At 55.0% G+C, this 57,671-nt stretch carries 47 protein-coding genes and 1 pseudogene; 15 read left to right on the forward strand and 33 right to left on the reverse strand.

What is annotated here, in order from left to right:
• From HMPREF1556_RS08590 to HMPREF1556_RS01500, 4 genes and pseudogenes are all read left to right on the forward strand, one after another.
• A partial coding sequence (locus tag HMPREF1556_RS08590) for a transketolase C-terminal domain-containing protein (RefSeq protein WP_021666416.1) occupies positions 1-705 on the forward strand: 705 nt, incomplete at its 5' end.
• Between the two features lies 1 nt (position 706).
• Positions 707-916 carry a hypothetical protein gene (locus HMPREF1556_RS01490; protein WP_021666417.1) on the forward strand — a complete coding sequence of 70 codons (210 nt, stop codon included), beginning with the start codon at positions 707-709 and terminating at the stop codon, positions 914-916.
• A gap of 22 nt (positions 917-938) precedes the next feature.
• Positions 939-1,714: pseudogene (locus tag HMPREF1556_RS01495) on the forward strand (thiamine pyrophosphate-dependent enzyme).
• 20 nt (positions 1,715-1,734) lie between these two features.
• Complete coding sequence (locus HMPREF1556_RS01500; protein WP_021666420.1) at positions 1,735-2,289, forward strand: 2-oxoacid:acceptor oxidoreductase family protein; 555 nt, start codon at positions 1,735-1,737, stop codon at positions 2,287-2,289.
• Between the two features lie 317 nt (positions 2,290-2,606).
• On the opposite strand, the gene HMPREF1556_RS01505 is transcribed toward HMPREF1556_RS01500, so the two are convergent.
• From HMPREF1556_RS01505 to HMPREF1556_RS01555, 11 genes are all read right to left on the reverse strand, one after another.
• Positions 2,607-4,061, reverse strand: a complete 1,455-nt coding sequence (locus HMPREF1556_RS01505) for a DUF5686 family protein (protein ID WP_021666421.1) — start codon at positions 4,059-4,061, stop codon at positions 2,607-2,609.
• A 16-nt stretch (positions 4,062-4,077) separates the two neighbouring features.
• Complete coding sequence (locus HMPREF1556_RS01510; protein ID WP_021666422.1) at positions 4,078-4,725, reverse strand: carbohydrate-binding family 9-like protein; 648 nt, start codon at positions 4,723-4,725, stop codon at positions 4,078-4,080.
• Positions 4,726-4,764: 39 nt separating this feature from the next.
• Entirely contained in the window at positions 4,765-5,421 is a 657-nt protein-coding gene (locus HMPREF1556_RS01515) for a LysE family translocator (protein WP_021666423.1), read from the reverse strand.
• A 66-nt stretch (positions 5,422-5,487) separates the two neighbouring features.
• The gene (locus HMPREF1556_RS01520) at positions 5,488-6,180 is read right to left on the reverse strand and encodes a MarR family winged helix-turn-helix transcriptional regulator (RefSeq protein ID WP_021666424.1); all 693 of its coding nucleotides are present in this window, start codon (positions 6,178-6,180) and stop codon (positions 5,488-5,490) included.
• Positions 6,146-7,072: a DUF5106 domain-containing protein gene (locus tag HMPREF1556_RS01525; protein ID WP_021666425.1), complete on the reverse strand. Its 927-nt coding sequence runs from the start codon at positions 7,070-7,072 to the stop codon at positions 6,146-6,148. Before HMPREF1556_RS01525 ends, HMPREF1556_RS01520 begins: the two co-directional genes overlap by 35 nt.
• On the reverse strand, positions 7,065-8,054 hold the full coding sequence (locus tag HMPREF1556_RS01530; RefSeq protein WP_021666426.1) for a glycosyltransferase: 990 nt from the start codon (positions 8,052-8,054) through the stop codon (positions 7,065-7,067). Before HMPREF1556_RS01530 ends, HMPREF1556_RS01525 begins: the two co-directional genes overlap by 8 nt.
• Positions 8,055-8,060: 6 nt before the next feature.
• Entirely contained in the window at positions 8,061-9,539 is a 1,479-nt protein-coding gene (cysS, locus tag HMPREF1556_RS01535) for a cysteine--tRNA ligase (RefSeq protein WP_021666427.1), read from the reverse strand.
• Positions 9,540-9,757: 218 nt separating this feature from the next.
• Positions 9,758-11,137, reverse strand: coding sequence for an MATE family efflux transporter (locus HMPREF1556_RS01540; RefSeq protein WP_021666428.1), 1,380 nt, complete (start codon positions 11,135-11,137; stop codon positions 9,758-9,760).
• A gap of 115 nt (positions 11,138-11,252) precedes the next feature.
• Positions 11,253-13,973, reverse strand: coding sequence for a transglutaminase domain-containing protein (locus HMPREF1556_RS01545; protein ID WP_021666429.1), 2,721 nt, complete (start codon positions 13,971-13,973; stop codon positions 11,253-11,255).
• A 14-nt stretch (positions 13,974-13,987) separates the two neighbouring features.
• The gene (locus HMPREF1556_RS01550; protein WP_021666430.1) at positions 13,988-14,743 is read right to left on the reverse strand and encodes a copper homeostasis protein CutC; all 756 of its coding nucleotides are present in this window, start codon (positions 14,741-14,743) and stop codon (positions 13,988-13,990) included.
• Positions 14,744-14,749: 6 nt separating this feature from the next.
• Complete coding sequence (locus tag HMPREF1556_RS01555) at positions 14,750-16,081, reverse strand: alpha-L-fucosidase (RefSeq protein ID WP_044125080.1); 1,332 nt, start codon at positions 16,079-16,081, stop codon at positions 14,750-14,752.
• 410 nt (positions 16,082-16,491) lie between these two features.
• On the opposite strand from HMPREF1556_RS01555, the gene HMPREF1556_RS01560 reads away from it, so the two are divergent.
• Together HMPREF1556_RS01560 and HMPREF1556_RS01565 are read left to right on the forward strand one after the other, a co-directional pair.
• Positions 16,492-17,196: a DUF4476 domain-containing protein gene (locus tag HMPREF1556_RS01560; RefSeq protein ID WP_021666432.1), complete on the forward strand. Its 705-nt coding sequence runs from the start codon at positions 16,492-16,494 to the stop codon at positions 17,194-17,196.
• A 47-nt stretch (positions 17,197-17,243) separates the two neighbouring features.
• Positions 17,244-18,671, forward strand: coding sequence for a DUF4476 domain-containing protein (locus HMPREF1556_RS01565; RefSeq protein WP_021666433.1), 1,428 nt, complete (start codon positions 17,244-17,246; stop codon positions 18,669-18,671).
• A 75-nt stretch (positions 18,672-18,746) separates the two neighbouring features.
• Here HMPREF1556_RS01565 and HMPREF1556_RS01570 read toward each other — a convergent pair whose 3' ends face one another.
• The 18 genes from HMPREF1556_RS01570 to rlmB form a co-directional block, all read right to left on the reverse strand.
• On the reverse strand, positions 18,747-19,238 hold the full coding sequence (locus HMPREF1556_RS01570; RefSeq protein ID WP_021666434.1) for a hypothetical protein: 492 nt from the start codon (positions 19,236-19,238) through the stop codon (positions 18,747-18,749).
• A 100-nt stretch (positions 19,239-19,338) separates the two neighbouring features.
• Positions 19,339-19,797, reverse strand: a complete 459-nt coding sequence (locus tag HMPREF1556_RS01575; protein ID WP_021666436.1) for an ATP synthase subunit C — start codon at positions 19,795-19,797, stop codon at positions 19,339-19,341.
• Positions 19,798-19,837: 40 nt separating this feature from the next.
• A complete protein-coding gene (locus HMPREF1556_RS01580; RefSeq protein ID WP_083476361.1) occupies positions 19,838-21,658 on the reverse strand; it encodes a V-type ATP synthase subunit I in 1,821 nt (606 codons plus the stop codon).
• Between the two features lie 8 nt (positions 21,659-21,666).
• Positions 21,667-22,287, reverse strand: a complete 621-nt coding sequence (locus HMPREF1556_RS01585) for a V-type ATP synthase subunit D (protein WP_021666438.1) — start codon at positions 22,285-22,287, stop codon at positions 21,667-21,669.
• Between the two features lie 22 nt (positions 22,288-22,309).
• The gene (locus HMPREF1556_RS01590) at positions 22,310-22,939 is read right to left on the reverse strand and encodes a Type 1 glutamine amidotransferase-like domain-containing protein (protein WP_021666439.1); all 630 of its coding nucleotides are present in this window, start codon (positions 22,937-22,939) and stop codon (positions 22,310-22,312) included.
• Between the two features lie 81 nt (positions 22,940-23,020).
• A complete protein-coding gene (locus HMPREF1556_RS01595; RefSeq protein ID WP_021666440.1) occupies positions 23,021-24,343 on the reverse strand; it encodes a V-type ATP synthase subunit B in 1,323 nt (440 codons plus the stop codon).
• Between the two features lie 9 nt (positions 24,344-24,352).
• A complete protein-coding gene (locus HMPREF1556_RS01600; RefSeq protein ID WP_021666441.1) occupies positions 24,353-26,110 on the reverse strand; it encodes a V-type ATP synthase subunit A in 1,758 nt (585 codons plus the stop codon).
• Positions 26,111-26,205: 95 nt separating this feature from the next.
• A complete protein-coding gene (locus HMPREF1556_RS01605; RefSeq protein ID WP_021666442.1) occupies positions 26,206-27,180 on the reverse strand; it encodes a DUF2764 family protein in 975 nt (324 codons plus the stop codon).
• 34 nt (positions 27,181-27,214) lie between these two features.
• On the reverse strand, positions 27,215-27,805 hold the full coding sequence (locus HMPREF1556_RS01610; RefSeq protein ID WP_021666443.1) for a hypothetical protein: 591 nt from the start codon (positions 27,803-27,805) through the stop codon (positions 27,215-27,217).
• Between the two features lie 225 nt (positions 27,806-28,030).
• The gene (locus HMPREF1556_RS01615) at positions 28,031-30,763 is read right to left on the reverse strand and encodes an AAA domain-containing protein (protein WP_021666444.1); all 2,733 of its coding nucleotides are present in this window, start codon (positions 30,761-30,763) and stop codon (positions 28,031-28,033) included.
• 268 nt (positions 30,764-31,031) lie between these two features.
• Positions 31,032-32,285: a hemolysin family protein gene (locus HMPREF1556_RS01620; RefSeq protein WP_021666445.1), complete on the reverse strand. Its 1,254-nt coding sequence runs from the start codon at positions 32,283-32,285 to the stop codon at positions 31,032-31,034.
• Positions 32,286-32,312: 27 nt separating this feature from the next.
• A complete protein-coding gene (gene lptC / locus HMPREF1556_RS01625; RefSeq protein WP_021666446.1) occupies positions 32,313-33,056 on the reverse strand; it encodes an LPS export ABC transporter periplasmic protein LptC in 744 nt (247 codons plus the stop codon).
• A gap of 20 nt (positions 33,057-33,076) precedes the next feature.
• Positions 33,077-34,423, reverse strand: coding sequence for a tetratricopeptide repeat domain protein (locus tag HMPREF1556_RS01630; protein ID WP_021666447.1), 1,347 nt, complete (start codon positions 34,421-34,423; stop codon positions 33,077-33,079).
• A gap of 81 nt (positions 34,424-34,504) precedes the next feature.
• Positions 34,505-35,812 (reverse strand): hypothetical protein, encoded by a 1,308-nt coding sequence (locus HMPREF1556_RS01635; RefSeq protein WP_021666448.1) that lies wholly within the window; start codon positions 35,810-35,812, stop codon positions 34,505-34,507.
• Positions 35,809-36,537 carry a type III pantothenate kinase gene (locus HMPREF1556_RS01640; protein ID WP_021666449.1) on the reverse strand — a complete coding sequence of 243 codons (729 nt, stop codon included), beginning with the start codon at positions 36,535-36,537 and terminating at the stop codon, positions 35,809-35,811. The genes HMPREF1556_RS01635 and HMPREF1556_RS01640 overlap by 4 nt, the downstream gene beginning before the upstream one ends.
• Positions 36,538-36,658: 121 nt before the next feature.
• Positions 36,659-37,126, reverse strand: a complete 468-nt coding sequence (gene ybeY / locus HMPREF1556_RS01645; RefSeq protein ID WP_021666450.1) for an rRNA maturation RNase YbeY — start codon at positions 37,124-37,126, stop codon at positions 36,659-36,661.
• 22 nt (positions 37,127-37,148) lie between these two features.
• A complete protein-coding gene (locus HMPREF1556_RS01650; RefSeq protein WP_021666451.1) occupies positions 37,149-37,781 on the reverse strand; it encodes an L-threonylcarbamoyladenylate synthase in 633 nt (210 codons plus the stop codon).
• A gap of 65 nt (positions 37,782-37,846) precedes the next feature.
• The gene (gene rlmB, locus HMPREF1556_RS01655) at positions 37,847-38,593 is read right to left on the reverse strand and encodes a 23S rRNA (guanosine(2251)-2'-O)-methyltransferase RlmB (protein ID WP_021666452.1); all 747 of its coding nucleotides are present in this window, start codon (positions 38,591-38,593) and stop codon (positions 37,847-37,849) included.
• A 523-nt stretch (positions 38,594-39,116) separates the two neighbouring features.
• Here rlmB and HMPREF1556_RS01660 point away from each other — a divergent pair.
• From HMPREF1556_RS01660 to HMPREF1556_RS01700, 9 genes are all read left to right on the forward strand, one after another.
• A complete protein-coding gene (locus HMPREF1556_RS01660) occupies positions 39,117-41,141 on the forward strand; it encodes an LptF/LptG family permease (RefSeq protein ID WP_044125081.1) in 2,025 nt (674 codons plus the stop codon).
• Positions 41,142-41,148: 7 nt separating this feature from the next.
• Complete coding sequence (locus tag HMPREF1556_RS01665; RefSeq protein WP_044125083.1) at positions 41,149-42,366, forward strand: bifunctional 3,4-dihydroxy-2-butanone-4-phosphate synthase/GTP cyclohydrolase II; 1,218 nt, start codon at positions 41,149-41,151, stop codon at positions 42,364-42,366.
• A gap of 79 nt (positions 42,367-42,445) precedes the next feature.
• On the forward strand, positions 42,446-43,942 hold the full coding sequence (locus HMPREF1556_RS01670) for an IMP dehydrogenase (RefSeq protein ID WP_021666456.1): 1,497 nt from the start codon (positions 42,446-42,448) through the stop codon (positions 43,940-43,942).
• Positions 43,939-44,892 (forward strand): tRNA (adenosine(37)-N6)-dimethylallyltransferase MiaA, encoded by a 954-nt coding sequence (locus HMPREF1556_RS01675; protein ID WP_021666457.1) that lies wholly within the window; start codon positions 43,939-43,941, stop codon positions 44,890-44,892. The genes HMPREF1556_RS01670 and HMPREF1556_RS01675 overlap by 4 nt, the downstream gene beginning before the upstream one ends.
• Complete coding sequence (kdsA, locus tag HMPREF1556_RS01680; RefSeq protein WP_021666458.1) at positions 44,889-45,689, forward strand: 3-deoxy-8-phosphooctulonate synthase; 801 nt, start codon at positions 44,889-44,891, stop codon at positions 45,687-45,689. Before HMPREF1556_RS01675 ends, kdsA begins: the two co-directional genes overlap by 4 nt.
• Positions 45,690-45,716: 27 nt before the next feature.
• Positions 45,717-46,385 (forward strand): DUF3256 family protein, encoded by a 669-nt coding sequence (locus tag HMPREF1556_RS01685; RefSeq protein WP_021666459.1) that lies wholly within the window; start codon positions 45,717-45,719, stop codon positions 46,383-46,385.
• Positions 46,386-46,396: 11 nt separating this feature from the next.
• The gene (locus HMPREF1556_RS01690) at positions 46,397-47,302 is read left to right on the forward strand and encodes a hypothetical protein (RefSeq protein WP_021666460.1); all 906 of its coding nucleotides are present in this window, start codon (positions 46,397-46,399) and stop codon (positions 47,300-47,302) included.
• A 309-nt stretch (positions 47,303-47,611) separates the two neighbouring features.
• Entirely contained in the window at positions 47,612-48,178 is a 567-nt protein-coding gene (locus HMPREF1556_RS01695; protein WP_021666461.1) for a hypothetical protein, read from the forward strand.
• Between the two features lie 79 nt (positions 48,179-48,257).
• Positions 48,258-49,616, forward strand: a complete 1,359-nt coding sequence (locus tag HMPREF1556_RS01700; RefSeq protein WP_021666462.1) for a DUF389 domain-containing protein — start codon at positions 48,258-48,260, stop codon at positions 49,614-49,616.
• Positions 49,617-50,123: 507 nt separating this feature from the next.
• On the opposite strand, the gene HMPREF1556_RS01705 is transcribed toward HMPREF1556_RS01700, so the two are convergent.
• The 4 genes from HMPREF1556_RS01705 to HMPREF1556_RS01720 are packed head-to-tail and all read right to left on the reverse strand — an operon-like array spanning position 50,124 to position 57,334.
• Positions 50,124-51,509 (reverse strand): DUF4302 domain-containing protein, encoded by a 1,386-nt coding sequence (locus tag HMPREF1556_RS01705; RefSeq protein WP_083476362.1) that lies wholly within the window; start codon positions 51,507-51,509, stop codon positions 50,124-50,126.
• 6 nt (positions 51,510-51,515) lie between these two features.
• Positions 51,516-52,544, reverse strand: a complete 1,029-nt coding sequence (locus tag HMPREF1556_RS01710) for a substrate import-associated zinc metallohydrolase lipoprotein (RefSeq protein ID WP_021666464.1) — start codon at positions 52,542-52,544, stop codon at positions 51,516-51,518.
• Between the two features lie 12 nt (positions 52,545-52,556).
• A complete protein-coding gene (locus tag HMPREF1556_RS01715; protein WP_021666465.1) occupies positions 52,557-54,191 on the reverse strand; it encodes a RagB/SusD family nutrient uptake outer membrane protein in 1,635 nt (544 codons plus the stop codon).
• Positions 54,192-54,220: 29 nt separating this feature from the next.
• Positions 54,221-57,334, reverse strand: a complete 3,114-nt coding sequence (locus HMPREF1556_RS01720) for a TonB-dependent receptor (RefSeq protein WP_021666466.1) — start codon at positions 57,332-57,334, stop codon at positions 54,221-54,223.
• Between the last annotated feature and the right edge of the window lie 337 nt (positions 57,335-57,671).

The following is a 57,671-nucleotide window of genomic DNA, read 5'->3' on the forward strand; positions in this document are numbered from 1 at the left end:
ACAGTCAAGGGTGGAGGTCATGGTGACTACCGCCTCATCACCTTAGCTCCCAACTCCGTCCAAGAGATGGCGGACTTCGTACCTCTAGGATTCGAGCTCGCCTTCAAGTATCGCAACCCTGCGATCATCCTAGCAGACGGGATCATCGGACAGATGATGGAGAAGGTCCGTCTCCCAGAGTTCACCCCTCGCCGTACTGAGGATGAGATCCGAGAGCAGTGTCCCTGGGCCACACTTGGACGTAAGGGCAAGCGTGCTCCCAATATCGTCACCTCCCTCGAACTCGAATCCTCGGTCATGGAGCACAACAATGAGCGCTTCCAGGCCAAGTACAAGCTCATCGAGGAGCATGAAGTCCGTGTAGAGCTGACCCAGACCGAAGATGCTGACTACGTGCTGGTAGCCTTCGGATCTTCGTCTCGTATCTGTCAGAAGGCAGTAGAGCTCGCCCGTGAAGAAGGCCTACGTGTCGGCCTCCTTCGTCCGATCACGCTCTGGCCTTTCCCTAAGAAGGAGATCGATGCCCTGTGTAGCCACGTCAAGGGATTTCTAGTCCCCGAGCTCAATGCAGGACAGATGGTCGAGGATGTACGCCTCATCGTCAACGGTCGAGTGCCCGTAGAGCACTACGGTCGTATGGGTGGGATGCTCTTCTCTCCGAACGAAATCCTCGACAATCTCAAGAAGCTCCTCATCAATAAGTAATATGGATCAGAATGCTCATCGTCGCCCCAAGGCCGACCGCATAGACTTCGCCCTACAGCTATGGTTCTTCGTCCTGGCGATTGCCTCGATCGTGACCTTCTTCCTCTGTCGGTCTACCTACCCACTACTCTTCCAGAGCTTAGGGATAGCGGCGATAGTCATTCGTATCGCCTACTACATCAAGCAGATGCTCTTCACTAAGAAGAGCTAACCCTTCCAAGCGCTCTACTATAATGGACGAACAGATCAATATCCAAGATAAGATCACGCCTGAGAACTTGGTATATACCAAGCCTCAGCTGATGAATGACGTGCAGATGCACTACTGCCCAGGCTGTAGCCACGGAGTCGTACACAAGCTCATCTCAGAGGTCATCGAAGAGATGGGGCTCGAAGAGTCGACCATCGGTGTAGCACCGGTGGGCTGTGCAGTCTTCGCCTACAAGTTCATCGACATCGACTGGCAGGAAGCCGCTCACGGGCGTGCCCCCGCCCTAGCTACAGCCATCAAGCGTCTCAATCCCGACAAGATGGTCTTCACCTCTATCAGGGTGACGGTGACCTGGCCGCTATCGGTACGGCAGAGACTATCCATGCCTGCAACCGTGGCGAGAATATAGTCATCGTCTTCATCAACAACGGGATCTACGGCATGACCGGCGGACAGATGGCACCGACTACGCTCCTCGGCATGAAGACTGCGACCTCTCCTCAGGGACGTAACAGCGAACTCAACGGCTACCCCCTGAAGATCTCTAACCTCCTAGCACTACTCGACGGCACGTGCTACGTCACCCGACAGGCGGTACATACCATGGCCTCCGTGACGAAAGCAAAGAAGGCACTCCGCAAAGCCTTCCAGAACTCCCTCGATCGCAAGGGAACTTCCGTCGTCGAGATCGTCTCCACCTGCAACACAGGCTGGAAGATGAGCCCCGATGCCGCAAATAAGTGGATGGCTGAGCATATGTTCGCAGAGTATCCACTGGGTGACCTCAAGAATATCTAATCCTTCATACACGACTAGAGATGACTTACGAACTAGTAATCGCAGGCTTCGGAGGGCAAGGTGTACTCTCCATGGGTAAGATCTTAGCCTACTCGGGGCTCATGGAGGATAAAGAAGTCAGCTGGATGCCTTCGTACGGACCTGAGCAACGTGGTGGTACCTCCAATGTCACCGTGATCATCAGCGACACCGCTGTCAGCTCACCCCTCGTGCAGAACTATGATGTCGTGATCGCTCTCAACCAGCCTTCGCTCGACAAGTTCTGCCCACGAGTCAAGCCCGGTGGTATTCTCCTCTTCGACACCAATGGTATCCACAGCATCCCCCGCCGAGATGATATCGAGTACTACGAGATACCAGCGATGGACGAAGCTATGGCGATGGGTAATGCTAAGGTCTTCAACATGCTCATCCTCGGAGCACTCCTCAAGCTCCGTCCTATGATCTCCGTCGACAGTATCCGTCGTGGACTAGAGAAGTCCCTGCCACCTCGCCACCATGGCATGATACCAATGAATATCGAGGCCGTAGAGCGTGGTGGAGCTATCGTCCGCCCACACGTCTTCAAGGACTAATCCCCTACCCCTCCATGGTATAGACTTCGCTCCCTACCACGAAGACTCCCCACCAATAAATCAGAAGCTCCCCCCTCATCACTCTTGGATGAGGGGGGAGTTTATTTAGTAGAGGCTGGAGCTTATATTAGTATCTCTGCGGAAGGGCTTGATCACTCGTCTCCGATCACAAAGGTCTAAAAGGAAAGGGAGCTAGCCACGAGCCCATACTCTAGGGGAAGATAGGGCTGGCTACAAGGCTAGAGGTAGCAACTAGAAAGGAGAGCTATAGTGACAGAAAAGGAAAGAGGTCGCTCACTAAAAGAAGATACGGCTCGTTAGCGTCGCTCACTCCAGGTCGAGGCAAGGCAGAGGATAGGTAGACTTACCCGAAAAGCTGCATGGGCTCGGGCGTTCGTCCAGTCATAGCCTGCAAAGAGACCGAAGCGTGCTAGCTCTCCCCAACCAAGGGAGTAGCCGAGTTCGCTGAAGGCACGACCGTCCTTCGTCAGAAGATTGCGGGCGTGGAGCGCTTCATCCATACGGAAGAATTCCCCAATACCTTTGGTGCGGGAGAGGAGAAGATTATTGGAATTGAAGTGTACCTCCTGTGTCGTCCAGCCCTCTCCACCAGTGAAGAAAGGCGATAGAGTTACCCAGCCATCCCGGAGTGGCGTCCTCCCCAAGAGAGAGAGACTAGAGAAGAACTTCTCATCGCTCGATGCGACTCGCTGACGACTAAGGAAAGCCCCCGCCAGGAGCTTGACATCAAGCTTATTGTCTCGGTCAAAGAGGATCGTCCCTCGCACAAAGGCCTCCAGCTGCTGATAGCGACTATAGGGGATACCTTCTGCTGAAGAACGGGGATCAATGGCCTGCTTATAGCTAAGTCCCAGCTCCCGACGGAAGCCAATAGGAATAGGGATACCAGACTCCGTGGCATTGAGGAAGGAGGGAGCCCAAAGGATTTGCCCTGAGGCAATGAGCGCTCGGTGATGCTCCAGTGGAAGACCAGCCTGTGGCTTACGATTCTCGTAGAGAAGGGAAGTGGAGAGGTCAAGACCTTCTCCCAGGCTAATCCGATTGCGTAGATGAGCAAAGTCCTTGACGTAGTCCCTGAGGGGACTATTAGCTCCCGGTAGTGAGGCGAAGTAACCTCGGTAGATCTCTTCGGGAGTTAGGTGAAACGACTCTCGGGAAGTACGGCCAACCGAGAGGTTAAATAGCCCATTGAGCTGGGGGGCATAGTAGAGGATGAGGTGATTCTCCGTGTACCAATGCTGGCTCTTGAGAGCGTAGTTGTTCGACGAGCGCAAGCGTATGTTGCGCCCCACACCGAGATGACGGACGAGCAGTAGCTCATAGCCGAGCCACTGGCCATCGATGGCGTTCGACTCGGGTAGCATGTAGATCAGACCGTCGACGCCTATTTCCCACTTCCCGAGTTCGAAGTTCTTCCCCACCGCTAGATCGATGAGGGTGGAGAGTGTGCCACCCGATGAGCTCCCCGAGGACGAGCGGTTACGTGCCCGACCTGCTGCTACGGCATGGAGGAAGTCATAGCCTCTATTATTGTTGTAGGGCTCAGGGGGCTCATAGCGAAAGAGTCGATCGATCCCGGGTATCCCGTACTTAGGTAGTGCTTCATTAGCTCGTACCAGCTCCTTGCGCAGCTGATCCAGAGAGTCTCGACGGGCTTCGTCCCTAGGCGTCAGGACTTGAGCCCCTAGGGATGAATCGACGAGGAGAGCTAAGATGAGGGAAGTGAAGAGCAGTGGCAGACGAAGCCGCATAGCTGATGATGGGGGGCTAAGGGAGCAGGATCAGTTCGCCGAAGAACTGTGGACGATGGAAGGCGGGCTTCTCTTCCTCGATCGGCGCCCAACTTAGGAAGTGAGGGTGCGCCGTCTTGTCCCCACACTTGTAGAGGTTAGCCCATAGCTTCTCGGGCAGCGTCCCTTCAGGATAGCCCATCGTGATCCATGGCAGGGCGGCGGTGAGCTCCCAGCTGTAGTGTCCTGTCTGCTCAAGACCCTGCTCTCCGAGGTGAGTCGCCCAGCGCTCGATGCTAGCAAATTCCTCCGCAGTGAGGAGCGTACTCTCCGAGGGCGACTGATGGTGGGCAGCATAGCAGACACCCGCAGCATTGAATTCAAAGTTGATGTACGACTCCCCTATGCCACGCTGCATGAAGAGCTCTACACAGCTATCCTCATGGACATAGTTACCATCCCCAGGAGACAGCGTGCGGAGGTCCTCCCCATCCACCACGTAGGTGACATAGAGGGCGTCATCGTCATAGCCTAGATAGGCAGCGACGAGGGGGCGATGTGGGAAATCCTTACGCCAGTTAAGCGTATCGATGTAGAGGGGCTGACCTTGCTCTCTCAGCACAGAGGTAAAGCTGGAGAGGGGCTGACCATGACGCACAATGCGGGGGATATATGCTTGCTTCATGAGCTAAGTCTAATGTAAAAGGGTGAGCAAAAGATGGATCTACTCGAAGATCGAAGAGTAGATACCGACGAGGGCGATGATGATGAGCACCAGTGCCACGGATCTATTGATCCACTCTAGGCTCTTCATCCCGAAGCGTGCCGAGAGCTTCTTGACGATGTAGGTCAAGACCGTCCACCAGAGCATACAGCCAATACCGATCCCTGCCATAGCGACGAAGAACTCGACGAACTGGAGCTTCACAGCCCGCACGAACTCCAGCCGTGCATAGAGGGGGAGGAAGAGCAGGATGATGAAGGGATTGGAGAGAGTCAGAGCGAAGGCTCCCGATACCTTCTTCACGCTGTAGGCCGACTTGAGCCGGTGAGCAGGTGCAGGTTCGTCATCTTCTGCCGGAGAGACATGGCGCGTCAGGAGGATGACGCAGAAACCAAGGATGAAGATACTACCACCAAGACGCAGGGAGCTACTGTACTGATCCAGGAGATTCAGTACGATCCCGACGCCCCAGTAGGCGATGAGCCCGTAGACCAGATCACTAAGCGTTGCCCCGAGCCCTACGAGCATGCCATCACGGCGTCTACCTCGTGTCGTCTCTCTCAGACAGAGTAGACCTGTAGGGCCCATAGGAGCCGATACCAAGATCCCGATAAGTATTCCCTTGGCTAGGGTAAAGAATAGCTCTAGGAGTAACATAGGTAGGCAAAGATAGTCATTCTTAGCAACGTATAGGCCCACGGGGGAAGTACCCTCCCCTCTGGGCTATGACGTCTGATACTCAGAGGAGTCAGGCTTGAAGTGGAGAAGCAGTTCCCCTAGATCGGTATCGCTCTTAGCCATCGGGAGCGTGGAGAGCGCCTGACAGATGTACTTCAGGAGGAAGTCTAGGGTGGCCTGCTGGCGCTCCTCTAACGGAGCGGAGATCAGCTGGGCAGCGGTATGTAGCTGAGGGAAGACCTTCATCAGTTCGGCTCTCCCTCGGGGGGTGATGGAGACAAGTACGCTCCGGCGGTCTCGCTCATCAGGGCGCTCCTCGGCGAAGCCCTTAGCCACAAGCCGACGGATGATCTCGGCACCGGAGGTCTTCTCCATAGCGTTGAGGCTGTTGAGTTCGGTCTTGGAGTGGGGCACCCCATTGAAGAGGCTCGCCAGATAGGAGTATTCCTCCTCGCTCTGGAGATGCTCCGAGGCGAAGAGTGCCCGCTTGATGTAGCCCTTAGAGTAGCGATGGAGGAGGCTAAGGTGGCGGGCGATGGATACCTCTCTCGGAGTACGTGCGTGAGGTGGTGGGGTAGAAGCTTCTGCAGAGGAGGCTCTCAGGGCATGCTCCCCCTCTTGGATGCTCTGGACGAAGACGAGGAAGCTTCTTAGAGTAAGCTCTTCCTCCTCAGGGAAGGACTGCTCGAAGAGATCAATGTAATCAAGGAGTTCGGTCAGGAGACGTTTGCTTTTCATAGATGTCTAGATAAGAGGCCACCCTAGGGATCGTGGTATTCCTAAGGAGGACGGTTTTCTTCTGATCAAGTAAATAGAGTACACTGCCTCGGGAGAGGTCATAGCGACGCTGGGTAGCGATGAGCCCCGCAGAGTCAGGTGCCAAGATAGCCCCCGTGAAGAGACTACGCTGGAGGGAGTCGGGCCTTGCTTGGCCAGTATAGATCATGAGTGGCTGTAGGGTACGCTTCTGGATAAGGGCTTGAAGCGACTTGCTAGCCTTGAGTTCGGATACCCACAGACGCTCCTTGCGATCCGAATCCACCTGTAGAAGCAGGAGGGTATAGGGTGCCTTGACTTCGGAGAGCTTCATGAGGCTCGTATCGCTGGCATAGAAGCGGAAGTCTTGAGCCGTAGAGCCTACCCGATTGTGCTGGAGTCGTGCGAGGGAGAGCAGAGCCTCTACCCGTCGGGCGGAGTCAACCTTCATCGACCTACGCTCCCAGTCAAGGATGAAGCTATAGAGGCGCTCATCATAGAGCGGGCTCTCGGGTCGGAAGAGCTGATCTCGGTAGGTAGAGAGAGCCAGTGGCAAGCCTTCGTCACCGAAGGCCTCTAGAGAGCGAAGGAGACTACGGCGCACCTGCGTGGTAGGGGCTCCTTGGATCAAGCCACAGAAGTCCTTGACCTTATGAACAAGGAGGCTATCGGAGGTCGTGGGCTGGGCCTCCTCCCGATCCCAATAGTGATCGATGAGGTAGCTCTGTCGCTCCTGGGGAGAGGTAAGATGATCGGGGATGACGACCTCCCCGAGGGATGTCGTCCGCACCCGTGGCCGGCAGGAGACGCTAGCCACGAGGAGGAGTAGGAAGAGGCTAAGGAGCTGTATGGTACGACCCGACGCCCTAGTCATAGAAGTTGTCCTTGAAGGCGATGAACTCTCGTCTACGCACTACGTACTTCCCCCACCAGGCTCTGAGGAAGCCTGAGCCATAGCCCCAGAGCTGGATGAAGCAGGCTACGGGAGCCAGCAGGGCTACAGGGAGCGAGCGTCCCGCTCTGTGATATGCATCCACCGAGAAGACGACGGCAAGTAGGAGGAGCCCTACACGCCCGATCTGGAGGAAGAGAGCTATCACCGAGGCGATGGTGAAGAGGGCGGGCAGGAGGTGTACAAGCTTCGTACTCCCAGGGTGCCGTGTCTCGAGATGGATACGAGCTATGCCTGAGTTGTGCACCTGCTTGAAGAACTTCTTGAAGTCCACCCTACGCTTGTGGTAGACGAAGGCCTTAGAGATGAGCGCTGTGCTATAGCCACGCTCCAGCAGGCGCAGACTAAAGTCTATATCCTCACCGAAGCGCATCCCTTCGTCAAAGCCTCCGAGCTGAAGGTAGACGGAGCGACGGCACCCGAGGTTGAAGCTACGGGGCTTGAACTTCTCCATCCCATCGGCACTACCCCCACGGATCCCACCCGTAGTCAGCGGGGAGGTCATCGCATAGTTGATCGCCTTCTGTACAGGAGTGAAGTCATCCGAGGCGGCATCAGGTCCACCGAAGGCATCTACGGGGTAGCGCTCCAGATACTCATCTACAGCCGTCAGATAGCCCGAGGGAAGTACCACGTCGGAGTCAAGGATGAGGAGGTATTCCCCCGAGGCCTCACGTGCTCCACGGTTGCGGGCCTTCGACGGACCTCCGTTGGGCACAGCGATGTAGCTGAGGGCGGGGAGCTGAGAGCGGAAGGCCTCCACTACTGGCTCACTACTGATCTGAGAGCCATCCTCCACGATGATGACTTCATAGTCGAAGATCCCCTGCTGCGTCAGACTCTCTAGGAGCTCTCTGACCTCATCAGGGCGATTGTAGACAGGGATGATGAAGCTATAGCGCATAGGGCTCTAGGCTAGCGACCATTCGGTGCCCTCCTTCGTATCCTTGATCACGAAGCCGAGGGCGGTAAGTTCGTCACGGATCTTGTCTGAGGTAGCCCAGTCCTTACGGCTCTTAGCCTCCTGACGCAGGGAGAGCAGGAGGTCGATAGCCCCCTTGAAGGCTTCGCTAGAAGCCCCCTCACTGAGGCGCTCGTCTCTGAGGCCTAGTAGGTCGTGCAGGAAGAGACGGTAGCTCGTGCGTAGCTCCTCTAGATCCTCGGCCGTGATGGTAGCCTGCTTGTGATGGACGGAGTTGATGATGCGAGCGGCATCGAAGAGCTCTGCGATGACGATCGGGGTATTCAGGTCGTCATTGAGGGCAGCATAGGCACGCTCCTTCAGTCCACGGACCTCGGGAAGGCTCGTCTCGGACGAAGGCTGGAGCCCGTCGAGGAGGGCATCGGCATCGAGGAGACGCTGGAGACCCTTCTCAGCCGCCTTCAGAGCCTCGTTACTGAAGTCTACCGTACCTCGGTAGTGAGCGCTGAGGATGAAGAAGCGGATGGTCATCGGGCTGTAGGCCTGGTCGAGCTGCTTATGCTCGCCCGTGAAGAATTCATCGAGGGTGATGAAGTTCCCCAGTGACTTACCCATCTTCTGTCCGTTGATGGTGATCATGTTGTTGTGCATCCAGTAGCGCACCATCGCCTCACCCGCCTGAGAGGCCTTCGCCTGTGCGATCTCACACTCATGGTGGGGGAAGACGAGGTCCATGCCACCTCCGTGGATGTCGAACTGCTCCCCGAGGTACTTACGGCCCATCGCCGTACATTCGGCATGCCAGCCAGGGAAGCCTTCGCCCCAAGGGCTAGGCCAGCGCATGATGTGCTCGGGCTGAGCCTTCTTCCAGAGAGCAAAGTCCAGCGGACCTCGCTTCTCACTCTGGCCGTCGAGCTCACGGGTATTGGAGAGCATGTCCTCGATACGACGACCACTGAGTTCGCCATAGTTGAAGCTCTTGTCGTACTTCTCTACATCGAAGTAGACCGACCCACCACTCTCGTACGCCAGGCCTGCATCGAGGATACGCTGGGTGAGCGCTATCTGCTCGATGATGTGCCCAGAGGCCATAGGCTCGATGCTCGGAGGGAGGACTCCGAGCTTATCCATAGCTTGGTGGTAGCGGGTCAGGTAGTACTGGACGACCTCCATCGGCTCCAATTGCTCCAGACGAGCCTTCTTAGCGATCTTGTCCTCGCCCTCATCGGCATCGTGCTCGAGGTGACCTACGTCGGTGATATTACGCACATAGCGCACCTTGTACCCCAGATGCGTGAGGTAGCGGAAGAGGATATCGAAGGTGATCGCTGGGCGGGCATGTCCTAGGTGGGCATCTCCATAGACAGTAGGGCCACATACATAGAGCCCCACATGGGGAGCTTGGAGCGGGACGAACTGCTCCTTCTTGCGATGGAGCGTATTATAGATGGATAATGGGTGCTGCATCTGTCGTATATGATTACTTTCTACAAAGATAATGATATTGTCGGCTTAGCTCATGAGCTCGCTTTTCTGGGGACGGAGCTATCAGAGGTGGGGGCTCAGCGAGGGTGTAGACTCCCCTACCCCATACATGGCACCCTCGAGGGACCCATTCATGGGTCGCACGGGTACCCCATTCATGGGTCACCGATGCGACCCATGAATGGGTAGTAAGACTTCGGTTAGGCTAGGCGGGCGACGATACGTCTAAAGCGCCCTCTGAGGATAAGCCCTAGCACAAGGAGGCTGATCGGGAAGGCTGACCAGATCGCCGTGAGCTGGATAGCTCCACCTTCCAGCCCGAGGCCGAAGCCAAAGAGCGTACACAGGCAGGGGGCTAGCCCCAGGTGGACGAGACAGGCGTAGAGTGCCATCGGCTTCACATCCTCCATCCCTCTCAGAGCATTGCTGTAGATGACCTGCAGGGCATCGGCAGGCTGATAGAGCGCCATAGGTATCACTGCAAGGGCCGTCATCAGGATGATCTCTACATCATCGCTGAAGATACGCCCTACGAAGCCTCGGGTGAGGATGATCCCGAGGAGGACGGCGAAGGCTGAGAGCTCAGCCAGGATCAATCCACTCCCCACGACTCGGCGTATCTCTCCTTGGTCTCCCCGAGCATGAGCGGCACTGACGAGGATCGTCGTAGCAGCTCCGATGCCGTAGTAGACGAGGAAGCCGAGGTTAGTCAGCGTACATACGATCTGGTGGACAGCTAGGGGGTATTCGCCTAGGGGAGTGACGATGATGATGGCGAAGGTCCATGCTCCGGCTTCTACCCCCGTCTGTATCCCGATCGGCAGACCTAGACGGAAGAGGCGCCCAAAGTAGGCCGGTAGGAAGCGACGCTTGAGGCAAGCCCTGTAGACAGCTCGTAGATCTCGGCTCGAGCGAAGCACTACCCAGAGCGCTACGAGCATATAGACACGGGAGAGGAGCGTAGAGAGTCCCGCCCCAAAGAGCCCCAGCTCGGGACAGCCCCACTTCCCGAAGATCAGGAGATAGTTCCCGAGGATATTGAGGAGGTTCGAACTGAGGATGATCCACATCGGCACCATCGTTCGCCCGATCCCGTCGAAGAACTGCTTCAAGCCCGCCGAAGCCATGAAGACGACGAGCGAGCCCAGCTGTAGGAAGAAGTAGGGGCGAATCAGAGGGACGAGCGACTCGGGTACACGGAAGAGGTCCATCCCTGCATATAGAGCTAGCAGGAGGATCAGGAGCCCGAGGGCGATCAGGAGATTGAGCTGGGTGCTGTGGCGGAGTAGTCGCCCGAGACGGGTAGTATCGGATCGGGCATGCGCCTTCGCCACGAGTGGAGTGAGCCCGTAGGAGAAGCCCAGAGCGAGGACGAAGAAGAGCGCATAAATATTGTTCACAAAGGAGGCCGCCGCCAGAGCATCCGTATGGTACTTGCCGATCATGATCGTATCGGCGAAGTTCACGGAGATGATCCCCAGCTGACCGAGGATGATAGGCGTGCCTATGCGGAGGAGCTGTCCGAGGGTCGAGGACTGCTCCGAGAGGTAGGAGCGTAGAGCGTGGAGATACTTCATCATAATCTTTGGGGCACAAAGATACGGCTCTTCGAGTGGGTAAGCCCTAGAGTAAAAGCAAGCGAGGTCGTCCCTAGGCTCTAGGGACGACCTCGCTATGGCTAACTATGGGGAGGGATCAGGGGATCGTACAGGTCTGGGTAGGTGTCGTGCACTGCTCCTTCTCCAGAGCCGTGATCACCTGATGGAGCTGACGCCCCAGACCGATCGTATAGCCCTGAGAGTAGAAGACCACGCGATTGAAGGTATCTGCGATGATGAAGACAGGGAGGTTGCCCCCACGGAGCTTCAGCGAGGTGACGAGTTCGCTGAGGATCTTACCCGACTCATCACGACCGAAGACCGTCTTGGTGGGGAGTCCTACGAAGTCCTCAGGGCGGTAGCGACTCTGGCTAGTCTTGTCCTTGAAGAGGAGGACAAGGCTACGATCCCAGTGATCGAAGGTCTCCCGCTCTGCGATGATGTCCTTCAGAGCATGGTTCGTAGGCTCTTCGCCAGCACCGAGTACCCCGAGGATGTAGTAGCCTCGACCCGTGGTGGTGAGGACAGACTGCTCCTTCTCCTCAGGGGAGACGAACTGCTCTGCCTTCGTCAGATCCTTAGCCTCACCGAGGTAGGCGAAGCGGTTCTCTGCATCGAAGCTACCGAGCACTGCCACTGCTGTCGTATCTCGACGCATGACGAGCTCTTCGTCCGTCGTCTTACCTGGGCGGATATCGAAGGAACGCATATTCACCAGCACGCTCCCACTAGCCAGGCGTGAGCCCGTGACGAGCATGTAGTGCCCAGCATCCATAGGTGCGCCGTCCTTGAAGGTCTTCGCCCACGAAGTCCCCTGCTCGAGGCCATTGTCGCCTTCGTCATAGGAGAGCTTCTGGAGCTGACCCTTCTTGTCAAACTGGGAGATGGTGAACTGATAGTAGTACTTAGGATTGTCGATGATGCCATTGTCCTGATAGCTCAGGCGGAGCGTCCCCTGTGGAGCTGCTACGGCGGGACGAGCTACATCGAGGAGGATATCCTGCCAGCGACCATCGAGGTAGGCCTGTACCTTGCCGGTGACTCCATCGATACGTGCAGGCCAACCCATAGCACGAGCCATCGAGACGAAGAAGATACCACGGGAGTAGCTATCGGCCTTACGTGCCTTCCAGACGCCAATCGGCTCTACAGGGTAGTCCAGAGGATTGTAGTCCTTGTCGAGGCTGATCTCCTTCTGACACCACTGACGCAGGGCTTCCAGAGAGGACTTGAAGCTACGCTGGAGGTCAGCGGGCACTGTCTCACGGAAGTACTTCTTGTAGGGCACGAGGGGCTCGTTGGCTACACGAGGGTTGAAGATGTAGCGCATCGAGAGCTCCTTGTCTGAGGCGAACTGAGGGAGGGGCTCCGTATTGTCCAGATGGTCACGGAGTACCTCTAGGGGTACGTCACGAAGGTCCTTAGCTGAGATAGCACGGAGAAGTGACTTAGCAGCCTCCTGATCCTTAGACTCCTCGACGAAGGTACGGACAGCCTTCCAGTTGCCTCGTGCATCCAGTCCCTCAAACTGCTTATCGAGGAAGGTAGCCACGTAGCGCCCACGGATGGAGTCCTCGAGTGCCATACGGCGGTTGTTCTCAGCACGCTGGGCGTCGGAGACCTCGGGATACTTAGCATCCTCACGGGGAGGCGTGATGAGGAGGTCTTCGTTGATCTTGTCCGTCGGGCTATACTTCAGCTGGAGGCGTACCTGCTTATCCTTGCCGAAGGTGACCTTCTCGAAGCCGAAGCGATAGGTACCCTTAGTATCAGGCTTGCTGGCGTAGACGAGCATATCGCCCTGCCCAGCGGTGAGGAAGGTGCTTCCCTTAGCATCGGTGGTCTTGGTCGCTACGGTATAGAACTCCCCGTAGTTGTAGACCTTGAATTCGACAGGGACACCCACCAGTGGACGACCCGCTGCATCGACGACCCGCACGTCTACTCGACCCGTATGAGCATAGTTGTCGATCACATTGATCTCCGTGTAAGTAGGAGTACGGCCGATGATCTCCTCAGGCCCATTATAGCGACCGAAGGCCTTCGTGTGGACGAGCATCGCACGGGAGACGGGCGCATTGAACCACGCTAGATTGAGCACAGGCTCGGGCTCACAGGCTCCGAGGAAGGCCCACTTACCGTTGATCCAGGCTTCTACCCAGGCGTGGTTGTCATCCGTATGTGCCCAGCGAGGGGTATAGACCTGACGGGCAGGGATGCCCACAGCACGGAGTGCCGCGACCAGGAGCGTAGACTCTTCGCCACAGCGACCATAGGCTGTACGTAGAGTAGCTAGGGGAGAAGATGTACGGGAGTCACTTGGGGTATAGACCACATGCTCGTGGCACCAGTGATTGACCTCTAGGACGGCCTGCTCGAGGGTGAGCCCTTTGACACGATCCTTCAGAGCGTTGTAGAGGAAGGGGCGAGAAGCATCCAGCGCCTCATTGTTGACTCGTATGGGGAGGACGAAGTGACGCCATTCACGCTCAGGGACGACCTTGCCCCAAGGCATCTCTTGGCGTGCTTGGAGCGAGCTACGTACATTCTCTAGGAAGTACCCCCCATCACGATCGATGAGGTCGTTGGTCGGCATGTAGCTGTAGAGGAAGGTCAGGGCACTGCGCTCCTCGGGCGTGAGGGAGGAGTCGAAGATACGGAAGAGGTCTCCACGGGGGAAGGCCTTCTTCTTGCGGAGGAAGTCTTGCTGGAGCTGGCTCTCGGCGGAGGTCTGTTGCGAGACCTTGTGCTGTGCATAGGAGGCCGTCAGCGCCCCAGATGAGAGCGCTAGAGCCAGCGTGAGGATACGTAAATTCATGAGCTATGTAGATGTTAGTGTTCGTCTAGGGTAGAGAGCGCCTCGAGGGCACCAGCGATCTTGGTGGGATCCGTGAAGAGGTAGGCATACTCGTCGATGGTCACCGTCCCGCCCATGGATACTCCTTCGTGGCGGTAGCGCATGGGGCTGGGCTCTGGGACTCGACCGGTGAAGTGGAATTCCTTCGCCCCTGTGATGCGGGCAAGCTCAGCGATATTCTCGGGCGTCACACCAGCACCAGGCATGATGATGATCCTATCCCCTGCCTGCCGGACGAGCTGGGCGATGACCTCAGCCCCCTCCAGAGCGGTAGCCCGTCCTCCAGAGGTAAGGACACGGGCACAGCCTGCCTCGATGATGTCCTCCAGCGCTGCGGAGGGATCACGGCAGACATCGATGGCTCGGTGGAAGGTCACAGGTAGGTCGCCCGAAGCCTCGACGAAGCGACGGAGCAGGGGCTTATCGACCTCCCCATCGGGAGTCAGACAGCCCACGACGATACCATCCACGCCTATCTGGCGAGCCATCTTGATATCCTCAAGCATGGCCTCCACCTCTAGGGGCGTGTAGAGGAAGTCCCCTGCTCGGGGGCGGATGATCACATTGAGCTTGATATCGACAGCACGGCGTGCGGCGACGATCTCACCATACGAAGGGGTCGTCCCCCCCTCGGGAAGTCCTGCGCAGAGCTCTATACGATAAGCCCCGCCGAGCTGAGCTCGACGGGCGCTTTCGGCACTACCTGCACAGTTCTCTATGCGGTATTCCATAGGTAATTACTGGAGCGTTACTTCGACGATGTAGTCAATAGCGTTGGCTTCCGAAGGAGCCTTGTCGAAGGTCAGGGTCAGCCCTGCCTTGGTCTGCTGATAGGGGATAGCCTTGCGGGACTCGAAGGCTACGACACGCTTGACCTTCTCCGTCAGAGGCAGGGAGAGCATACGGCTCTTCCAGGAGAGGATGTGCAGGTAGAGGGTCTTGCCCTTCTGCGTCGTCACACCCCATTCCTGTGGGGGGATGCAGCCCTCACGTACGCCGTCCTTCACGGTCACACCATTGGTCTTCATCCAGCGACCGATCTTCTCGAGGCGATCAATCGCCGTAGCGGGAAGGGCACCTGAAGCCTCAGGGCCGATGTTCAGCAGGAGATTAGCATTGCGCCCAGCCGTCTCGACGAGCAGGCGGATGAGGGTCGTATCGGACTTGTAGTTCTGGTCAATGATCTTGTAGCCCCACATACCATTCATCGTCTGGCAAGTCTCGATGGGGAGCTTGCTGATCGACTGGCCCGAGAGGCCTGCAGTGTTCGCACCAGGCACGTCACGCTCAAACATCTGGAAGTCTTCGCCCTCATGGACCTCACCGTGGTGATTGTTCCCGATGAGGCAAGCGGGATTCAGGGCATGGATGCCCGCATACATCTTGTCATAGTGCCAGTCGAAGCCAGGGTTCTCATCCTGGTCCCACTCGCCGTCGAACCAGATCGCATCGGCACCGTAGTCCTGGACGAGCTCCTTGAGCTGAGCGTTCATGAAGGCGTCGTAGGTCTTCCACTCACCGTGCGTCGTACGTCCCGTACCACGTCCCGTACGCCCGATAGGATAGTAGTCATCACGCGTCCAGTCGAGGAGCGAGTAGTAGATATGGAAGCCCAGACCCTGCTTGCGACATTCGTCACGGAGCTCGGCGAGGATATCACGCTTGAAGGGGGTAGCCTTCACGATATTGTAGTCACTATGCTTGGTGTCCCAGAGAGAGAAGCCCTCGTGGTGACGGGAGGTGATCGTCAGGTAGCCCGCACCCGAAGCCTTGATCGCTGCGACCCACTTGGCTGCGTCGAACTGAGCGGGATAGAAGGCAGCAGCGGACTTAGCGTACTCTGCATGGTTGAGGTTGGCATTGGTCATATACCATTCGCCTTGGGCGAACATGCTATAGAGTCCCCAGTGGAGGAAGATCCCGAAGCCACGGTCACGGAAGGTCTTCCGAGCCTCGAGGTTCGACTTAGTAGGCTGGTAGCCAGGCTGAGCATGAGCGATAAGAGGAGTAGATACGGCTAGGCCGAAGGCCAGAGCGGCCATCCGAGTAGTAGTTAGTATACCTTTCATTTTGGTGATGTTTGGCCCTCTCTTGAGGTTGATTACACGGCCCAAAGATACTCAATTATTAAGGAGAAACCTTAGAAAATCAGGATTCCCTACAGGATATTTACCCAAGACCTCCCTTGAGAGAGACAGGAATGAGAAAAGCCCGATAAATAAAGGGCTCAAGAGGGGCTCAAGACGACCTACCGTGGGTCGCCGAAAAAACCTACTGTGGGTCGTCGATGCGATCTACGGTAGGTCGTGATGACGACCTACCGTAGGTTCTTTTCGCCCCCTTCTCTAGCTTCTCGAAAAAATGCCCCCTTTCTCTGAGTAAGAAGTCTTGAGAAGAAGTGCTAAATTTAACCTCTGAGAAAGGTGGGATAATATAGCCCCATACCCTCAGCGTTCATTCGGTAAATAAAGCACTGCACATGAATAGAAAGATTGGACTTCTGAGCATAGCTCTTCTCCTGGGCTTATCCTCCTGTGATCTAGCTCGTATCGGCGAAGAGTTCGGACGCTCAAACAATCCCGTCGCTTACATCGAGCGAGGGATGGATCAGCGACAGGTACAGGACCTACTGGGACGCCCTGACAACCGACGCTTCTCCGAAGATGGTACCGAAGAATGGGAGTACCGCAGGAGCTACGGCTCGCTCGAAGGGAAGATCGTCCTGGTGACATTCTCCTCCTCGGGGAGAGTGATCCGCCTCAATACCTACGATGCCGAGGGCTATGGTCGCTCCAGACGTGACTACCCAAGCTACCCCAATTATCCTAGCTATCCCAGCTATTCCAACTACCCTCGTGGAGGGGGGAACTATCCCTACGACAACGGGCAGAGCGAGCGGGAGAATGAGGAGTGGTTCAATGACGTGCTCCGTACAGCACGCCGTAAGACCTTCGAGGACGAGCGTATCGCCTATATTCAGGATGTAGCACGAGGCTACCGCTTCACCACCAAGCAGACCATCCGCCTGCTCCAGCTCTTCACCTGGGACGACCAGAAGCTCAAGGTGCTCTCCCCCATAGCTCCCCGTCTGAGAGACCCCTACAATGCCTATCAGATCATCGACTGCTTCACCTTCTCCGATGCCAAGGAGCAGGCTCGTCGTATGCTCGGTCTCTCCCGCTAGGCTCTTAGCTCGCTCACCTCACCATCATACACATCTCTAGATCCATTATGAAGATAACGACAGGGCTCGCGGCCTCTATCTGCATCGTCACACTCGCCTCGTGCGGACTGGGCAAAGCACGCCAATCGGTCAGCCAGATCGACCGTGGGATGACCAAGAGCCAGATCGTGGGTATCCTCGGTCAGCCTCGTAACAAGAATGTCCAAGAGAACAACCGAGAAGTCTGGGAATATCTCTTCCAAGACCAGCTCTCCGAAGCTACCCTTGCGGTCAATGTGACCTTCGAGGACGGACGAGTCTCTAAGTACGATAGCAAGGAGACCGCCGTACAGCGCCCAGCGACCGTATCCTACCCCGTCCCCTCTACCCCACCACCCGTCATCACTCCGGAGCAGTATCCTACACGCCCCGAGTACTACCCAGGTCGTGGCTACAGAGATCCGTACGAGCAGGAGGCTGAGGCCCGTGCCTTCGAGGGATTCTATCAGGATGTGCGAAGCCTGATCTACACGTCCGAGCAGATCCAGTTCATCGAGGAGGTAGCACACCGTAGCTACTTCTCTACCGACCAAGTCGCACGGCTCGTCCGCATCTTCTCCACCGACGATCAGCGCCTGCATGTACTGCGGATCCTCGCTCCTCGTCTGAGGGATAGCTACAATGCCTTCCGCCTCATCGAGCTCTTCGACTACATGGGCGCTCGGGAGGAAGCCAGGCGTATCATCGAGGCTTATGCTCCGCCCATGCCTCGCCAGTACGACCCTCGCTACGGAGGTACCCTACCCCAGCAGGAGGACTTCGAGGAGTTCGTCCGTGGTGTCGAGCGACAGACCTTCACCAAGGACAAGATCCGCTACATCCGTGACGCCGCTCAGCTCAATACCTTCTCCGTACAGCAGACGAGTCGCCTGCTGAAGCTCTTCTCCTGGGACAAGGAACGCCTAGAGGTACTCACCGCCATAGCACCCCACCTCAGGGATGGCTACAACGCCTATCGCCTCATCGATCTATTTGACTTCATGCATGCCAAGGAAGAGGCACGTCGTATCCTTGGCTTCACTCAGGATCGTAGCTCCTACGGGCGCTCCTTCTCCCGAGGTATAGGGAGTGATATCCAGGAGCAAGTCAATGAGGTGGGCCGAAGGATCGAGTCACAGATGAACCAGGCACGGGAGAGCGCCACCCGAATGACCGAGCGCACGACCTGGTACCAGCCTCTGCTCATCCAGCTTCGCACTGAGCCCACCGTCGAGGGTCGTCTCAACCTCCTACGCATCGAGCTACGCCAGCATCAGCTGACGACCGAGCAAGGGATCGAGATCCTACGCTCCTACTTCTCCAGCGACGACGATCGCCTCAGCGCTCTGGAGCTAATCGCTCCTAGACTCTCCGACCCGTCGGGACGAGCTAGATTCCTTGACCTCTTCATCTACTCCGAAGGTAAGGCACGAGCGAGCTCCTACCTCGGGCTCTAGCGTCAAGAGTAGCTACATAAAACGACAGCGCCACCTAGGGATCTTCCTAGGTGGCGCTGTCGTTTGGTGTAAGAGCTAAGCGAGGTGTCTCTGGAAGGCAAGTCGAGGCGAGCCGTCAGCGACGTAGATCGTGCCACAGGGCGTGAAGCCATGTCGCTCGAGGAAGCGAAGCATCGTGCGATTAGCCTGATGGGTATCGATACGCAGATTCGGACAGCGTGCCGAGGCCCAGGCAAGCACCTTACCAGCTAGCCCCTTCACCCGCCCATCCGAGGCAAGGCGATGGATCACTCCGTAGGGAGCGTCATCCAGCCACTCCCCTTCGATATGCTTGTAGGTGGGCTCTTCCTCCTCGGCGAAGTAGAACGTCCCTACCAGCCCCTCCAGACCCGCCTCCTCACAGACGTAGCTATGCCCCGAGGCGATGTCTCTGCGGATCTGCTCCACCGAAGGGTAGCCCACCGGCCACTGGGCACTATTCCCCTCACGGATCATGTAGGAGCAAGCTCCATCAAGTAGTGCCATGATCCCCAAGAGATCCTCTGAAGTACTGAGACGTATATGCATCGATATAAGAGTAGAGAGCTAGTGGTAATAGCTAAGGGCTATCTCCCCTCAAGAGGAGAGACAGCCCTTAGATCTAGTGGATGGATAGGGTCCTATACTCTTAGAAAGAACCTACGATGAGGATCGTCACCAGCAGAGCAAGGATAGCGTAGAGCTCAGGGAAGACCGCCATGACCATGGTGGTGCTGAAGACATTCTCCCCATTCCCGATGGCCTGGATACCATTAGCACAGACCTGAGCCTGACGGATCGAAGAGTAAGCACCTACGACGCCGAGGATGATCCCTGCCCCGAGGATAGCCCAAGCGGCAAAGCTAGTGATAGGACCTGCTGCGATCAGCTTATCCAGAGCAGCCTTGGCCATGAAGAAGCCAACGAAACCGTAGAGCCCCTGAGAGCTTGGCAGAGCAGCCAGACCGATGTACTGCCCGAGGGCATCAGGGTTCTTCTTCATAGCACCGACGGCAGCATTACCGCAGATCGTCACACCTACGCTACTACCGATACCCGTCAGACCGACCATCAGCACAATGCCGAGGAAAGACAACATCTCATTCATAATCTTTACTTGAGTTAAATGGAATTATTTGGTTTGTTTTTTACTTACGCTTGAAGGGGGTGTAGGGCTTACCTCCACCCTCAAACTCGCTATTCTTGTAGTACTCTACGAACGTCAGTCGCAGCGGGTGAACGAAGGCACCGATCATAGCGATACCGAAGTTGATCCCGTGCCCGAAGACGAGGATGATGAGTGCTAGGATCCAGCCCACAACGTAGCTACCGACCGAGGCTCCACTGCCCGAAGCAGGGAGGCACGACATAGCGAGCTGATTGAAGACACTCCCTAGGATACCGCCCGTCAGACCGATGGCGAAGAGTCGGATATAGGAGAGGGAGTCCCCGAGAAGACCCGAAGCTGTCTCGTAGCTCTTCCACAGACCAGCACCAATGTTGAAGAAGGGATTCTTTCCTGGGCTATTGTACAGGAAGGCTACCAGCACCGAAAGTCCTGCTACACCATAGAGGATATAGGTCACAGGTTCAGGCAGTGTGAACTGCATCATCGGCAGGGCATAGATCAGCCCGACAGCTATCAGGAGGAGTACCCAAGCATAGCCAGCGAGCGAATGCTTCCAGCCCTTCTGCTTCCCTGTCTTGTAGGCACCGACGGCCTTACCGAGTAGGATCTGCACCAGTCCAATGACAACAGAGATTGTCATCAGGTTATCCTGGTTGAAGAGATAGTCCTTATTGTGAGCCCAGGGCAATTCGATCCCGAAGATACCACCCATAAGTAGCCCGACGACGAACGCTCCACCACCGAGCCACTGGATCAGACCCACGATCGAATTATCCCCTCCTCGCTTCTGCAGTCGTACGAAGGTCGCCACTGAGAAGAGGATCAATCCATAGCCCGCATCCCCAAAGCACATCCCGAAGAAGAGCATGAAGAAGGGGGCGATGAGCACCGTCTGGTCTAGCTCCTGATAGTTGGGCAGGGAGAAGAGACCCGTGATGAACTCAAAGCACTTGGTGAAGGCATTATTCTTCAGCTGAATGGGCACACGCTCCGTCTCTGGATCGAAGTCCACTTGCTTGAAGTAATAGCCACCCTTGCTAAGTTCTTCCTCGAAGGCTTTAGCGTGATCGGTAGGGACGAAGCCTTCTAAGAGGAGCAGCCTCTCGTCAGCCAGGCGATCAGCCTGCAGACGCACGGTACCGAAGGTCAGGTGATTCTCCAGATCGGTATCATAGGCCTGAAGCTGAGCCTGCCACTCGGGGAAGCTTGACCGAAGCTGGTCGGTAGCTTGATCTAGCGCAGTCTGAGCTTCTGCTAGCTCCTGCTCGACTCGGTCGACACTACGCTGAGGGCGACGGATGACTTCTGCCTCGGGGAGATGCACCTTCGCATCTAGAGCACGGAGCAGGACAAAGTACTGACGACCACTGACGACCTCGATAGGTACGACATCGTGTGTGGCACGGAAGCTTTCCGTAAACTGAGATACTGGGAGAGCATAGAAGTCCAGCGTATAGCCGACCTCTTCGAGGCGAGTGAATGTACCTTCGTCGAAGGTACCCCACGGACGCACTTCATCGGCTTCGGCCTTGAGGGCCGTGATACGATCGACGAGGCGACGCCTTGCCTCCAGCTCCTCCTCGATATGGCTGACGAGCGCCCGCCCATCTACCTCTGCAGGGAGCTGTACTTGCTGTCCCGACTCAGCGGCTGGTACTTCGTAGGGACGAAGTTCCTTGCGAAGAGCCACGAGGTGCATACGTTCAGCCTGAAGAGCCTGTAGCTCCTCGACCTCCTTAGTAGATACCTGCTCTCGGACGTGGACGACTCCTAGCTCTCTGAGGCGCAGGAGGAAACCTTCGTAGTCTCTATGGAAGACCAGGAAGGCGTATTTATTCATCGGCTGAATCATTGGGCTACCTCCTCTTCTTCATCACGTTTACGCTTCTCGATATTGGTACGCATGATCTTCTGCGATGCCTTCGACAGACTCTCTTCGTCTTCGATGAATCGCTTGATCTTGCGGATAGCATCTTGATAGCCTGGTATCTGAACCTTCTCGAAGAGATTGACCTTCTGGGTCGTCTTCTTACGAGCATGCTCGAGGAACTCCATCTTCAGACGGAGGAATTCTGCTTCGATCCCGGTCGTAGCAAGCGTCTTCAGGAGCTCGATCCCCTCGGCATACCAAGAGGGAGCATTGAAGATGCTGAAGGGGCGTACCTCATAGTGGATACCATCCAGCACGGGGAGCAGGACGCCAGCGACCTTCTTCATCGAGAGGTCTACACGATCTACGGTGATGAGTGACGGATCGAACTCATCCCATAGACTGACCATGCCCTGATAGCCTCGGAGCTCGGCCTCTAGTTTGGCCTCTAGCTCCTCGACCTCTCGCTTGGTCTGCTTGACCTGCTGTCTCAGGGCGCTCTCCTTACTCTTAATAGTAGGCAAGGTGCGCAGACGCATCTTCAGCGCCTTCTCCTGCAGCTGTAGCGAGGTCTTATTGTATTGAAATCGTATCGCCATAAGACGTTTGATGGCTACCTAGTTATTCCTTAGTCACGATGGTGAGCTCTCGACCCCGGACGATTATAGCCTGGTGGTTCGTGATCGGTACGAGAGAGAGTCGGCCACCATACGTAGCGAGCACAGTCTCCGCCATCTCGACGAAGGGGAAGCACCGGTAGTGCGGCAAAGGATACTTCTCGATCAAGCCTAGTGCAGCGAAGGAGGTCAGCTCAGGAGCCGCCTGGGTCTCATCCATTAGCTGAACATACTCGATGCTAGGTGCCAGGATCACCGACCCTGCCGACTCGCCTATATAAGGTTTTCCTCTCTCTATTTCCCGCTGGATAAGCTTATCCGCACCTTTACGCTTCAGTTCCTGAAGGAGGTAGAAGGCATTGCCTCCCGAGATGTAGATAAGATCCCCCCGAGAGAGCGAGGCCTCAATCTCCTCGGCCGAAGCCTCTGCGACATCCAAGGGCTCGACCCTCAGCCCCAGCTGCTCCAAGGCCTCTCGCCCCAGCCCGACATACCCCGTATAGGACTCCGGGATGCTAGCTGTGGGGATAAAGGTGACGACCTTCTCCCGTAGCTCCATAGGGCAGGCTTGCTCTAGTAGAGGAGCTACATCGGCGAAAGAGGAGCAGAGGAAAAGGAAGATATTTGGGTTCATTCTCTGTACTATTTGACTCTACCAGCCACACCTATAGGGAGCGGAGGCTCCCCGTGGGCCAACATACTGTCGCGAGCTCCCTTAGGCCTTAGGCCAGTACTTATCGACGAGGGACTGCTTGATATTCACCTCTGCTGGACGGAAGTACCGACCGAAGAGATGCCATGCCGTATCGAGCATCTGCTCGGTATCGATATTGACGTCGATAGCAAGGAGCTCACGCGAATAGTCCGCAGCGAAGCGAAGTGTACGCTCGTCGTAGTCCGTTAGGTCGAAACCATTCTCCATCTTCGTCTGTGCACCTGCGGCGTCAGAGAAGAGTCGGACGGCGGCATTCATCACCTGAGGGTGGTCTTCACGGGTCTTCTTCCCGATGACAAGCTGCTTGAGACGGGAGAGCGAACGGAAGGGGTCGATGATGACCTTACCCACACTCGAGTCACGACGCAGGTAGAGCTGACCTTCGGTGATATACCCTGTATTGTCAGGTACGGCATGCGTGATGTCACCCCCTGAGAGTGTCGTCACAGCGATGATCGTGATCGAGCCTCCGTCTGGGAACTGTACCGCCTTCTCATAGATCTTCGCCAGGTCAGAGTAAAGCGAACCGGGCATGGAGTCCTTCGAAGGAATCTGGTCCATACGATTCGACACGATCGCCAGAGCATCGGCATAGTTCGTCATGTCGGTCAAGAGCACCAGCACCTTCTCCTTCTTCTCGACGGAGAAATATTCTGCAGCGGCGAGCGCCATATCAGGAATAAGCAGACGCTCTACCGATGGATCTTCGGTGGTATTGATAAAGCTGACGATGCGGTCTAGCGCACCAGCGTTGCTGAAGGTATTCTTGAAGAAGAGGTAGTCGTCATTAGTCATACCCATCCCCCCTAGGATGATCTTGTCGCTCTTAGCACGAAGAGCCACCATCGCCATCACTTCATTGAAGGGCTGGTCAGGGTCAGCGAAGAAGGGGATCTTCTGCCCTGTCACAAGGGTATTATTGAGGTCAATACCAGCGATACCGGTAGCGATGAGTTCGGAGGGCTGTTCACGGCGAACAGGATTCACCGAAGGTCCACCGATCTCTACTTCCTTGCCCGAGACGGCAGGACCGCCATCGATGGGCTCACCATAGGCATTGAAGAAGCGACCTACGAGCTGATCACCTACCTGTAGCGAAGGAGCCTTGCCGAGGAAGATCACTTCCGCATCCGTGGGGATACCTTCCGTACCGCCGAAGACCTGCAGAGTCACCTCTTGGTTCATGATACGCACGACCTGAGCTAGACGCCCATTGATCGTAGCCAGCTCTTCATTACCAACGCCTGTGGCACGGAGCATACACGTGGCCTTGGTGATATTCTCGATCTTGGTATAAATCTTTTGGAATGCTTTTGCTGCCATAGCGCTCTTTTAGTTTTTAGCTCGTTGGGAAATCAATTCTTCCGCTCTAGCTTCTTGGCGACGGAACTCTTCGCTCTCGAACTCTGAGTAGTTCATCTGCTTGAAGACATTGATCAGCTCCTTGAAGTACTCGGACACTTCGACGAAGCCCTCGAAGGAGAAGTTCATACAGCAGACCTGCATCACACGGCTAACCATGTACTCCTGACGCTTCAGTGAGCAGTTGCAGTCGATCGGGTCAAAGGCATCCTGCTGACAGATGACGAAGTCGATCAGCTCAGACTTCCAGAAGGTGACGTGGTAGTCCAAAGGTACCCCATCATCACCAAGGATGTTGATCTGCTCAGCGATTTCCTTGCCTCGGATGAGCCATTGCTTCATCTGATTGACCTTGTCGATCCAGCCCGATCCGATGTGATCACCTACGTAGTCTTGGAACTCTGGATACTCCAGATACTTCGAATAGCTATCGATAGGGTTGACGGCTGGGTAGCGCTTACGGTCAGCGCGCTCCTGCTCTAGGGCGTAGAAGCAGCGAGCTACCTTCTTAGTATTCTCCGTGACAGGCTCCTTGAGGTTACCCCCTGCAGGAGAAACCGTCCCGATGAATGTAACGGAACCAGTGGCACCATTCTTCAGATGGACAAAACCGGCACGTGCATAGAAGTTCGCCACGATAGCAGAGAGGTCCATTGGGAAGGCATCAGGGCCTGGAAGTTCTTCAAGACGGTTCGACATCTCACGTAGAGCCTGAGCCCAACGGGAAGTAGAGTCGGCCATCAATAGCACCTTGAGCCCCATGCTTCGGTAGTATTCAGCGATGGTCATCGCTGTATAGACCGAGGCTTCACGTGCTGCCACAGGCATGTTAGAGGTATTAGCGATGATGATCGTACGCTCCATCAGAGGGCGACCGGTATTAGGGTCAAGGAGTTCTGGGAATTCCTTGAAGACTTCTACTACCTCATTCGCACGCTCACCACAGGCAGCGATGATCACGATATCAGCCTCTGCCTGCTTACTGATCGCATGCTGGAGGACCGTCTTCCCTGTACCGAAGGGACCAGGGATAAAGCCTGTCCCCCCCTCGACAATGGGATTCATCGTATCGATCATACGTACTCCCGTCTCTAGGAGCTTATGAGGACGTGGCTTATCAGCATAGCAAGTGATCGGGCGCTTGACGGGCCACTTCTGCTTCATGGTGATAGCATGCTCCTGACCATCCTGATCGACGAGGATCGCAATGGTATCCTTGACGGTGTACTTACCTTCACCCTCGAGGCTCTTGATGGTGTAGATCCCGTCCATAGTGAAGGGGACCATGATCTTGATCGGCTGGAAGTTCTCCTCGACCTGACCGAGCCAAGAGCCAGCAGTGACACGATCACCGACCTGGGCAAGAGGCTTGAAATCCCAGAGTTTGTCGCCATCGAGCGGGTAGGTATAGGTACCTCGGCTGAGGAAGACCCCTTCCATCTTGTCGAGGTCATTCTGAAGTCCGTCATAGTTCTTGGAGAGCATCCCTGGACCTAGCGTGACTTCGAGCATGTGTCCTTCGAAGGTCACGGGGTCACCGATACGCATCCCACGCGTGGATTCGAAGACCTGAGCATAGGCATTCTTCCCACTGACTCGTATGACTTCACTCATCAGAGGGACTCCCCCGACGGTGATATAGCATATCTCATTCTGAGCGACAGGGCCGTCTGCCTCGATAGTCACGAGGTTGGCGACGATACCTTTTACACTACCTTTTGTTGCCATGTATCCCTTATTATTTGGCGCACCACCTCCCTACGTGATGGAGGGTGTGCGTGTACGGTTGAATTTCTGTGTATTCTTTGTGTGGAGAGGAGGAGCTAGCGCTTCTGAGCCTTCTTGAATTCCTGCAGGACGTTAGCGCTCTCACCCTTGAGTGAGAGGACGATCTTACGGAAGGTGGCTTCACCTGTCTTCTCATCCAGCTGTGACCAGCGCTCGAGGATGGAGAGACGTAGGTAATAGCAGAGCACATTGTCTATATCGAAGATGCGGACGAAGGTCCAATCATCCATCCATTGCCACTTCAGCAGGTCAATCAGACGCTCACGACGGGCTATATCTCGCTCTTCTGCGATCTGAATGACCTTAGGAAGATAGGGTAGATGCTCGCCAAGATCGAAGTCTTTAGCCTTCGAATGAAGGAGATGTTGCTCTACTTCGCCCTCACCGACGATGTATCTCGAGGCATCCCAGCCCAGTCGACGACAGGTGAAGACGGCAAGGATATTGCGGATGTTCTTGTTCAAGCTGAACCATTCTCGGAGGAAGTCACTCCCTACTGCGCCTACTGAGTCGTAGTAATAGCCGGTAAGCAGGTCTTCGAGAAGTAAGCGATCAGCCCCGATCTCTTCGAAGCGAGAGGGACGCTGATCGGACTCTTCGACGAAGTCTGTAGCCACAGCCTTGCGGTAAAAGAGATCGTAGACAAAGCGAACGATATAGGCGGGAAGTTCCTTCACACGAGGAGACTTCTTCCCAGCGTCTGCTGCTCTAGCGACTTGCTGAAGAAGGCTTACGAAGAGCTCTTCTCTCGTGGGCTCCGTCTCTACAGGCCCGTAGGAGATCTCCTGAGATTCTTCCTCGATTTCTACCGGAGTGAGGCGCCCTTCGGCGATCCAGCCGAGGACTTCCTTATTGAGAGGCTCCAGGCGGAGTATCTCTAGGTAGGAGCGATCTCGCTTAGTCAGGATGGGTAACAGCTCTTCATAGAAAGCCTCTGTAGAGAAAGGAGGCTTGGGGGTATCCACCGTGACGTTCGGCAGTCCTGATACCAGAGCGTAGTACTTAGCCATGTGTGCTCTACATTATATACTAATCTGTTCAGGACTAGAAGAGCATCTTGGTCATCTCTGGACGGAGGAAACTCTTAAATAGTTCGATAAACTCGGATTCGCCGAACTGAACCTTGAAGCTCCCATCTTGTGGAGCGATCGTGAAGTCAGTAGGTTTGCCTGCCACTGAGCGGATAGAGACGCCACGCTCTAGGAGAGCCTTAGCGTTGGCAGCGAAGTAGGAGCGCAGACCTTCGGCATCGCCCGTCGAGATCTCAATGCCACGATTGAGATCAAAGCCCTCTGCGAGCTTGAGGATGAACTTCTGGATGAAGGTCTGATCAGCGGTGAGCGCCTGGACATTAGCCCGAGCTATGTCGCCCTGGATCTGATCAGCGATGCTGCTCTTCAGTGAATCGATGAGTTGGGAGGTGTAGAGCCGTAGCTCTGATTCGGTGTTTTTCTTGAGTTCGCTAGCGCGACGTTCGGCGGTCTTGACGATCTCGTCAGCTCGGCTGGCAGCCTCAGCTTCGATCTTCTTGGCTTTTGCTTCGGCCTCGGCTATGAGGCGATCTGCTTCGGCTTGGCCTTGTTGGACCCCTTCTTTGTAGATCTTCTCGGTCAGTTCTTGAATTTTTGCATCCATATCTGATTGTATTTGCTTTGTCTACGATGCAGTGGGAGAAGAGTTACTCACCCGTGCGGAAGCAAAGATAAGCAATTTATCCATACGACAAAGAGTGTAAAGCCAAGGTAAAAAAACAAGTAATTCTAGACTCCATCTCAGGATAAAAAGAAGCGAAGAATAGGAGATCACGCTCCCCCTTACAGGGACATCCCGAGCACCTATCAAAGAGCCGAATCTCCCATATCAAATCACCCCTCTCTGCTCTAGTGCTACCTTCACCGTATCTACCGTCACTATATCCGTCGTAGTGATACGATAGGGGGTAAGACCATACTTGCCAAGGAGCTGATCTTTCAGTGCATCACGAGCCTTTTGATCAGCATGTCCTCGGTGGTATCTCCAGCCATCGACCTCGATCGTAAGTAGAGGTTGTCGTGTCAATGCATTATAGACGAGGAAGTCTACATGTGCCAGTGGGCTCAAAGCAAATGCTCGCTCCTCCTCAGTGAGCAGATCCCAGCCGGCGATCAACTTGGAGAGCGGGTAATGTGCTACTACAGCTCGGTGGCACCCACCGAGCTGATCGAGTGCCTTAAGAAGCGTATCATAGACGAGCTGCTCCGACAGATGGTCCATCGACTGATGATGCCTGGCCTGATATGCTAGGCGCTCTGCGGTATACTGCCGGTAGAGCAGATCGAAGACTGAATGAAGAAGGCTCTCCTTCACCTCGAAGTTGTGGTAGCGGATGTAGGCGATGAGCTGGGCTAGATTTGATTCCTGAGGGATGTCATTGCCTGTCGTGACGAGATAGAGATGCTTCTTCGCTCGGGAGATAGCTACGTTGAGTAGGTTAGGATCATCGGAGAAGGTCGTCGGAGTATTATTCACCGTGCTCATGATGATCGTGTCACACTCTCGTCCTTGATACTTATGTACAGTGCTGGCGATCTCTTTCCCCAGCACCTTATTTATTTCCTCTGCCTGCTCTTTGTAGGGAGTGATGATCCCGACACTACCCATATCCTCCTCGGCTAATAGTTCAGGCATGACCTCCTGAGCGATGACGTCGATCTCACGCTGATTGAGAAGGCCTCGCGCATGATTGCCTTTCACCGTCCGGATGACCTGCAGTGCCCTACCCGCTCCAGTATCAGTCGTCATCGTGACAAGCTCTCCGTCATAGAACTGCTCATTGCAAAAGCCGATGATCTCTGGGTGACAGCGGTAGTGCTCTCTGAGAAGCGTGGAGGGAGCATCTCTGAAGACTCCGGCACAAGACTGTAAGAAGCTATGCGTGGATGCTCGATAGCAGTCGGCTACCTGATAGCTATCCTCGATACTCTGTAGTACGAGCAGGTCTTCTCTAGTGACCACATTGGGGAGCTGCTTATCGTCACCGACGATGACTGCATTCGTAGCGCAGGAGAGCGCTAAGGCACCCGTCTTGATATCTACCTGCGAAGCCTCGTCCATGATCACGTAGTCAAAGACCCGAGCAGGGCTGATACAGTTGCGAGCAGAGTATGTCGTACTCAGCACTACGGGATATTCGCTTAGGAAGGCTTTGCTTCTCGTCTTGAGTTCTTTGATCTTGAAGATCTCCCTTACCTGCCCAGAGAAGCGCTGAGCCATCACATGCTTGAGGATCTGTAGCGAAGAAGAGGTCAGTGTACGGACCTGCTCTGCTAGATTCATTTCTTCGAGCGCCTTCGTCTCCCGATGAAGCTCCTCCTTCAGCATAGTTTCAGCTGCTTGATAATAGGCTTGCTCTAGCACCGTGATGATATCTGATAGTTCTCCTCGGAGGAACTTCAGGGCATGCCAGCCCAGAGTGAACGACCAGCGCAGGCGAAACCAGAAGCTCAGTTGCTTGCCCTGCTCCAGCCAGCTTCGACACTGGTAGAGGAGCTTCATGATCTTATCCGCATGCCGGTGGATGAGCCAGCCTGTATCCTGACTCGAAGGGCGCTGGAGTAGTTCATTATATTTCTTCTCCCTCAGCAGAGTATCCAGGTCCGATAGGAGCCTAGCCTTCGCCGTCTGATGACCGAATCCACGCTCCACACGCTGAAGCGCCTCATGAGCCCGCCGCTGGATCGGCTTAGCATCCTTCAGTAGCCACGAAGACATATCGGGATAATCCTCCTCCTGCTGGGCGATGAAGGCCTCCTTATTCTTGACACTTCCCAGCTGAGCTACTAGGAAGCCCAGCCCCTCACGCTGGAGCTTCTCGGCGACATTCTCTACCGCCGAATTATTGTTCGATACGATGAGGACGGTCTTCCCTGCTATGAGAAGGTTCGAGATGATATTGAGGATCGTCTGCGTCTTCCCTGTACCTGGAGGCCCTTGGATGATACTTACCTGATGGGTCAGCGCATGCTCTACGGCCTGCTTCTGACTAGCATTGCACCCGAAGGGATAGTAGATCTGACTAGGCTGTCGATAGACACGAAGCTTGGTAGCGTCACCAAGATACTGGGCTAGTGGTACATTATCTCGGCAGACATCCAGTTGCTCGTACTGCATACTGAGGATATTCTTCCCCGCTTCTACTTCTATCCCAGTCTCCACTGCGAGCTTCTTGAGGTAGCTCCACAGTGATCCCCCCGTCTCATCTATTGGCGTACGGGTGATATAGACCTGCTTACCCTCGATGAACTTCACACGACCCTTGGTGTCGGTGAGACGATAGTACGTGTACCGATCGTCTGAGAAGCGAAGGAGCTCCTGCACATCGGAGAAGCGCACATTGCGGACATACAGCCCCCGACCACCTAAGTCGATCGTCTCAGGTCTATTCAAGTAGACCAGGCGCTCCGGATGATAGTGGAAGACACGTGGTGAAGTAGAGAAGCACACCTCCCAATATCCCCGAGCATCATGCTTGATCGAAGCGATCTGCTCCGTGATAAACATCTGCCTACTATCTTTATTCTTCAAGTCGATGATCAAGCACTGCCTTGAATCCATAGATCTACTCGCTACTCTAATTTATGGTGATTCTCCCCTTCCCCTAAGCACATACTTACCCGAGGTAATAGGCCCGTGCTCCACACAAAGGCCAAGAAAAGCAAGGGCAAAAATAGGAAGAAAGCTGGAGGCAGATGCTAGCTAGGAGCTTCACTGCCTGTGAGGGGAAAAAAATTACCTGCCATCTCGGCTCGAGATGACAGGTAATTATGCTGGCCCTTACGGCAAGAGTCTCTTGGCTTGAGCCTCTACGAAGGAGGGCTGTAGCCTACTCCTCGGGGAGGAACATCTTCACTAGGACGATCTTCGTCGAAGTACTTCGGAGGATCTCAAAGCGAAGATCCCCGATCTCCAGCACTTGTCCCTGCGAGGGAATGCTGGGATGATGGTCGAGGATGAAGCCTGCGATCGTCATGAAATCCTCATCTTCGGGAAGGGCTAGACTGAACTTATCATTGATATCATCGATCTCCATGCGCCCGCTGAATATGAAGGTATGATCATCTATCTTCTTAGCCACTCGCTTCTGATGGTCATGTTCGTCCTCGATATCCCCAAAGAGCTCTTCGACAATATCCTCCAGCGTGACCATACCTGCCGTACCGCCGAGCTCATCGATCACGATGGCGATGCTCTTCTTGCGCTGCATGAGGAGTTTCATCAGCGTGCTGGCGGGCATGCTCTCTGGGACAAAGAGCCCCGAGACAATGCGATGCTGCCAGTCCTTCCCCCGAAACATCTCGCTCGAGTGAATGTAGCCGACGACCTCGTCTATATTCTCCTTGTAGATGATGAGCTTAGAGAGCCCCGTGCGTACAAAGAGCGCTTCGAGATGATCTAGGGTAGAGTCGTAGCTCGCACCGACGATCTCGTTGCGGGGGATCATGCAGTCACGTACCTGGAGTTCGGAGAAGGAGATGGCATTCTGGATGATCTTCACCTCCGTCTCAAGACCCGACGCTTGTCCATCATCGGAGCTGTGCGTGAGATAATACTCTAGGTCGACGGAAGAGAGCTGAGGGCGAAGAGCAACACTCTTGGTACGCTGCCCTGCGATGAAGAGGATGGCGCGCGTCACTAGCCCGATGAACCAAGCGAATGGGTACAGCAGGGCGTAGATCAAGAAGAGAACTCCCGAGAAGAAGTGCATCGTGCGGTTGGGATTAGCACGAAAAGTCACCTTCGGGAGGAACTCTCCGACGAAAAGTATCAGCAGGGTACTTAGCACCGACTGGGCAAGTAGGATGAGGACATCACTCTCACCGAAGACCAGTCTCAGCCAAGGCTCCATGAGGATGGCCATCAAGAGCCCGTAGATGACGAGTGCTACGTTATTGCCCAGCAGCATCGTCGTGATGAATTGATCTGGACGGGCGTAGAGGATACCAAGTATCTTGGCCGAGAGTCCGCCTCGATTTCGGTCCAGCTCTAGGCGAAGCTTATCCGAAGACAAGAAAGCAATCTCCATCCCCGAAAAAAATGCCGAGGCGATGAGACTGAGAAGGATATAGAAATAGATCATCGTGAAGCGAGCACGTGGAGGACAAGACTAGCGAGCGGGCGCCCTCCGCAGAGCGGTATCAGGCTTAGTCGCTGGTGCGCTAGCAGGAGAAGGTGAGGGAGATGCAGGGGGAGCGGAGGGCTTGTCTTCATCATAATCGAAAGCCCCCTTATTATCATAGATCTCGTACCAACTGAGATCGTCCTTGGCATTGAAGTGCGAACCTCGGAGTTCTTTCCCCTGAGTGAAGAAGTAGGTCGTATCGTTGGAGTAGAGACGACGCTCATCACGGAGCCAGAAGAGCTGACGTGTCTTCAGGCGCTGCCCGTCGGGGCCCTGTACTTGGACGTGACCAATGAGTTCCCATTCCTCCTTATCGGGACGGCGAATAGCCGAATCCGCCTTGATGAAGACTTGACTTCCCTGCTTCAGGTCATAGGGACGAAGGAGGAGTCCACGAGGGAATACCCACTCGTTACGCTCTGGACGCTCATAGATCAGCAGTTCGGGCGCCGTCATGCGATAGCGGATCATCCCGGAGTCAGATATGAGCGTATTGAGCTGGAGCGTGCGAGCCGTGTAGAGAGAATCGGGATTGACGGCGAGGTTCTTTACCTCGACCTTCTTCTGCTCACAGGAATAGAGTCCGAGGAGAAGGGATACGACGAGCGCACCTACTCCATAGCGGGAGGCGCAGGAAAGGAAAGACCTCCGCAGCCAAGACGAAGTGTCCTGACTGCGGAGGGCTTGTCCCCTCGCTCCTGCACTCAAGTGCGAAGGGAGATCAGACATATAGAGATGTCGTGGAGTGATTAAGGGATGACGACACTTTCGCCACCGAAGCTAACCGTAGCACCACGCTTGATGCTGGGGTGCATGAAGATCTCCTGTGCGGAGGGCAGATAGCGGGAGTAGTTGGCGATAGCACGATTAGCCTGTGCAGCGACAGAGGGGTCGACACTAGCTGCATGGCGGAGCTTGTTGATGACAAGGTAGTAGTAGCAGCGCTGCATGATCTTGTCATCCTGATAGTAGCGACTAGCGTTACCAGCGGAGAGTTCGGCCAGATAGATAAGTACCTTACCGTTGCGTGGGTTCTCAGCTAGGATCTTGTTACCATAAGTGATAGCTGCACTGCTGTTGCGCTGGACCTGTGCGATCTGGAAGAGCGCTTCGTAGCACTTGAGACGGTCGGAGGAATTCTGAGCAAGATCAATGGCCTTGTTGAGGAACTCCGTAGCCTCCGTATAGCGCTTCTCACGGATAGCTTCACCAGCGATACCCATAGCAGCGGTGACCGAAGGCTCCATATCGAAGAGGTAGCGACCGGCGCGCGAAGAGGCAGCGCAAGAGCATCCTGCACGCTGGAAGAGTGCAAGCACGGTCTGCAGGTAGTTCTTATCAGCCTTATGCTGGTCGATCTTATCTACGGTGTAGGTCTTCTCGAGCTTGTCACAGCTAGCCAGACCGCTCTGAGCGAACTCACCATCCATTTGGTTCTTGTAGACCTCGATGACCTTCTTAGCTTCGTCTGTCTCAGCGGCAGCGAGGACAGCGTCGGCGTATTCAGCGGCCTGCGTATACTCATTGATATACTGGTCGATCTTCGACTCATCCTTAGAGGCGATGAGGCGTGAGCTGAAGGCGTAGTAGTAGAGTACCTGGATAGGCGTCTGCTCCTTGTAGCGCTCTACGACGGGCTTAGCCCACTTGTAGACCTGAGTGAAGTCAGCGTCAGCGCCACCGAGGGTCTTATAGTCCTCGATCTTGTCAGCGATGATCTGAGCTGCCCCGACCTTAGCGTCATCACCGAAGTAGGTGATACGGTCATCATAGAGCTTCATCAGACGATCTAGGATCTTCTTCTTGTCAGCTGGAGTCTTAGCCTGAGCGTGCTTCCAGTGGAGGATCTTAGCGCCGATGATGTATATGTTCTTAGATGCGGCAGGGCAATCATTGTAGGCTCTCTGCCAAGGCTCGTAAGCGTCGGCATAGTTACCCGTTCTCCCAAAGCTCGTCAGTAGGCTGATACTTTGGCGGCAGCGGATGCTGTCTTCTCCTGAGCCAAAAGGAGTACCTGTAGCTCTACCGGTCTGGGCATAAGCAGCCGTCGAGAGAAGTCCGAGTGCTGCTACTAGGATCATTCTGTTCAGTTTCATTGTCTCTTTTCTTTAGTGTAATAAATGGATTAGCTCGTACTTAGTCCGTAGCTAGTAGGATGAGGGACTGGGGGGAGGGTGCTAGTTGATGCGAGCCTTCCTGAACCAGCTCTCATTGAAGAGGATCCCCACGGTGAGGCCTAGAGCATGCTCCTTGATCATGCTGGACACTTGGGGGCGAAGATACTTATAGTCTACGGTGATATTGACGAGCGATCGGCGATCTATGAGGGGTATCCCTACCCCGACAGATGCGGTAAATTCATTGTAGCCTGCACGCCCACTCCCTACGGTAGGTACGAGCATGTAGGAGTTAGCTCCACTGAGTCCGAAGCGATAGCGTGAGCGAGCGAAGAGGCCACGACCACGGGTATCAGGGATCCATTCGGCACCCAGTCCTATGCGATAGAGGTCACGAGGAGCAGCTCCATCTTGGATAAGCCCACTGGCCTTGCTCCACTGCATGTAGGAGACATTGTAGCCGACGAGGAAGGATTCGTTGTGTCGGTAGGTCGTCCCGAAGGAGATGCTCATCGGTACGTGATGGAGCGTGCGGGAGGAGATGGTATCCGAGGACTCGGGTACGAGGCGACTAGAGTTCTCAGCGCTGATGAAGTGCTGATTGATCAGCTCCGAGCGTAGCTTCATCTCTGGGGAGAAGGTGGCGCCGAAGGTCAAGCTCTGACCCTTCTTCTTATCGAAGTTCAGCTGGTACTGCAGCCCGAAGTCTGCCTTGAAGCCCTTGAGCTGTAGCTGGGTGCGGTAGAAGGGATTGGAAGCACCCTCTGTGCCGAGTACCACCTGACGCTCATGGATGGTATAGCCGAAGACGTACGAGGCGTTCGCCCCAAGAGAGACGTTGCCGATACGCCCACCGACGCCGAGATAGACATCATTGAAGCTCCCCTGTCCGGAGTAAGCTCTCTGGTAGGTATTCTGACTATCTCCCTTGAGCTTCTCCAGGCTACCGAAGCGATAGCCCACGGTAGAGAAAGGCATGATCCCTGCACTCACCGCTAGATGATGGCTGATGGGGAAGAGGATGGTCGCATAGTCGAGATTACCGAGCACACGACGATCCTTCTGCTTGCCTTCTTCGAGGAACGAACCTCGTAGCGAGACAGCCAGATCCATGATGAAGGTCATGGAGTCCACTGCGGTATAGGAGGCTGGGTTGGCAGGGTTGACGATGAGCCCGTCTCTAAGGCCTGCACCTAGCCCACCGAGGGCTCGGGTGGTGGCTGTCTGTCGCAAACCAAGGGTCCCGTAGCCGAAGCGGCTATAGGGTGACCGGTCAGAGTTATTCTGAGCGACGAGGCTACCTGTCGTTAGACCAGCGAGTACCCCCACAGAGAGGACACGGCCGAGGATCTTATTCCATTGTATCATTTGTTGTACTCCAGTATCTTGTTCAGTCCATAGAGGACGAGGTCGGGCTCTACACGTACGTCCTCGGGGAGGGCGTGCTCGATGACCGAGGCATCGCCACCGGTGACAAATACCCTCGCCTCGGGGCTCTTGGCTTTGACCTCCTCTATATAGCCCTGGATCTCATGGATGACTCCTCTGAGGACTCCTATGGAGATCGCCTCGATAGTGGTCTGTCCGAAGGCTTGCTCCTGCTGCTCCAGATCCTGAATGAGCGGGAGGCGGGAGGTGAAGTGATTCAGGGCCTTGAGCCGTGTGTATAGTCCAGGGGAGATGTTCCCCCCCATATATTCCCCAGATGGGGATACATACTCAAAGGTGATCGCCGTCCCTAGGTCGATGACCAGAAGGGGTACGCCCTCAGGAGCCAAGGAATAGGCTCCTACGACGGCCGCTATACGATCGCTCCCTAGGCGAGATCGGTCATAGGCGACCTGGACGGGTACAGCGACACGCTCATCCACCATACACACGGTGGAGAGCTGCTCTGTGAGCAGGCTAAGCAATGTCTTGTCTACACTAGCGACAGAGCTGTAGATAGCAGCATCCAGAGCTGGATGGTCAGCTAGGATGCGCCCAGCTTCTCGGAGGGAAACCTGCGGGAATGAGTAGTGAGCGATGAGCTCCCCTCTATCCGCAACAGCCACTTTGCAGACTGTGTTCCCCTGATCGATGATTAAATTCACTTAGTGGTTAGCTAGTCAATGGTACCACAAAGAAAGGGCTTTTCTGTGGAATATACCGCACTGAGGCCACTCAGGAGGGGCAGATCAGGTCGATGTGGTAGCACATGACAGGGGTAAGAGATCAGTCAAAGAGAGGCTCTCCCTCACCGACGAGCTCATGTAGCCGACGCAGTGCCTTGTCCTCAGCCTGACGCATCTGGAGCTCATCCTCGGGGGTCTTGTCCTTGAGTCCGCAGAGGTGCAGGACGCCATGGATGATCACACGGTGGAGCTCCTCTTCGTACTCCGTGCCGAGGAGCTCAGCATTGCTACGTACGGTATCGAGGCTGATGAGCATATCTCCAGAGATCACCTCCCCTTCGCTCTCGTCGAAGGTGATGATATCTGTATAGTAGTCATGATCGAGGAAGTCTTGGTTCGTCTGCAGGATGCGCTCATCTCCACAGAACTGGTAGCAGAGCTCACCCACCTGACGGTCGTAGCTCGAAGCTACCTCACGGATCCAGGTGCGGAGCGTCTTCTCTCGGAGGCGAGGCTCCTCGACATCCTCATCGGTATAGTAGGCGATCTGATCTATTTCTTTCGGCATAATGATGCTGTACTGAATTGGTCTAGTCTTTCTTGAGCAAGGGCTCTTCGTCCTCGAGACGACCATGCCCATAGCGCAGGACTTCGAAGGGCTCCTCTGTACAATCAACGATCGTAGAGGGGGCAAGTGGGATATCCCCTGCGTCTAGGATGGTACGCACCCCTCGCCCGAAGCGCTCGTCGATGAGCTCGGGGTTGGTGCAGTACTCGGGCTCTTCTTCATTCTCCAGAGGGAGCGAAGAGGTGATGAGAGGATTGCCTAGATGCTCTGCGAGGAGCCGGCCTATGGGATGCTGTGCCAGGCGCACCCCGACCTCCTTGCGTTGCTTGAAGATCTTGGGCAATGCTCCCGAAGCGGGCAGGATGAAGGTATAGTTGACCTCGTGGTCCTTGATGAACTTGAAGGCTCGGTCATTCATCTTGCAGTACTCGGAGACCTGGCTCAGCGAAGCACAGGCGATGGAGAGTGCCTTCTTCTTGGGATCGATCTGCTTGAGGCGACAGATCTCTTCGATCGCTCTCTGGTGCAGGGCATCACAGCAGTAGGCGTAGCCCGAGGATGTGGGGTAGATGAAGACCGCCCCATCCCGCAGTTCGTCCACCAGGAGGGACAGCTGCCTGTAGTCAGGGGCATCTGGGTATATCTTCGTGAGCATAGTGGTAGTATGTATTTAGTAGTATGTATTTAGTGGAGTATGATGCTTGGGCTAGTAGTAGGTAGTTAGTGCTCGAGGAGGCTCTCCTGACGGACTACCTCGTAGATGAGGATACCGCCAGCGACAGAGACATTGAGCGAACCGATAGCACCCGCCTGAGGGATGCGTACGATCTGGTCTGCTCGGCGAAGGACTTCCGTAGAGACGCCGTGGTCTTCAGCTCCGAGCACAAGGCCAAGCGGGAGCGAGAGCGTACTCTGGGTATAGACGTCGGTAGCCTTCTCCGAAGCAGCGACGATGCGCACACCATTCTCCTGCAGGATGGTGACAGCTGCTCCGATCGAGGAGACACGGCAGACAGGGATACGATGCAGAGCACCCGCCGAAGTCTTCACAGCATCAGCCGTCACGGAGACACTCCCCCGCTCAGGGATGATGAGGGCGTCGACCCCAGCACACTCTGCCGTACGAGCTATAGCACCGAAGTTGCGCACGTCGGTCAGCCCGTCGAGGAGGACAAAGAAGGGTGAGCGTCCCTGCTCATAGAGGAGCGGGATGAGCTGCTCGAGTGAAGTATATTCGATCTCACTGATGAAGGCGATGACGCCCTGGTGCTGCTTGCGTGTCAGGCGCATCAGACGCTCCTCGGGGACGAACTGTATCGGGATCATTCGCTCCTCGGCAAGGGCCATGATACGGCTCACCTCGCCACTACGGAGGCCACGCTTGAGTAGGATCTTGTCGATCTCACGTCCAGCCTCGAGGGCTTCTATGAGCGGATGCATCCCAAAGATCAGGTTGTTCTTTCCCATCAATATCTGTCTTGTCGTATTCTCTATATATGTATAAAGCCCTCGGGAGGGCGGAGTGCAAGGATCTCAGGCAAAGCGCTTGCCGAGAGCCAGACACACTAGGTACAAAGGTACAAAAAGATTGATGCCCCACTCTACGCTCAGCCCGCCCCGTCGTCTCCCCTTCCTCCCTCGCTTAGAGCCCCAAGCCAAAGGAGATCACCCGACTTCACCACCACACATTCCAAGGGCTTAGCCCTCCTCCGACAAGGGGTGATCTTCAGCTGAAAATTCCCCTCCCGAGCGAAGCCCAAAAAGCGCCCTCCACAAACCCTTTATTTAAGCGGGCTGGAGAGGGCTCTTTGACGACCTACGGTAGGTCGTCGAAAAAACCTACTGTAGGTCGCCGATGCGACCCACGGTAGGTCGCTGTGACGACCTACCGTAGGTTTCTCCAGCCACCTACCCAGAGCGTGGGGCTCCGACCTGCCGTAATCGGGCTAAAAAGTGTATATTTGTGGCTAATAAATTGGCGGTAATAGACGTGTTTAAGATCGTAGATAAGTACATCCTCCGGAATTTCATCCCGCTCTTCGTGATGAGCTTTGCCGTGTGCTGGTTCATCGTGGTGATGCAGTTCCTTTGGCGCTACATCGACGAACTCGTCGGTAAGGGGCTCAGTGGCTTCATGCTCCTGCAGATCATCTTCTACGCCGCCCTCTCCTTCGTGCCGATGGCTCTGCCCCTAGGCATCCTGCTGGCGTCGCTGATGACGCTGGGCAACCTCGGAGAGCGTCTGGAGCTCCTCGCCCTCAAGGCCTCTGGCATCCGCCTATATCGCATCATTAGCCCCATCGTCCTGCTTGTCGTCGGGATGGCATGCGGGCTTTTTTATTTCCAGAATGACCTGATGATCCGAGCGCAGGTGCGTATGTGGACGATGATCATATCGGCCAGGTTCGCTACGCCCGAGATGGAGATCTCCCCAGGCATATTCTATACGGGCATCCCGGGCTATAGTCTCTATGCCAAGGAGCGTGACCCTCAGAATGGACTCCTCAAGCGTCTGATGGTCTACGATATGAGCCGAGGCTACCTCAACCCTCGTATCATCCGAGCCGACTCGGGCCGTCTGGTGATGGACAAGAGCAAGAAGTTCCTTGTCCTAAAGCTCTACAAAGGTCAGAGCTTCGAGAACCTCCAGTCGCAGACCTACAATACCTCTACCGACCCTGTCCCCTACATGCTCCCTCGCTTCGACTACAGCGAGACCTTCATCCCCTTCGACACGAATATCAAGATGCAGGACGAGCAGGAGCTCGGGTCGATGTACGTCGGGAAGAACCTCCATCAGCTCCAGGTCTCCATCGACTCGATGATCCCGATCCTCGACAGCACTCGCTACAGCTATGCTCGCGTCGTCCAGACGGGGATCCTCACCGGTCACTACCAGAGCTCGCCCTATGCCTACGAGGATAGTAGTGCTCTGGCTACACAGGAGGCACGCATTGCCCAGCTCGAGGAGCACTACCGTCACCCCAAGGCCGAGGACGCTCAGAAGCTCCCCAGCCTCTCGCTCCGAGACAGCCTACAGGCCATCGACATGGCACTAGACAAGGCCGCCCGCATCCAGGACGAAGCTCGTATCTACAGCGCTTCGGATGACGGCGCCTTCTACTCGTACCGCACCTTCCATCAGGAGTGGCACCGCAAGTTCACCTACCCGGTCTCTTGCATCATCTTCTGCCTCATCGGTGCCAGCCTAGGCGCCATCGTACGGCGTGGGGGGATAGGGATGCCGATCATCATCTCGATCTTCTTCTTCGTCGTCTACTTCATCATCGACTCCTTCGGGACGAATATGCTCCGCAACGAGACCATCCCCATCTGGCTCGGGATGTGGCTCAGCAATATCATGCTATTCCCCGTAGGGATCTTCCTAGCCTACAAGGCTAATCAGGACTCTTCAGCGCTCAACGTAGAGGCCTACGTCATCTTCTTCCGCAAGCTCTTCGGCTTCCGTGGGGTGCGCAAGGTCGAGTACCAAGAGCTCGTCATCGAAGAGACCGACTACGTCGCTGGGGCTCACTCCGTGGCTCTAGCTCAGGAGCACACCGAGGCTCTACTGAAGAGTCCCCTGCTGGCTCAGCCCATCTGGCGTATCTGGCGCTACGGGCGCTATCAGGAGGATCTCCTCCATCTAAGCCGGGAGCTCGACGAACTCACCGAGAGTCTTCGCCACACCTCCGCCCGTATGCTCACCAGTAAGCTCGGGGACCTTCCGCTCCTCCCCACGAGGATCTCGCCCCTCCTTCCCCATGAGGAGCGAAGAGGACTTATCTTTGCCCTTGTCCTCCCACTCTCTCTGCCCTTGACCCTCTTCTTCGGTCGGGTACGATCCCACCTGAAGAGTGACCTCAAGACGACCCAGAGTGTGCTGGGGCAGATCGCCCAGGAGGTCGAAGCCGCCCGCCAAGGCACACAAGCAAAAACAAATACAACCGAATACGAATTATCCACTACACCAACTATCCCTTCGGACATCCCTGAAGAGGTAGCCATACAATAGAATGACAATGAGTGAAATTAAGCTGAACACGATCGAAGAAGCTCTCGAAGACTTCCGACGTGGAGAGTTCCTGATCGTCGTGGATGACGAGGACCGTGAGAACGAAGGTGACTTCATCATCGCGGCCGAAAAGGTCACCCCCGAAAAGGTCAACTTCATGATGCGCTACGGCCGAGGTGTCCTCTGCGCCCCCATCACCGAGGAGCGTGCTCGTGAGCTAGAGCTCGAGATGCAGGTACCGAACAATACATCGGTGCACGAGACCCCCTTCACCGTCACCGTAGACCGCCTAGGCAACGGCTGTACCACGGGAGTATCTATGTACGACCGAGCTCAGACGATCCTTGCCCTGGCTGACCCCACGATCACTCCAGGCGACCTGGCCCGCCCTGGCCACGTGTGCCCACTCAGAGCACGTAGCAAGGGCGTCCTTCGCCGTGCTGGACATACCGAAGCAGCCGTAGACCTGGCTCGTCTAGCAGGACTACAGCCTGTGGCAGCACTCATCGAGATCATCAACGAAGATGGGACGATGGCTCGCCTACCTCAGCTCTGGGAAGTAGCCCAGCGCTTTGGACTCAAGATCATCACCATCAAGGACCTCATCGCCTACCGCCTGCGCACCGAGAGCATCGTCGAGCGTGGTGAGGAGGTCGCTATGCCCACGGCATGGGGCCAGTTCCGCCTCATTCCCTTCAAGCAGAAGAGCAATGGGCTGGAGCATATCGCCCTCATCAAGGGCGACATCTCCGACGGTGCTCCCGTCTTAGTACGTGTGCACTCCAGCTGTGCCACCGGCGATATCTTCGGCTCCAAACGCTGCGAATGTGGCGAACAGCTTCACAAAGCTATGGAGCTCATCGAAGCTGAAGGCCGTGGCGTCGTCGTCTACCTCAACCAAGAAGGCCGTGGCATCGGACTCATGGAGAAGATCCGCGCCTACAAGCTCCAGGAAGAGGGGCTAGACACCGTCGAGGCGAACCTCCATCTGGGCCATGGAGCCGACGAGCGTGACTATGGCGTCGGTGCTCAGATCCTCCGTGAACTAGGTGTACAGCAGATGCGCCTCATGTCTAACAATCCTATCAAGCGTGTCGGCCTCGAAGCCTATGGGATCGAGGTCGTAGAGACCGTCCCTCTGGAGGTCCAGCCCAACGAGTTCAACGCCTTCTACATGCAGACCAAGAAGGACCGCATGGGGCACATCCTCCATCACCTCAAGTAGTCCATCCCCTCGCATCAAGTAGTCGATCCCTCCCATACGGATGCGACGTATCACCCTATCCTTTACTTAGCATAGAGCTATGGCTATATTCGTCAATGAGGTATCCCGCACCTTCGGGGAATACCTCCTTATCCCGGGGCTCACGACACGTCAGTGCACCCCACAGAATGTCACACTGACTACTCCACTGGTACGCTTCGCTCGTGGAGAGAAGGCTCGTATTAGCCTCAATATCCCCTTCGTCTCGGCTATCATGCAGTCGGTGTCCAATGATACGCTGGCTATCGAGCTAGCTCGCAATGGAGGTCTCTCCTTCATCTTCGGCTCCCAGCCTATCGCCGAGCAAGCAGAGATGGTACGACGGGTGAAGAAGTTCAAGGCAGGCTTCGTCTCCAGCGACTCCAACATCCGCCCTGACGCTACGCTGCGTGATGTCCTGCGCCTACGTGCAGAGACAGGCCACTCGACTATCGGTGTCACCGAAGACGGTTCGCCCAACGGACGCCTCCTGGGTATCGTCACCAGCCGTGACTATCGCCTAGGCACCACACCAGAGGATGCACTAGTCCAGGACTTCATGACGCCCTTCTCCAAACTCAAGGTTGGGCGCCTCGGCATCTCCCTCAAGGAAGCTAACAACATCATCTGGGAACATAAGCTCAACACCCTCCCGATCATCGACGAAGAAGATCACCTAGTCTACCTCGTCTTCCGTAAGGACTACGACGCGCATAAGGACAATCCCGTCGAGCTCTCCAGCAAGGAGACTAAGGAGCTACTCGTCGGAGCCGGTATCAATACCCGTGACTACGCCGAGCGTGTCCCTGCACTCATCGAAGCAGGGGCTGATGTCCTCTGCATCGACTCCTCTGATGGCTACTCCGAATGGCAGTACGACACCCTCCGCTGGATCCGTGAGCACTATGGCAATGACGTCCTCGTCGGGGCAGGTAATGTCGTCGACGAAGAGGGCTTCCGCTATCTCGCCGAAGCTGGTGCCGACTTCATCAAGGTCGGTATCGGTGGTGGATCGATCTGTATCACCCGTGAGCAGAAGGGGATTGGTCGTGGACAGGCTACGGCGATCATCGATGTAGCGCATGCTCGTGACAAGTACTTCGAAGAGACAGGCATCTATATCCCCATCTGTAGTGATGGTGGTCTCGTCCATGACTACCACATGACGCTGGCGCTAGCTATGGGTGCAGACTTCCTGATGATGGGACGCTACTTCGCTCGCTTCGATGAGTCACCCACCCGCAAGCTGAAGATCGGCAATAACATCGTCAAGGAATACTGGGGCGAAGGCTCCAATCGTGCTCAGAACTGGCAACGCTACGACAGCGGTGGCACCGAAGGCATGAAGTTCGAAGAAGGTGTAGACAGCTACGTCCCTTATGCTGGTAAGCTCAAGGATAACCTTGCCCAGACCCTCGGGAAGATGAAGGCGACGATGTGTAGCTGTGGTGCTATCACCATCGCTGAACTGCAGCAGAAGGCGAAGATCACCCTCGTCTCCAGCACCTCTATAGTAGAAGGGGGCGCTCATGACGTGATCCTCAAGGATCGCGGATGATCACTCTGCTGGGTCCTACCGCATCAGGCAAGACCTCCCTTGCCGTCCGCCTAGCGCATCGTCTAGGTGGAGAGATCCTCAGTGCTGATTCACGTCAGGTCTACCAAGGGATGAATGTCGGCACAGGTAAGGATCTCAGCGAGTATGAGTACGAAGGGGTACAGATCCCCTATCATCTGATCGACCTCGTCCCTGCAGGGACTAAGTACAATCTCTTCGCTTGGCAGCATGCCTTCCATCAGGTATATGCCGAGCTCCTACACCGAGGCGTGAGCTACCCGATCCTCTGCGGAGGGACGGGGCTCTATGCCGAGGCGGTGCTGAGTGGCTATCATCTACCCGATGTTGAGCCCAATCCAGCCCTGAGATCTTCGCTCCAGGGGCTCAGCTTAGAGGAGCTTCGTGAGCGACTCTCCCAGTACGGCCCCCTGCACAATAGGACAGACCTCGACTCTCCTCAGCGAGCTATCCGAGCCATAGAGATAGCTGACTACATCCACTGCCAGCGAGAAGCTGGTATTGAATACTCTGAATACCCGCCCATCGATAGTCTTATCCTCTGCATTGACCTGCCACGAGAGGAGCGAAGAGCACGTATCACGGCTCGTCTTCGTGAGCGTCTCGAGCGGGAGGATATGATCGGCGAAGTGGAGCGACTACTTGACTCCGGCATCCCTGCAGAAGATCTCATCTACTATGGGCTGGAGTACAAGTTCGTCACACAGCATCTCCTCGGCCAGCTTACCCGTCAGGAGCTCTTCACTTCATTAGAGACGGCGATCCATCAGTTCGCTAAGCGGCAGATGACTTGGTTCAGAGGGATGGAGCGACGTGGCTTCACATTACATTATATTGACGGGACACTTCCCCGAGAAGAGCAGCTTAGCCAAGCCCTCACCTACCTGAAGTCGTGGGAAGAGCAGCAAGCACAAGACCAAGCAACTATATGATCCAGTACAAAGACCTTACCGCAGGCCCCAACTTCTTCCTTATGGCTGGGCCTTGTGCTATCGAAGACGAAGAGACGCCACTCTTCATAGCGGAGCGTGTCCTAGATATCACTACACGCCTCGGCATACCCTACATCTTCAAGGGATCGTACCGCAAAGCCAACCGCTCTCGTGTAGATAGCTTCACCGGGATCGGTGATGAGCGAGCTCTGCGTGTACTGAGACGAGTGCGGGAGACCTTCGATATCCCCGTCGTGACTGATATTCATGAGACTCAAGAAGCTCAGATGGCGGCCGAGTATGTAGACGTACTTCAGATCCCCGCCTTCCTGTGCCGACAGACCGATCTCATCGCAGCGGCGGCTCGCACAGGCAAGATCGTGAACATCAAAAAGGGGCAATTCCTCTCCGCTTCGGGTATGGAGCACGCTGCGCATAAAGTAACCGAGTGTGGCAATGATCAGGTGATCCTCACCGAGCGTGGCAATAGCTTCGGCTACTCTGACCTGGTGGTTGACTTCACGAATATACCAGCGCTACGTGCCACTGGCTTCCCCGCCGTGATGGATGTCACGCATTCGCTCCAGCGCCCCAACCAAGCCAGTGGCGTCACTGGCGGTAAGCCAGCGCTCATCGAGACGATAGCCAAGGCTGCAGTAGCCGTCGGTGCCGATGGTCTTTTCTTCGAGACGCACCCCGATCCTTCTTCTGCCAAGAGTGACGGAGCGAATATGCTCCCTCTGGATCTCTTCGAGGGGCTCCTAGAGCGTCTCGTACGTCTGCGTGCAGCTCTCTGATCATACCTTCCATTTCTCCTAGTTCAGATGAAGCGATTACAGCAGTTCGCCCTCCTAGCTCTGGTACTTCTCTCCGCTCTCTACAGGGTGGAGGCCCAGCAAGTGAAGGCAAGTAGCGCCCTCCTAGAGGCATTCGGTAAGACCAATATCCTAGACGAAGAACGCCGACAGCGGGTTATCAGCCTCCTGAGTCAAGATACGACACTCATCCTACCGCTCGATCTCGAGCTGGATGCAGAGCTCGTAGCCTTCTCCGACCGGACACTTCGACTCAAGACCAGTGCAGTCGGCTCTTGGGAGCTCCGACTTCTGCCCCTCCTCAACAGCTCATCACTAACCTCAGTCATCGAGCGGGTGACTCGGCCACAGGCAGATGCACGCATCACCTTCCTAGACCAAGAGGGCGAAGTGATCAAGACGGAGATCGTCGCACTACCCACAGCGGAGGATTTCCTCCGTAGTCTCCAGCTCCCCGAGACTTCATCGGGCTACCGACTACGCGAACTCCTTCGCCCGCTCCACTATCAGCTCTCCTGGGCTGATGGACAGGCCGACGTCCTCCTAGTCACACCCTCGCTCCTGCTGACCGAAGAAGATAAGGCCAGCACCGAGCTCGCTGCCCTCATCGCTCAGCTTCCCAGCCTCGCCTCTGTGTGGGATGGGAAGAGCTTTGCTCCATTCACTCCGAGAAAATAGTCTTAGCATCAATGAAAGTCAAGCACGTCATCATAGTCGCAGTAGCCATCATCCTTGCGCTCGTCGTAGGTTTCGTCTTCGTCCTTCGCAATGAGCGGGCCCAGCTCCAAGAGGAAAAGGACATCTTCACCAACGAGCAGAAGGAGATCATGCAAGAGGAACTGCAGAAGCTCGCTTCAGAATATGACATCCAGTATCAGAAGCTATCCCAAGGCCTCGGAGAGCAGAAGATCTCCCTCGCTACAGACTCGCTGATCAGTCAGCTCCTCTCTGAGCGAGCCAAAGTAGAGCAACTGCAGAAGGAACTCAGTAGTAATAAGGCCACCAGTGCCAAGCGAATCGGACAGCTCACTCAGGAAGTAGCGACCCTGCGCAATGTACTCAAGAACTACGTCATACAGATCGACTCCCTCCAGTCGGCTAATGATCGCCTTCGCCAAGAGAATAGTGAGGTGCGAGCTAGCTATGCACGTGCTGCCGATGAGGCGCAACAGCTCTCCAACGAGAAGGCTCAACTCACCGACCGGGTCAAGTTAGCCGCCAAGCTTGATGCCACACACATCTCCGTCACTCCGATAGATAAGCGTGGCAAGCTCAGTAAAAAGCTCGAGAAGACGGTCAATCTACAGATCCACTTCACCGTAGCAAAGAACGTCACAGCGGCCGTAGGTGAGAAGACCTTCTACTGTCGGATCACCCAGCCCAACGAGGAACTACTCACGAAGCCCGGTGCAGGCACCTTCCCCTTCGAAGGCAAGCAGATCCCCTACTCCATTCGCCGAGAGATCGAATACAATGGAGAGGACACCCCGATCACGATGTACTGGCCCGTCGAAGAGAGCCTACAGAGTGGCACCTATCGACTCAAGATCTTCGCCGACGGCAATCTTATCGGTCAGGCTACCTTCTCACTCTAGGAGCACCAGCCTGCAAGCTCAGAGCAACTATGAGGTGCTACTCCCCGTCGTGAGTGGCACCTCGACTGCTTTCTGATGGCTAAGGCGTGCCTGCCTCCTCACGATTCTCCGACGAACGAATCGCATCTTCCCCATCGATCACTAGTAATCACCGCCAACTTCACAGGTGATCGAGCTGGACTTGAGCTGTCATGACGTTCGCCTCTTCCTGCTCTTTCCCTAGAGCTAAGGGGAAAGAGGCGAATGAATAGCCCTAAGACAGGCGACTCAAGCCCCGTCCGATCCCCTCACCCAAGCATCAATCACAGCATGAACGAAGCAGAAAAACTCCAACCCTATACCGAAGCTCTAGAGCGCCTTCTCTTACGTCTAGCCGAAGAGGAAGGGCTACTCGGGAAGCAACTCCTCGAGACCGACGACCTCACAGCGCTCTTCCCCGAGCTCACTCAGGCTTATCTCGGCGATGCTGTCCCAGACTTCGAGCAGTATCCGCTCGTATCGCTGGGCTGGATAGCCTTCGTCGGGATGGCGATGGCAGCACTCTGGGACAGCGACTGGGAGCAGTACGGAGCGATCCCGGCTGGCGAACTCTACCAGCAGATACGTGACGCCCGAGGCTGGGACGAGCTAGACGAGTACGTCCTAGAGGAAGCGATCGGCCTGCGTAAGGAAAGCGACGAAGCCAAGCGCTATACCGCCTTCCTCCGCCGTGCCACGGAGCAAGCCTACAGTGCCTTGATGCACGAGCGAGCTGAGCCGTCGACGCCTCTTGCCTTTCAGCTCTATGGCCGTACGCTCTACGCCCTATATCGCCTAGGTATAGCTCTTAGTCTCAACCTTCTTGGCTACAAGCTCCACCGATCACAAGCCAACTAACTCACTCTTGCGCTAAGGATCGAAGGCGAATACCCGCTAGCTTCTCCTTCCTTGCCTTAGCTCCAACCCTTCTCATCCTATGAATATCCTTAGACCCATACGCGTCTACTTCAACATCCGCCCTGACCTCGAGGAGAAGCAATATATCGTCTCCGAGATCACTAAGGGCATCTCCTTCCGTGGTGCCAATCTATGGATCCTGATCACGGCGATCTTCATAGCCTCGCTGGGGCTGAATGTCAATTCCACTGCGGTGATCATCGGAGCGATGCTCATATCCCCGCTGATGGGTCCCATCATTGGCATGGGCCTGGCTGTGGGGATCTATGACCTCGATCTCCTGAAGAGAGCTGCGAAGAACTTCAGTATCGCCACCGTCATCAGCGTCCTGACGGCTACGATTTACTTCCTGATCAGCCCGCTCGGGGACGCACAGTCGGAGCTCCTGGCACGTACTTCGCCGACGGTCTTCGACGTGCTGATCGCCTTCTTCGGGGGAGCGGCGGGGATCATCGCCCTCTCGACCCGAGGCGGTAAGAGTGGCAATGTCCTGCCAGGTGTCGCTATCGCCACCGCCCTGATGCCACCACTCTGCACCGCTGGCTATGGGATCGCCTCGGGGAGTCTACGTTTCTTCCTCGGAGCCATCTATCTCTTCTTCATCAACACGGTATTCATCAGCCTGGCCACTGCGATAGGCGTGCGGATGATGAAGTTCCCAGCGCACAGCTTCCTCACCGCTGAGCGGGCCAAGAAGGCTAAGCGAATCCTCTCGGTAGTGGTGATAGCCACCATCGCCCCTGCTGTCGTGATGACGGTGAATATCATCCGCACGAGCATCTTCGAGAATAATGTCCACCGCTTCGTCACTAGCGAACTCTCCCAGTCGGGCACGCAGATCCTCACCTCTTCGGCTGACCGCCAGGGCGGGACGCTCCGTATCGTGGCCGTCGGCCGTGAGATCTCCGACTCCCTACAGCGAGTAGCCGAAGGGCGACTGGCCAGCTATGGGCTCTCGGGCTTCCAGCTAAATGTCATCCAAGGCGTGCAGTCCGACAGCCTTCTTGCACGAAGTATTCAGCTCGAACAGCATACCTCGACCCAAGCAAGCGACCATCAGAAGCTCCTCGAACTATCGACGGAGAACTCCGCTCTAGCAGAGCGCCTCTCCGAATACGGCCTCTACGAGGAGTATGCTCGCGAACTGCGCTCCGAGCTGGCGGTACTCTTCCCCAGCGTTCGCTCGCTTAGCCTCGCTCCTGTCGTCGAAGTTCAGACCGACACGACGCTCTCCTCTCGCTACATCGCCGTACTTCTGGGCTTAGAATCAGGCAAGGCGCTCCCTGCCCCCGAGCAAGCCAAGCTCCAGCAGTGGTTCAAGGCTCGTGTTCCAGCGGATAGCCTCGTCTTCATCACCAAGCCAACTCCCGAGAAGTAGCACGAGTGCTTCCATCACCCTTCCACCGGAGTCGCCCCCGACTTCCCAGTGGAGCAACGAAAGAAGCGAATAGGGGGGCGGGTATATCCCGCCCCCCTATTCGCTTCTTTCAGTACACGACGAAGGTCTTTTCCCTTCGAACGGAGGGATTCTTTCCTTCGAGGGAAAACGTCTTTTCCAACGCAGGAAAATTCTTTTTCCAAGGTAGGAAAGCTCCTTTTCCTTCGAAGGAAAAAAGATTGCTCTGAGGAAGGAAAAATGCTTCCTTACGGAGGGCGAAAAATCTCCGTGCGCACGCAGGAAAATTTCTATGCGCAAGGAAATTTTTTTTTCTTGCGGAAGGAAATTTTGCGCCTTCCGCAAGGGAACTTAACTAGCTGCGGAAGAAGTGTTTTTTACTTCACCGAAGACAGATGCCTTTTGTGCTTCATCAGCGACAGATATGACGAAGCCCCAGCGTACAACTTCGGTACGCTGGGGCTTTGCCGTAAGGTAGAGAGCGATCTCTTAGAACTTATGCCCGTTCAGATAGACCGGCATATCATCAATCGAATGCCCAGGGTCGTAGAAGCCAGACATGCTCATCCAGAATTTCTCATTCGCCACGGAGGTGATACGATACTCATCGTTGCCATTATAATGCTCCACGGAGACCTTGTAAGGAGAGTTGTCAGCAAACGCATTGACCATACGCTGCATGGCATTGCGATTGTAGCGCCAGTCATCACCATTCTGCACGAACTTACGGATGTAGATCTGGCTGGGATCATCGCTAGCTGGAGCGAAGTCAAGGAAATAGCTCAGCCAAGAGCTCGAGCGCCGGAGAGAGATCTTGTGGTCACCGCCATCGGTACGACCGAAGTAAGCGAACTCGTTCAAGGGACTCGTATAGTAGGCGTCATTCACTACATCACCGACGATACTATCCTGCCCCTCGTTGGGACCAGACTGATACTTGACGCCGTTGATGCGGTTCATGACATCACGGACAGCATCACCACACCAGTATTCATAGAAGAAGGTGCGGACCTTGTACTTCGTGAAGTCATAGGCCGTCGACTGTATCTCTACCTTCTGCCCCGAAGGAGTGACGGCATGATAGCTATCCCCTTCCTTCTGGATCTTGATCCGACGAAGGAGCTCGGTACCGATCTGACCGACCTTGCCCTGCTTAGCGTCACGATCATCGATCAGATCCTCAGGGGCGATGACTTCGATACCCTCAGTAGAGAAGTGGATAGGGATGAGGCGCTCCTCAGCAGAGCCGACCTTGACCTGTAGCTGACGGATGAGGCCGAAGACGGACATCTTGACCTGCTCTCCACCAATCGTCGTCGTAGCCAGCGCCTTGCCATAGACGGCATTACGGATATCCTTGATCTTATTGATATAAGACTGAGCGTCCTCCTTCAGGCGAACGAGCTGCATCTTATTACGACTGTAGGCGCCGACAAGCTCGATGGTGTCCTGATTGGCACTCACCTTGCCGAAGGTGAACTCGAAGTCACCCTCCAGCCCCTGGAGGAGCGTGTTGCGAGGTTCAGCATATCGGCCCAGAGCTGGATTGCGCGTATCGAACGTCAAGCGGATACCTGCCGTATTATAGATACGATAGCTGGAGTTGACGACATAGTCAAGATCCTCGGAGAAGGACTCTACTGCCCCACCCTTATGGAACTTGAAGGCGATATTGATACCACCATACTGGTAGCTACCTGGCAGAAGCACGAGGCCCCATCCATGTTCATTACCTATCAGTAGGTCGTTCAGCTTCCCCATCTCCTTTGTCAGATAGAGAGCTGGCTTATCGTCCCCCACGGGCAGATTGTCATACATCTGGCAGGAGGAGAATAGTGCCATGGCTCCTAGAGCCCAAGCAAAATAACGTCTCATAGCAGTCTAGTCTTTAGGGATAGTAGAGAAATAAGAGGGAGGAAGCTTCGAGAAGTCTTTCTCAATGAACTTATAGTAGTCGTCCAGGGAAGGGAACTTCGTATAGTTCGCCATAGCAGATATACGGCTATTTGCCTCAGCACGGACGACATCGATATCGAGATGGTAGTTGGTCTTCAGATATTCCTTCATGATGGTCAGCTTACGCTCCAGGATCTGACGTCCGGTATAGCGAGACTCTGGCTTATACTTCTTGTCTGCCTGGACCATCAGATTCTCCCACTCATCAGGTAGGAGTACCATATAGGTACCATAGAGCTCGGCGAAGTCTTCTTCGGGGCTCTTGCTCGCATAATCCGAGATGAAGCCTGCCACTAGCGAAGAAATCCCACGGGTATACCAGTAAGAGAACGCATTATCCTGCTGATAGTCGGAGATCGTCAGCTTGATGAACTCCTCTGGGACAGGTGTATCCTGGTGGAGCGTATGAGCCGACTCGTGGTAGAGCGTCTGGATATAGTTATCTCGAGCACGCTGATAGTAGTAGTTGAATGAGGAAGCTTCGTAGTTAGGATCATCGTAGTAGGGGATGGTGAGTCTATTGATGTCATAGACCTGGATCATCCCAAACGGAGCTTCCCCAAGGAGATTCTGTGTAGGACCATAGCCAAGTGTACCGAAGAGTACAAGCTGCTTGATCGTGTGTCGCTCAGCAAATCCCTTGGGAGCGACCTTCTCGTAGACCTCGAAGAAGGTATAGCGCATGAGGTTGATATACTTCAGCGCCTGAGCTTCTGAGGCAGGACCGAGCTTATAGAGGTTACTCGCCAGGCGGTCCTCATAGTTGTAGCGGATATCTACATTGAACTTCTTCCCGAAATAGTTCTGTACGTACTTCTGGACCTCGGTCATCGTCGTCGTATCCAGCGGCGAGAAGATCGGGCGAGTGGGGTCTACCTCATCCGAAGAAGAACCGCAACTCATGAGAGATGCCGACAGGAGAAGCGGTGCAATGATCTTATTGAATAGTTTCATAGCCGTATAGCATTAGCGTGGGTTCTGCTGAATCTTGCCGACGACAGCCTGCTGAGGCAGAGCGATAGCCTGACGAAGATCCGTACCTAGAAGGACCCCATCCTCGGGGACAGCGAAGGTGTCAGCACCAGCATCAATCTTCTTCCAGCGGTAGACATCGATACCGAAGCGCTTGATATCCTGCCAGCGGAGACCTTCGTGTAGTGTGAGTATGCGGCGACACTGGAGGACGTACTGCAGAAGAGCTTCTGTAGCGGTGCCCTCTGTGATAGAAGAGCCGTCGTGTAGCTTGAAGTGTGCCTTCGTCAGATGCTTCTTAGGCGAGCGAGTCGTCTTGTCAGCATAGGGAAGTGCCTTGTAGTAGGCTACGATTTCGTCCTGAGTGAAGGTACGCTTAGCGACACCCGAGCGGAGATAGTTATTGGACCAGGTGTTGAGATCTTCTAGCCCACCCGAGAGATCACCGAGACGAATCTTAGCCTCTGCACGGTTGATGAGCGCTTCGTCTGTCGTAAGTTGGACCTCGACAGTACGATAGGAATCCAGGATAGGCATCTTAGGCTGATAGACCTTATCGATATATACCTTATCATAGATATAGGGGGCGAAGTTGTACTCGTCACGATTACGCCCGACATTCCAGATATTCTTCCAGAGTGTCTCGTCAGAGGCGCACTTATTAGAGTGCGTGTAGCGAGAGTTCGTGAAGAATTCGCCCGCAGATACTACGAATTGGAAGTTGCTGTACAGTGAGACCACCAGGAGATTAGCCTGATTCGTGGGTCGATAATAGGTAAGCGCCTTCGCATTGGCATTAGCAGCGTCGATGCCTAAGTAGTCACCGGCCCAGTTACGTAGGCTAGTAGCGGGATTGCTTCCAAGTAGCTTGTCAGCATATTCCTTAGCCTTCTCGGGCTTATTGTAGTAGAGGTAGAAGCGAGCAGCGAATGCATAGGCAGCCTCTGCCGTGAAGTGGAAGCGACGGATATCGTTCTGGTAGACGTTGTACTTCTCTAGAAGTGGGATCGCTGCCAGTAGATCCTTCTCGATCTGCTCATAAGTCTCCTTGACGGTACCACGAGGATAGTCGGGGAGGATGGTCGTGACACGCTCTGCGATATAAGGAATCCCGAGGTTCGTCGCACCACCCTGACCGTCGAAGTTGTAGGGCAGGCAGAAGACATTGGCGAGCTGGAAGTGCGACCAAGCACGTACAGCTAGCGCTTCGCCTCGAGAGGCCATGTTGCGCTCACCGAAGTTCTGAGTCTCTTCGATCAGTGTCAGCACTTCGTTTGCCTGAGCGATCGCATAGTAGTAAGACTCCCAGAGCTTGAGCGTCCCATCGTAGTAGGCGACTCCATCCGTGGTAGTGATGGGCTTCCAATACACAGCGAAGTCGTGGAAGTCCTGACGATAGGGGTTACGTGTCTCGTCCTCGTAGGTATTATCAGACGAGAGCTCTGAGATATTAGCTAGAGAAGCTAGTGGATAAGCATAGGTCAGGAAGCGGCTGATCTTATAAGGGGTGTTACCTTCGACATATTGTCCGTCAGGATTCTCGTCGAGGAACTTCTCACAAGAGCTCATCCCGAAGACAGAGCTAGCGACCAATGCCAGACCTAGCAGGCTGAATGATGACTTCTTCATTCTATATAGATCCTTTACACTATCGATGACTAGAGTCCGACAGTAGCGGTGAAGATGTAGGAGTGTGGCTGATAGCCATAGGGCAGAGCACCGTTGAGCTTCTTGTCAGCATAGAGGAGAGCGACATTGGATGCCTGTAGTTTCAGAGCCAGTGACGACAGACGCAGACGATTGACGAAGGTCTTGGGCACGGTGTAGCTCAGAGAGATGTCACGCAGCTGGATGTAATCGGTCTTGGCGACACGTACATCAGACTTGTTGTAGTTCGTGTAAGCGTTGCTCAGATAAGGGTTAGCCTGACGGTGCGCATCAGTAGCGATCACAGGGACATTCGTGCGCTCTTCGTCTCCAGTACGGAGCCAACGACGGTTGAATTCCTTACCCATGACCTGGTGGTCATTGTACTGAGTAGCGAACTGCTCAGGTAGACGCATCACTGCTCCAAAAGAATAGTAGATGTAGACACCAAGACGGAAGTTCTTATAGCTAAAGCTATTGTTGATCCCACCTAAGTCAGTAGGCGTCTTCGTACCGGAATAAACAAGGTAGTCGATCTCGTTAGGAGCGTATGCAGTCCATTCTACCTGCCCCCCTGTCTTCGGGCTAGTGATGTGGCGACCATCAGGTAAGACGTCAGCACCAGAAGGAAGATAGAAGCGGGGATGGCCGTTCTCGTCGAGCTTGTAGAAGGGAATCGAGAAGAGCGCATTCAGAGGATAGCCCTGGCGAGCAGCGCCATCGGTGAGGTTAGTGACCGAAGGATTGGTGTTGAGTCGCGTGACCTTGTTGGTATTGTGCGTGTAGGTGATCGAGGTAGACCAAGAGAAGTCACGCGTGCGGACGTTCTGAGTGGTCAGCGATACTTCGACACCCTTAGACTCCATCTGAGCCACATTACCGTAGAGTCCATCGACAAAGCCACCGGTTCCCTGAGGATTCACCTGGTCGACTAGGTCACGTCCCTGACGATTGAACAGGGTAAGACCAGCCGAAATACGTTCGTCGAAGAGCCCGAAATTAATACCCCAGTTGAGCTCATACATCTTCTCATAGGTGAGATTGAAGTTAGCAGGCTCATTGATATATAGACCAGGCTCGATGAGATTAGCATCCCCGAAGAAGGGAAGTAGCGTCTTCAGACGAGGGAGTGCATTGTGAACGAAGGGGATCGTCCCTGACATCCCATAGGAGAGATTCATAGAGAGCGAGGAGAGTGGACGGAGACTTGGGAAGAAAGCTTCCTGATCGATCGTCCAAGTACCACCGACATTCCAGGTGGGGATCCATCGAATCGTGCGAGCACGTCCAAACTGATTCGTCCCTTCACGACGGTAAGAAGCATTCAGACGATAGCGCCCGAGGAGGGTGTAGTCTACGTTACCGACGAAGGAGACACCACGATTGAGCGTGGGGTGAATGCTGTAATACTGCTTGCTCTTATTACGAAGATTCGTGAAGAGTAGTGGTGAATAGGTGGTCATGTAGCCGAGATTGTAGTTGACCCCATAGGCATCGAACCACTCATTGAGGTGACGCTCTTCGAAGACTTCTAGGCCACCGACAGCGGAGATACTGTGTTGACCATTGCTACCGAAGCTATCATTGTAGTGCACCTTAGCCTGTCCGTCGTAGCGCTCATCGATGATATTCTGCGAATTGCGAATACCACCATAGGGCATGACTATTTGTGGGATGGCCGTAGGATTATCTAGTGGCTTGTAGAGGTAGCTATTATTTTCTCGGATGACACTCTTGCTGATGTTGCGGTATACCTGAGACTGATTGGACTGCTCATCACGGTCGGTGACGCCATACTGGTCACGGTAGCGGAGTGCACCGAGTAGTGAGAAGCGAAGTTGCGTGATGGGCTGCCAGTCGATCGTGGCCTGTATGGTCAGGTTAGCCGTCTTGTAGTCACGAGTATTGTGCTGGAGCTCGTGCTTAATATTAAACGGCGTGTAGTCGTATGCGTAGAAAGCGTTGGGATCTAGCGTACGGCTAGCAGTAGGAGCATAGCTACCGGGGCGCCAGTCACCGCCATAGTGCACCTTGGAGTAGGAAGCGGTAGAGCGGATACCGAAGCTCCAGCCCTTGAATGGCTTGAAGTCGGCATTGAAGTTGAAGGAATACGCCTGAGAGTTCTCATACTTATTCCACCCTGGGTCTAGGTTAGCATTGAGCGAAGCGTAGTAGTTCGCCTTCTGCGTACCGGTAGAGAAGGTCAGCGTGTGCTGATGGCGGATGCTGTGCTGGAAGAGTTCCTTGAACCAGTTTGTATTACGGAGCTCAGCTGCACGTAGATAAGCAGCACGACCAGCATCGGTATTGAGTACACGATACTGGCCAGTAGCATCATTATAGTTGTATATACTATTGTATAGGTAGCCGTAGACGCCATACTGAGAGGCGATGAAGACGGCTTCGTTGTCAAGACTCTTACCATTAGCCATCTCATTGAAGACGGCCATCTGGTCCTGAGAGTTCATGATGTTGTAGTCACGATAGGAGGGGATGGCACGGTAAGTCAGCTCGGCTTGGTAGGTGAAGGAGTTCGTCCCTTGCCCTGCTTTGCTGGTGCGTACCGAGATGACGCCCCCGAGCGCACGTTGACCGTAGAGTGCCGTAGCAGAAGCGTCGTTGATGACTTGGAAGCTCTGGATGTCACTTTCTGAGAGACCTGGCAGAGCAGCAGCGATGAGTCGCTTAGCTTCTGGCGATGCAAGGTCGGCGACATTGAAGTCTTTATCCTCCTTGTATATCACACCATCGATGACCCATAGAGGGTAATAGGTGCTCTTGACAGAAGTAGCCTGACGCATCGTTGTGACGCCAGCGGCGTGGACTTCATTCTCAAGTTTGACGCGCAGAGAGTCTGCTGAGGCCTGCAGCTCCACAGTCTTCTTCCCGTTGAGAGCGAAGACGAGCACGGTCTTTTCAGCCACCTGGATCGAGAAAGTCCCGTCCGTCGCTGAGTGCGTACGCTTAGATGCGTCTTGCTTGGCGGTGATGGATACACCCGAGAGCGGAGCTCCCGATTGGTCCACGACCTTACCATGTACCAAGATCATCTGAGCACACACAGGCAGTGTACTGACGATCGCTAGGATCAGGCAGGCGATGAGACTACGTAGTTTAGTAAGCATAATCTAATCTTGATGCTGTATTTGTTTTGTGCTGATTGCGGGACAAAAATAAAGAAAAGCCTAGATAGAGCAACGTCATTTAACAACCAGAGTTCCTTAATTATTTAATTAACGTATTTTATTTACTCAATCTAGACAAAATTCCCGTCATTATGCCAAGATCCATCAATATACCAAGCCAAGAATCTTAGTAAACCAAACATTATGCGCCGTGAACCATCTACAAAAATTATGGTTCAATCCGAAGCCGATTTCGGACGGTCTGCCCCGAGATCACCTTCGGACGCCCCTCTACCGAGCGGGGAAAATCAGGCATTTTGACTAAAATCAAGGGTTT

Origin of the sequence: Porphyromonas sp. oral taxon 278 str. W7784 (assembly GCF_000467855.2) — a bacterium.
Taxonomy (GTDB): domain Bacteria; phylum Bacteroidota; class Bacteroidia; order Bacteroidales; family Porphyromonadaceae; genus Porphyromonas.

What these genes read in the sequence shown, in the direction of transcription:
- HMPREF1556_RS01705 (WP_083476362.1), bottom strand. Translation starts at nt 51,509, where the DNA reads ATGAGACGTTATTTTGCTTGGGCTCTAGGAGCCATGGCACTATTCTCC.
- HMPREF1556_RS01525 (WP_021666425.1), bottom strand. Translation starts at nt 7,072, where the DNA reads ATGACTAGGGCGTCGGGTCGTACCATACAGCTCCTTAGCCTCTTCCTA.
- HMPREF1556_RS01710 (WP_021666464.1), bottom strand. Translation starts at nt 52,544, where the DNA reads ATGAAACTATTCAATAAGATCATTGCACCGCTTCTCCTGTCGGCATCT.
- HMPREF1556_RS01720 (WP_021666466.1), bottom strand. Translation starts at nt 57,334, where the DNA reads ATGCTTACTAAACTACGTAGTCTCATCGCCTGCCTGATCCTAGCGATC.
- HMPREF1556_RS01550 (WP_021666430.1), bottom strand. Translation starts at nt 14,743, where the DNA reads ATGGAATACCGCATAGAGAACTGTGCAGGTAGTGCCGAAAGCGCCCGT.
- HMPREF1556_RS01570 (WP_021666434.1), bottom strand. Translation starts at nt 19,238, where the DNA reads ATGCATATACGTCTCAGTACTTCAGAGGATCTCTTGGGGATCATGGCA.
- HMPREF1556_RS01585 (WP_021666438.1), bottom strand. Translation starts at nt 22,287, where the DNA reads ATGGCGATACGATTTCAATACAATAAGACCTCGCTACAGCTGCAGGAG.
- HMPREF1556_RS01565 (WP_021666433.1), top strand. Translation starts at nt 17,244, where the DNA reads ATGAAGATAACGACAGGGCTCGCGGCCTCTATCTGCATCGTCACACTC.
- HMPREF1556_RS01690 (WP_021666460.1), top strand. Translation starts at nt 46,397, where the DNA reads ATGAAAGTCAAGCACGTCATCATAGTCGCAGTAGCCATCATCCTTGCG.
- ybeY (WP_021666450.1), bottom strand. Translation starts at nt 37,126, where the DNA reads ATGCCGAAAGAAATAGATCAGATCGCCTACTATACCGATGAGGATGTC.
- HMPREF1556_RS01615 (WP_021666444.1), bottom strand. Translation starts at nt 30,763, where the DNA reads ATGGATTCAAGGCAGTGCTTGATCATCGACTTGAAGAATAAAGATAGT.
- HMPREF1556_RS01685 (WP_021666459.1), top strand. Translation starts at nt 45,717, where the DNA reads ATGAAGCGATTACAGCAGTTCGCCCTCCTAGCTCTGGTACTTCTCTCC.
- HMPREF1556_RS01650 (WP_021666451.1), bottom strand. Translation starts at nt 37,781, where the DNA reads ATGCTCACGAAGATATACCCAGATGCCCCTGACTACAGGCAGCTGTCC.
- HMPREF1556_RS01560 (WP_021666432.1), top strand. Translation starts at nt 16,492, where the DNA reads ATGAATAGAAAGATTGGACTTCTGAGCATAGCTCTTCTCCTGGGCTTA.
- HMPREF1556_RS01600 (WP_021666441.1), bottom strand. Translation starts at nt 26,110, where the DNA reads ATGGCAACAAAAGGTAGTGTAAAAGGTATCGTCGCCAACCTCGTGACT.
- HMPREF1556_RS01605 (WP_021666442.1), bottom strand. Translation starts at nt 27,180, where the DNA reads ATGGCTAAGTACTACGCTCTGGTATCAGGACTGCCGAACGTCACGGTG.
- HMPREF1556_RS01490 (WP_021666417.1), top strand. Translation starts at nt 707, where the DNA reads ATGGATCAGAATGCTCATCGTCGCCCCAAGGCCGACCGCATAGACTTC.
- HMPREF1556_RS01545 (WP_021666429.1), bottom strand. Translation starts at nt 13,973, where the DNA reads ATGAATTTACGTATCCTCACGCTGGCTCTAGCGCTCTCATCTGGGGCG.
- HMPREF1556_RS01675 (WP_021666457.1), top strand. Translation starts at nt 43,939, where the DNA reads ATGATCACTCTGCTGGGTCCTACCGCATCAGGCAAGACCTCCCTTGCC.
- HMPREF1556_RS01505 (WP_021666421.1), bottom strand. Translation starts at nt 4,061, where the DNA reads ATGCGGCTTCGTCTGCCACTGCTCTTCACTTCCCTCATCTTAGCTCTC.
- HMPREF1556_RS01670 (WP_021666456.1), top strand. Translation starts at nt 42,446, where the DNA reads ATGGCTATATTCGTCAATGAGGTATCCCGCACCTTCGGGGAATACCTC.
- HMPREF1556_RS01610 (WP_021666443.1), bottom strand. Translation starts at nt 27,805, where the DNA reads ATGGATGCAAAAATTCAAGAACTGACCGAGAAGATCTACAAAGAAGGG.
- HMPREF1556_RS01665 (WP_044125083.1), top strand. Translation starts at nt 41,149, where the DNA reads ATGAGTGAAATTAAGCTGAACACGATCGAAGAAGCTCTCGAAGACTTC.
- HMPREF1556_RS01630 (WP_021666447.1), bottom strand. Translation starts at nt 34,423, where the DNA reads ATGAAACTGAACAGAATGATCCTAGTAGCAGCACTCGGACTTCTCTCG.
- kdsA (WP_021666458.1), top strand. Translation starts at nt 44,889, where the DNA reads ATGATCCAGTACAAAGACCTTACCGCAGGCCCCAACTTCTTCCTTATG.
- lptC (WP_021666446.1), bottom strand. Translation starts at nt 33,056, where the DNA reads ATGTCTGATCTCCCTTCGCACTTGAGTGCAGGAGCGAGGGGACAAGCC.
- HMPREF1556_RS01635 (WP_021666448.1), bottom strand. Translation starts at nt 35,812, where the DNA reads ATGATACAATGGAATAAGATCCTCGGCCGTGTCCTCTCTGTGGGGGTA.
- HMPREF1556_RS01700 (WP_021666462.1), top strand. Translation starts at nt 48,258, where the DNA reads ATGAATATCCTTAGACCCATACGCGTCTACTTCAACATCCGCCCTGAC.
- HMPREF1556_RS01510 (WP_021666422.1), bottom strand. Translation starts at nt 4,725, where the DNA reads ATGAAGCAAGCATATATCCCCCGCATTGTGCGTCATGGTCAGCCCCTC.
- HMPREF1556_RS01580 (WP_083476361.1), bottom strand. Translation starts at nt 21,658, where the DNA reads ATGAATAAATACGCCTTCCTGGTCTTCCATAGAGACTACGAAGGTTTC.
- HMPREF1556_RS01555 (WP_044125080.1), bottom strand. Translation starts at nt 16,081, where the DNA reads ATGAAAGGTATACTAACTACTACTCGGATGGCCGCTCTGGCCTTCGGC.
- HMPREF1556_RS01595 (WP_021666440.1), bottom strand. Translation starts at nt 24,343, where the DNA reads ATGGCAGCAAAAGCATTCCAAAAGATTTATACCAAGATCGAGAATATC.
- rlmB (WP_021666452.1), bottom strand. Translation starts at nt 38,593, where the DNA reads ATGGGAAAGAACAACCTGATCTTTGGGATGCATCCGCTCATAGAAGCC.
- HMPREF1556_RS01695 (WP_021666461.1), top strand. Translation starts at nt 47,612, where the DNA reads ATGAACGAAGCAGAAAAACTCCAACCCTATACCGAAGCTCTAGAGCGC.
- HMPREF1556_RS01715 (WP_021666465.1), bottom strand. Translation starts at nt 54,191, where the DNA reads ATGAAGAAGTCATCATTCAGCCTGCTAGGTCTGGCATTGGTCGCTAGC.
- HMPREF1556_RS01530 (WP_021666426.1), bottom strand. Translation starts at nt 8,054, where the DNA reads ATGCGCTATAGCTTCATCATCCCTGTCTACAATCGCCCTGATGAGGTC.
- HMPREF1556_RS01500 (WP_021666420.1), top strand. Translation starts at nt 1,735, where the DNA reads ATGACTTACGAACTAGTAATCGCAGGCTTCGGAGGGCAAGGTGTACTC.
- HMPREF1556_RS01590 (WP_021666439.1), bottom strand. Translation starts at nt 22,939, where the DNA reads ATGAACCCAAATATCTTCCTTTTCCTCTGCTCCTCTTTCGCCGATGTA.
- HMPREF1556_RS01540 (WP_021666428.1), bottom strand. Translation starts at nt 11,137, where the DNA reads ATGATGAAGTATCTCCACGCTCTACGCTCCTACCTCTCGGAGCAGTCC.
- cysS (WP_021666427.1), bottom strand. Translation starts at nt 9,539, where the DNA reads ATGCAGCACCCATTATCCATCTATAATACGCTCCATCGCAAGAAGGAG.
- HMPREF1556_RS01515 (WP_021666423.1), bottom strand. Translation starts at nt 5,421, where the DNA reads ATGTTACTCCTAGAGCTATTCTTTACCCTAGCCAAGGGAATACTTATC.
- HMPREF1556_RS01620 (WP_021666445.1), bottom strand. Translation starts at nt 32,285, where the DNA reads ATGATCTATTTCTATATCCTTCTCAGTCTCATCGCCTCGGCATTTTTT.
- HMPREF1556_RS01520 (WP_021666424.1), bottom strand. Translation starts at nt 6,180, where the DNA reads ATGAAAAGCAAACGTCTCCTGACCGAACTCCTTGATTACATTGATCTC.
- HMPREF1556_RS01575 (WP_021666436.1), bottom strand. Translation starts at nt 19,797, where the DNA reads ATGAATGAGATGTTGTCTTTCCTCGGCATTGTGCTGATGGTCGGTCTG.